59 protein-coding genes (2 of these 59 cut by a window edge) are annotated in these 53076 nt (G+C 61.3%); 29 read left to right on the top strand and 30 right to left on the bottom strand.

What is annotated here, in order from left to right; all coding sequences use genetic code 11:
* Together MCUHO_RS02915 and MCUHO_RS02910 are read left to right on the top strand one after the other, a co-directional pair.
* A protein-coding gene (locus MCUHO_RS02915) for a hypothetical protein (RefSeq protein ID WP_011843948.1) crosses the window boundary here: on the top strand, positions 1 to 9 show its 3' portion. Its footprint begins 522 nt before the window's first position; 9 of the gene's 531 nt are visible here — the last part of the coding sequence; its start codon lies off the left edge, out of view; its stop codon occupies positions 7 to 9.
* 1 nt (position 10) lies between these two features.
* Positions 11 to 346, top strand: coding sequence for a type II toxin-antitoxin system PemK/MazF family toxin (locus tag MCUHO_RS02910; RefSeq protein WP_011843949.1), 336 nt, complete (start codon positions 11 to 13; stop codon positions 344 to 346).
* Between the two features lie 360 nt (positions 347 to 706).
* Here the strand turns inward: MCUHO_RS02910 and MCUHO_RS02905 are convergent, their stop codons facing one another.
* The 3 genes from MCUHO_RS02905 to MCUHO_RS13100 form a co-directional block, all read right to left on the bottom strand.
* Positions 707 to 931: a type II toxin-antitoxin system HicB family antitoxin gene (locus MCUHO_RS02905; protein ID WP_067073155.1), complete on the bottom strand. Its 225-nt coding sequence runs from the start codon at positions 929 to 931 to the stop codon at positions 707 to 709.
* A 29-nt stretch (positions 932 to 960) separates the two neighbouring features.
* A complete protein-coding gene (locus tag MCUHO_RS02900; protein ID WP_067073147.1) occupies positions 961 to 2454 on the bottom strand; it encodes a DUF4062 domain-containing protein in 1494 nt (497 codons plus the stop codon).
* A 181-nt stretch (positions 2455 to 2635) separates the two neighbouring features.
* Positions 2636 to 2848, bottom strand: coding sequence for a hypothetical protein (locus tag MCUHO_RS13100; protein ID WP_328585623.1), 213 nt, complete (start codon positions 2846 to 2848; stop codon positions 2636 to 2638).
* 342 nt (positions 2849 to 3190) lie between these two features.
* On the opposite strand from MCUHO_RS13100, the gene MCUHO_RS13135 reads away from it, so the two are divergent.
* On the top strand, positions 3191 to 3430 hold the full coding sequence (locus tag MCUHO_RS13135; RefSeq protein ID WP_394328821.1) for a type II toxin-antitoxin system HicA family toxin: 240 nt from the start codon (positions 3191 to 3193) through the stop codon (positions 3428 to 3430).
* Between the two features lie 76 nt (positions 3431 to 3506).
* A complete protein-coding gene (locus MCUHO_RS12250) occupies positions 3507 to 3650 on the top strand; it encodes a type II toxin-antitoxin system HicB family antitoxin (RefSeq protein ID WP_328585622.1) in 144 nt (47 codons plus the stop codon).
* A 179-nt stretch (positions 3651 to 3829) separates the two neighbouring features.
* On the opposite strand, the gene MCUHO_RS02890 is transcribed toward MCUHO_RS12250, so the two are convergent.
* From MCUHO_RS02890 to MCUHO_RS02875, 4 genes are all read right to left on the bottom strand, one after another.
* Positions 3830 to 6724, bottom strand: coding sequence for a hypothetical protein (locus MCUHO_RS02890; protein ID WP_067073145.1), 2895 nt, complete (start codon positions 6722 to 6724; stop codon positions 3830 to 3832).
* Positions 6721 to 7062, bottom strand: a complete 342-nt coding sequence (locus MCUHO_RS02885) for a hypothetical protein (protein WP_067073142.1) — start codon at positions 7060 to 7062, stop codon at positions 6721 to 6723. Before MCUHO_RS02885 ends, MCUHO_RS02890 begins: the two co-directional genes overlap by 4 nt.
* Entirely contained in the window at positions 7059 to 7310 is a 252-nt protein-coding gene (locus MCUHO_RS02880) for a hypothetical protein (protein ID WP_235808140.1), read from the bottom strand. The genes MCUHO_RS02885 and MCUHO_RS02880 overlap by 4 nt, the downstream gene beginning before the upstream one ends.
* Before the next feature lie 178 nt (positions 7311 to 7488).
* On the bottom strand, positions 7489 to 8646 hold the full coding sequence (locus MCUHO_RS02875) for an ORC1-type DNA replication protein (protein ID WP_067073138.1): 1158 nt from the start codon (positions 8644 to 8646) through the stop codon (positions 7489 to 7491).
* 188 nt (positions 8647 to 8834) lie between these two features.
* On the opposite strand from MCUHO_RS02875, the gene MCUHO_RS02870 reads away from it, so the two are divergent.
* On the top strand, positions 8835 to 9035 hold the full coding sequence (locus tag MCUHO_RS02870; RefSeq protein ID WP_328585621.1) for a type II toxin-antitoxin system HicB family antitoxin: 201 nt from the start codon (positions 8835 to 8837) through the stop codon (positions 9033 to 9035).
* Positions 9032 to 9139, top strand: coding sequence for a type II toxin-antitoxin system HicA family toxin (locus MCUHO_RS12960; RefSeq protein WP_235808139.1), 108 nt, complete (start codon positions 9032 to 9034; stop codon positions 9137 to 9139). The genes MCUHO_RS02870 and MCUHO_RS12960 overlap by 4 nt, the downstream gene beginning before the upstream one ends.
* 291 nt (positions 9140 to 9430) lie before the next feature.
* Here MCUHO_RS12960 and MCUHO_RS02860 read toward each other — a convergent pair whose 3' ends face one another.
* Positions 9431 to 9937: a hypothetical protein gene (locus tag MCUHO_RS02860; protein ID WP_067073134.1), complete on the bottom strand. Its 507-nt coding sequence runs from the start codon at positions 9935 to 9937 to the stop codon at positions 9431 to 9433.
* A gap of 289 nt (positions 9938 to 10226) precedes the next feature.
* Between MCUHO_RS02860 and MCUHO_RS02855 the strand changes: the two genes are divergently transcribed.
* From MCUHO_RS02855 to MCUHO_RS02835, 5 genes are all read left to right on the top strand, one after another.
* On the top strand, positions 10227 to 10472 hold the full coding sequence (locus MCUHO_RS02855) for a hypothetical protein (protein ID WP_067073132.1): 246 nt from the start codon (positions 10227 to 10229) through the stop codon (positions 10470 to 10472).
* A 151-nt stretch (positions 10473 to 10623) separates the two neighbouring features.
* Positions 10624 to 11274: a B3/B4 domain-containing protein gene (locus tag MCUHO_RS02850; protein WP_067073130.1), complete on the top strand. Its 651-nt coding sequence runs from the start codon at positions 10624 to 10626 to the stop codon at positions 11272 to 11274.
* Positions 11275 to 11420: 146 nt separating this feature from the next.
* On the top strand, positions 11421 to 11813 hold the full coding sequence (locus MCUHO_RS02845; protein ID WP_067073128.1) for a VOC family protein: 393 nt from the start codon (positions 11421 to 11423) through the stop codon (positions 11811 to 11813).
* 145 nt (positions 11814 to 11958) lie between these two features.
* The gene (locus tag MCUHO_RS02840) at positions 11959 to 13644 is read left to right on the top strand and encodes a BREX system ATP-binding domain-containing protein (RefSeq protein WP_067073125.1); all 1686 of its coding nucleotides are present in this window, start codon (positions 11959 to 11961) and stop codon (positions 13642 to 13644) included.
* A 181-nt stretch (positions 13645 to 13825) separates the two neighbouring features.
* Complete coding sequence (locus MCUHO_RS02835; protein ID WP_067073123.1) at positions 13826 to 14425, top strand: class I SAM-dependent methyltransferase; 600 nt, start codon at positions 13826 to 13828, stop codon at positions 14423 to 14425.
* A 55-nt stretch (positions 14426 to 14480) separates the two neighbouring features.
* On the opposite strand, the gene MCUHO_RS02830 is transcribed toward MCUHO_RS02835, so the two are convergent.
* Both MCUHO_RS02830 and MCUHO_RS02825 read right to left on the bottom strand, forming a co-directional pair.
* Complete coding sequence (locus tag MCUHO_RS02830) at positions 14481 to 14870, bottom strand: type II toxin-antitoxin system VapC family toxin (RefSeq protein ID WP_084385887.1); 390 nt, start codon at positions 14868 to 14870, stop codon at positions 14481 to 14483.
* On the bottom strand, positions 14867 to 15076 hold the full coding sequence (locus tag MCUHO_RS02825; RefSeq protein WP_067073121.1) for a hypothetical protein: 210 nt from the start codon (positions 15074 to 15076) through the stop codon (positions 14867 to 14869). Before MCUHO_RS02825 ends, MCUHO_RS02830 begins: the two co-directional genes overlap by 4 nt.
* 179 nt (positions 15077 to 15255) lie before the next feature.
* Between MCUHO_RS02825 and MCUHO_RS02820 the strand changes: the two genes are divergently transcribed.
* A complete protein-coding gene (locus MCUHO_RS02820) occupies positions 15256 to 15735 on the top strand; it encodes a GNAT family N-acetyltransferase (protein WP_067073119.1) in 480 nt (159 codons plus the stop codon).
* A gap of 216 nt (positions 15736 to 15951) precedes the next feature.
* On the opposite strand, the gene MCUHO_RS02815 is transcribed toward MCUHO_RS02820, so the two are convergent.
* Positions 15952 to 16704 (bottom strand): class I SAM-dependent methyltransferase, encoded by a 753-nt coding sequence (locus MCUHO_RS02815; RefSeq protein WP_067073117.1) that lies wholly within the window; start codon positions 16702 to 16704, stop codon positions 15952 to 15954.
* 217 nt (positions 16705 to 16921) lie between these two features.
* On the opposite strand from MCUHO_RS02815, the gene MCUHO_RS02810 reads away from it, so the two are divergent.
* The 3 genes from MCUHO_RS02810 (at position 16922) to MCUHO_RS02800 (ending at position 19915) form a co-directional block, all read left to right on the top strand.
* Positions 16922 to 19108 carry a BMP family ABC transporter substrate-binding protein gene (locus MCUHO_RS02810; protein ID WP_067073115.1) on the top strand — a complete coding sequence of 729 codons (2187 nt, stop codon included), beginning with the start codon at positions 16922 to 16924 and terminating at the stop codon, positions 19106 to 19108.
* 71 nt (positions 19109 to 19179) lie between these two features.
* Complete coding sequence (locus MCUHO_RS02805; protein WP_067073113.1) at positions 19180 to 19566, top strand: ACT domain-containing protein; 387 nt, start codon at positions 19180 to 19182, stop codon at positions 19564 to 19566.
* Positions 19567 to 19609: 43 nt separating this feature from the next.
* Positions 19610 to 19915: a hypothetical protein gene (locus MCUHO_RS02800; RefSeq protein WP_067073111.1), complete on the top strand. Its 306-nt coding sequence runs from the start codon at positions 19610 to 19612 to the stop codon at positions 19913 to 19915.
* 11 nt (positions 19916 to 19926) lie between these two features.
* Here MCUHO_RS02800 and MCUHO_RS02795 read toward each other — a convergent pair whose 3' ends face one another.
* The 7 genes from MCUHO_RS02795 to MCUHO_RS02765 are packed head-to-tail and all read right to left on the bottom strand — an operon-like array spanning position 19927 to position 27703.
* A complete protein-coding gene (locus tag MCUHO_RS02795; protein ID WP_067073109.1) occupies positions 19927 to 20430 on the bottom strand; it encodes an NADH-quinone oxidoreductase subunit B family protein in 504 nt (167 codons plus the stop codon).
* Between the two features lie 10 nt (positions 20431 to 20440).
* A complete protein-coding gene (locus tag MCUHO_RS02790) occupies positions 20441 to 22015 on the bottom strand; it encodes a hydrogenase large subunit (protein WP_161485872.1) in 1575 nt (524 codons plus the stop codon).
* A 1-nt stretch (position 22016) separates the two neighbouring features.
* Positions 22017 to 23498, bottom strand: a complete 1482-nt coding sequence (locus MCUHO_RS02785) for a proton-conducting transporter transmembrane domain-containing protein (protein WP_067073106.1) — start codon at positions 23496 to 23498, stop codon at positions 22017 to 22019.
* Positions 23495 to 24202: a hydrogenase subunit gene (locus MCUHO_RS02780; RefSeq protein WP_067073104.1), complete on the bottom strand. Its 708-nt coding sequence runs from the start codon at positions 24200 to 24202 to the stop codon at positions 23495 to 23497. Before MCUHO_RS02780 ends, MCUHO_RS02785 begins: the two co-directional genes overlap by 4 nt.
* On the bottom strand, positions 24199 to 25140 hold the full coding sequence (locus tag MCUHO_RS02775) for a respiratory chain complex I subunit 1 family protein (protein WP_067073102.1): 942 nt from the start codon (positions 25138 to 25140) through the stop codon (positions 24199 to 24201). Before MCUHO_RS02775 ends, MCUHO_RS02780 begins: the two co-directional genes overlap by 4 nt.
* The gene (locus MCUHO_RS02770) at positions 25137 to 27074 is read right to left on the bottom strand and encodes a proton-conducting transporter transmembrane domain-containing protein (protein WP_067073100.1); all 1938 of its coding nucleotides are present in this window, start codon (positions 27072 to 27074) and stop codon (positions 25137 to 25139) included. The genes MCUHO_RS02775 and MCUHO_RS02770 overlap by 4 nt, the downstream gene beginning before the upstream one ends.
* Entirely contained in the window at positions 27071 to 27703 is a 633-nt protein-coding gene (locus MCUHO_RS02765; RefSeq protein ID WP_067073098.1) for a GNAT family N-acetyltransferase, read from the bottom strand. The genes MCUHO_RS02770 and MCUHO_RS02765 overlap by 4 nt, the downstream gene beginning before the upstream one ends.
* 442 nt (positions 27704 to 28145) lie before the next feature.
* Between MCUHO_RS02765 and MCUHO_RS12545 the strand changes: the two genes are divergently transcribed.
* Entirely contained in the window at positions 28146 to 28925 is a 780-nt protein-coding gene (locus MCUHO_RS12545) for a 4Fe-4S binding protein (RefSeq protein ID WP_067073096.1), read from the top strand.
* Positions 28926 to 29059: 134 nt separating this feature from the next.
* Positions 29060 to 30430: a cache domain-containing protein gene (locus MCUHO_RS02755; protein WP_067073094.1), complete on the top strand. Its 1371-nt coding sequence runs from the start codon at positions 29060 to 29062 to the stop codon at positions 30428 to 30430.
* An 86-nt stretch (positions 30431 to 30516) separates the two neighbouring features.
* On the opposite strand, the gene MCUHO_RS02750 is transcribed toward MCUHO_RS02755, so the two are convergent.
* The 3 genes from MCUHO_RS02750 to MCUHO_RS02740 are packed head-to-tail and all read right to left on the bottom strand — an operon-like array spanning position 30517 to position 32080.
* Positions 30517 to 30846, bottom strand: coding sequence for a hypothetical protein (locus MCUHO_RS02750; RefSeq protein ID WP_067073091.1), 330 nt, complete (start codon positions 30844 to 30846; stop codon positions 30517 to 30519).
* Entirely contained in the window at positions 30843 to 31451 is a 609-nt protein-coding gene (locus MCUHO_RS02745) for a hypothetical protein (protein ID WP_235808138.1), read from the bottom strand. The genes MCUHO_RS02750 and MCUHO_RS02745 overlap by 4 nt, the downstream gene beginning before the upstream one ends.
* The gene (locus tag MCUHO_RS02740) at positions 31448 to 32080 is read right to left on the bottom strand and encodes a hypothetical protein (RefSeq protein ID WP_067073089.1); all 633 of its coding nucleotides are present in this window, start codon (positions 32078 to 32080) and stop codon (positions 31448 to 31450) included. Before MCUHO_RS02740 ends, MCUHO_RS02745 begins: the two co-directional genes overlap by 4 nt.
* 339 nt (positions 32081 to 32419) lie before the next feature.
* Here MCUHO_RS02740 and MCUHO_RS02735 point away from each other — a divergent pair, with 339 nt between their 5' ends.
* Both MCUHO_RS02735 and MCUHO_RS02730 read left to right on the top strand, forming a co-directional pair.
* Positions 32420 to 33181, top strand: coding sequence for an acetoacetate decarboxylase family protein (locus tag MCUHO_RS02735; RefSeq protein ID WP_235808137.1), 762 nt, complete (start codon positions 32420 to 32422; stop codon positions 33179 to 33181).
* A 15-nt stretch (positions 33182 to 33196) separates the two neighbouring features.
* Positions 33197 to 34030, top strand: a complete 834-nt coding sequence (locus tag MCUHO_RS02730) for an SDR family oxidoreductase (protein ID WP_067073086.1) — start codon at positions 33197 to 33199, stop codon at positions 34028 to 34030.
* 28 nt (positions 34031 to 34058) lie between these two features.
* On the opposite strand, the gene MCUHO_RS02725 is transcribed toward MCUHO_RS02730, so the two are convergent.
* Positions 34059 to 35183 (bottom strand): hypothetical protein, encoded by a 1125-nt coding sequence (locus MCUHO_RS02725; protein WP_153019985.1) that lies wholly within the window; start codon positions 35181 to 35183, stop codon positions 34059 to 34061.
* An 8-nt stretch (positions 35184 to 35191) separates the two neighbouring features.
* On the bottom strand, positions 35192 to 36802 hold the full coding sequence (locus tag MCUHO_RS02720; protein ID WP_067073081.1) for a PEGA domain-containing protein: 1611 nt from the start codon (positions 36800 to 36802) through the stop codon (positions 35192 to 35194).
* Positions 36803 to 37063: 261 nt separating this feature from the next.
* Between MCUHO_RS02720 and MCUHO_RS02715 the strand changes: the two genes are divergently transcribed.
* A complete protein-coding gene (locus MCUHO_RS02715; RefSeq protein ID WP_153019984.1) occupies positions 37064 to 38272 on the top strand; it encodes a hypothetical protein in 1209 nt (402 codons plus the stop codon).
* A gap of 500 nt (positions 38273 to 38772) precedes the next feature.
* Here MCUHO_RS02715 and MCUHO_RS02710 read toward each other — a convergent pair whose 3' ends face one another.
* Genes MCUHO_RS02710 through MCUHO_RS02700 form a run of 3 tightly spaced genes read right to left on the bottom strand, consistent with a single transcriptional unit; the run spans position 38773 to position 41066 of the window.
* Positions 38773 to 39567, bottom strand: coding sequence for a CPBP family intramembrane glutamic endopeptidase (locus MCUHO_RS02710; RefSeq protein WP_201786414.1), 795 nt, complete (start codon positions 39565 to 39567; stop codon positions 38773 to 38775).
* Between the two features lie 2 nt (positions 39568 to 39569).
* Positions 39570 to 40544: an alpha/beta fold hydrolase gene (locus tag MCUHO_RS02705; protein WP_067073070.1), complete on the bottom strand. Its 975-nt coding sequence runs from the start codon at positions 40542 to 40544 to the stop codon at positions 39570 to 39572.
* A gap of 9 nt (positions 40545 to 40553) precedes the next feature.
* Positions 40554 to 41066, bottom strand: coding sequence for an SRPBCC domain-containing protein (locus MCUHO_RS02700; RefSeq protein ID WP_067073068.1), 513 nt, complete (start codon positions 41064 to 41066; stop codon positions 40554 to 40556).
* 282 nt (positions 41067 to 41348) lie between these two features.
* Here MCUHO_RS02700 and MCUHO_RS02695 point away from each other — a divergent pair, with 282 nt between their 5' ends.
* From MCUHO_RS02695 to MCUHO_RS12240, 3 genes are read left to right on the top strand one after another with little or no spacing between them, the layout of a single operon-like run.
* Entirely contained in the window at positions 41349 to 41804 is a 456-nt protein-coding gene (locus MCUHO_RS02695) for a hypothetical protein (RefSeq protein ID WP_153019983.1), read from the top strand.
* Positions 41797 to 42081: a hypothetical protein gene (locus tag MCUHO_RS02690; RefSeq protein WP_067073064.1), complete on the top strand. Its 285-nt coding sequence runs from the start codon at positions 41797 to 41799 to the stop codon at positions 42079 to 42081. Before MCUHO_RS02695 ends, MCUHO_RS02690 begins: the two co-directional genes overlap by 8 nt.
* Entirely contained in the window at positions 42078 to 43307 is a 1230-nt protein-coding gene (locus MCUHO_RS12240; protein ID WP_084385885.1) for a 7-cyano-7-deazaguanine synthase, read from the top strand. The genes MCUHO_RS02690 and MCUHO_RS12240 overlap by 4 nt, the downstream gene beginning before the upstream one ends.
* A gap of 64 nt (positions 43308 to 43371) precedes the next feature.
* Here the strand turns inward: MCUHO_RS12240 and MCUHO_RS02685 are convergent, their stop codons facing one another.
* Both MCUHO_RS02685 and MCUHO_RS02680 read right to left on the bottom strand, forming a co-directional pair.
* A complete protein-coding gene (locus tag MCUHO_RS02685; RefSeq protein ID WP_067073062.1) occupies positions 43372 to 43863 on the bottom strand; it encodes an SRPBCC family protein in 492 nt (163 codons plus the stop codon).
* Between the two features lie 161 nt (positions 43864 to 44024).
* Positions 44025 to 44984, bottom strand: a complete 960-nt coding sequence (locus MCUHO_RS02680; RefSeq protein WP_067073060.1) for a nucleoside recognition protein — start codon at positions 44982 to 44984, stop codon at positions 44025 to 44027.
* A 400-nt stretch (positions 44985 to 45384) separates the two neighbouring features.
* Between MCUHO_RS02680 and MCUHO_RS13045 the strand changes: the two genes are divergently transcribed.
* The 3 genes from MCUHO_RS13045 to MCUHO_RS02670 all read left to right on the top strand — a co-directional run bounded on the left by MCUHO_RS13045 (position 45385) and on the right by MCUHO_RS02670 (position 48040).
* Complete coding sequence (locus MCUHO_RS13045) at positions 45385 to 45513, top strand: symporter small accessory protein (RefSeq protein WP_268872785.1); 129 nt, start codon at positions 45385 to 45387, stop codon at positions 45511 to 45513.
* Complete coding sequence (locus tag MCUHO_RS02675; protein ID WP_067073058.1) at positions 45503 to 47080, top strand: sodium:solute symporter family protein; 1578 nt, start codon at positions 45503 to 45505, stop codon at positions 47078 to 47080. Before MCUHO_RS13045 ends, MCUHO_RS02675 begins: the two co-directional genes overlap by 11 nt.
* 90 nt (positions 47081 to 47170) lie before the next feature.
* Positions 47171 to 48040 (top strand): PhzF family phenazine biosynthesis protein, encoded by an 870-nt coding sequence (locus tag MCUHO_RS02670; protein WP_201786413.1) that lies wholly within the window; start codon positions 47171 to 47173, stop codon positions 48038 to 48040.
* Here MCUHO_RS02670 and MCUHO_RS02665 read toward each other — a convergent pair.
* Together MCUHO_RS02665 and MCUHO_RS02660 are read right to left on the bottom strand one after the other, a co-directional pair.
* On the bottom strand, positions 48009 to 48926 hold the full coding sequence (locus MCUHO_RS02665) for a PhzF family phenazine biosynthesis protein (RefSeq protein ID WP_067073056.1): 918 nt from the start codon (positions 48924 to 48926) through the stop codon (positions 48009 to 48011). The two genes, MCUHO_RS02670 and MCUHO_RS02665, sit on opposite strands and share 32 nt — an antisense overlap.
* A gap of 160 nt (positions 48927 to 49086) precedes the next feature.
* On the bottom strand, positions 49087 to 49761 hold the full coding sequence (locus MCUHO_RS02660) for a peptidase associated/transthyretin-like domain-containing protein (protein WP_067073053.1): 675 nt from the start codon (positions 49759 to 49761) through the stop codon (positions 49087 to 49089).
* A 310-nt stretch (positions 49762 to 50071) separates the two neighbouring features.
* Between MCUHO_RS02660 and MCUHO_RS02655 the strand changes: the two genes are divergently transcribed.
* From MCUHO_RS02655 to MCUHO_RS02645, 3 genes are all read left to right on the top strand, one after another.
* On the top strand, positions 50072 to 51589 hold the full coding sequence (locus MCUHO_RS02655; protein WP_067073051.1) for a transglutaminase domain-containing protein: 1518 nt from the start codon (positions 50072 to 50074) through the stop codon (positions 51587 to 51589).
* A 292-nt stretch (positions 51590 to 51881) separates the two neighbouring features.
* A complete protein-coding gene (gene ercA, locus MCUHO_RS02650; protein ID WP_067073049.1) occupies positions 51882 to 53021 on the top strand; it encodes an alcohol dehydrogenase-like regulatory protein ErcA in 1140 nt (379 codons plus the stop codon).
* Positions 53011 to 53076, top strand: partial view of a PAS domain S-box protein gene (locus tag MCUHO_RS02645; protein WP_067073047.1) — the start only. The gene runs 1071 nt beyond the window's last position; only the first 66 of its 1137 coding nucleotides appear in the window; its start codon is at positions 53011 to 53013; its stop codon lies off the right edge, out of view. Before ercA ends, MCUHO_RS02645 begins: the two co-directional genes overlap by 11 nt.

Raw genomic sequence — 53076 nt, 5'->3', positions numbered from 1 at the left:
AGGCATTAGGATGGGCCGGAGCAGGGGCGATATCTGGTTCGTCGATCTCACCGACGCACGGGGGCACGAGCAGAGCGGGCTCCGGCCCGCCGTGGTGCTCGCCGTCTCTTACGGGGGGATGACAATCGTGGTTCCGCTCACGACGACTCCGGCGGCTTTTTCGTTCCCGCACACCTACGGCATCGAGAAGAGTTCACAGAACGGGCTCTCCTCCAACAGTGCGGCGCTGGTCTTCCAGATCGTTGCCCTCTCAGAAGACCGTTTCGTCAAAAAGATCGGGCGATGTTCGGTCGAAGATATGGAAGCGATAAGCGTTCTGTTGAAGGATCTGTTATTGCTGGAATAACCGGCGGACGATCTCGCTCCAGGAACGCTGAACAGCGTTCTCAAACAGGCAGGGCTGAAAGGATTGAATAATGTATCGATTTCTTGTCATCGTCGAGCAGACCGACGGCAACTACTCGGCATACTCCCCGGATCTCGCCGTCGGTGCGTGGCGACCGGAGCGACCCGCGAGGAAGTGGAAGAGCGGATGCACGAAGCGATTGAGTTCCACATCGAAGGGCTCCGGGAGGACGGGCCCCCGATTCCACCGTCACGGTCTTCAGCGATCTACGTAGCGGTCGGTAGAGGGTGAGCCTCCTCGATCACCGGTTCCTTCTTTTACAGAATCCAGATGACGTCCAGGGCTGTGAGTGCCGGAAGTTCAGGCATGGGCTTCAACGGTGAGGGTGTATTCCAGGAGCCCTTCCTCGGTGGGAACCTCCTCGCCCTTTTCCAGGAGATGCTCGATGTAGAGCTCGGTAGCCTCCCGTGCCATCGCTATCGCCTCGTCGACGGTCTCCCCGAAGGTGACGCACCCCGGAAGGGTCGGCACGGTGACGGTATACCCGCCCTCCGGTTCCTTCCGGAGGAGGATACGGTAGTGCAAGCCTCTCGCTTCATGCTTGCCGGCAGGGCTCACGGAGTGTCTCCTCCGGAACCGTGTTTCGCTGCCGTAGCCCGACCCTTCTCAGTCAGGCGGTACTTCTGATGCCGACTGCCGGGTTTCTCAGGGATGGTGTACTCGAGCATCTGATCGGCCAGTAGTTGACGGACGACCTTATTCAGCTGACCGGAGATCTCTTTCTGTCCGAGCCCCCTTGATAATTCTGCTTTAGACCTGGGGGCAACACTCAGGAGCACCAGAACTCTCGCTTCAAGTGACTCTGGCTGTGACTCTGGCTGTGGTGTCTGGCCGGGAGCCAGAGTCCGGCGAATAATCGTCCGGAACCCATCGCTGACGGCAAACTCCGGCTCGGGCAGCCCGGCCTCGGTGCAGTGCCGGATCATGTCCCGCGTCCCCGTGCCCATCCGCTCGATGTAGCCGGCGAGATACATCGGTTCGGCGAGGAGGGGGTTCGCCGGCACCGACCCGTGGGCCTGCCGGAGTTTTTCGAGCGTCAGGGACGGCGGGAGGATGCCGGGGTTCCAGATCTCCAGGCGGTCGGAGAAGAGCATCACCTGGACACTGCCGTTGCTCGTGTAGTCGCGGTGGGCAACGGCGTTCACGATCGCCTCCGCCACAACCTCCTTCGGGATCTCGTAGCGCACCGGGGCCTGCGGGCCGGCCTCGCGGGTGCCTACCGAGAGGGCGATCTTGCTCAAGACGAAATCCGCCGCCGCGTCCACAAGATCGAAGACCGTACCCTTGTAGACCTGGTATGAGGGGATCGGTTTGGCCACCTCGGTGCCGTGGAAGTGGGCGCACTTGATCTCGGAGGAGATCAGGAACCGTTGCGGTTGTTTACCGAAGAGGAGGGCCGCGGCGTTCGTCACCCGGCCGTCGTCGAGCAGGTTCAGGTGCTCCAGCAGGTCGTGGGGAGAGGCATCGGGGGCGATGGGGAACCGGCGGGTCGCTCGGGCCGTGCGGATGAACCACGCCATCCGTTTGGGATCCAGGTCGTCGAGCGTCGCCTTCATGCACGGGGCCGCGTCGAAGGGGCTGGAGCGGATGAGCTGCTTCTCCTCCAGGTACTCAACGAGCGCCGCATACAGCCCGGCGACCAGTTCCGAGGGGGTGTTAAACCGCTTCCGGATCAGCCCGCCCTCCGCCCTGCGAACAAGCGCACGCATCTTCGGGTGGCGGGCGGCGTCGTCCGTGCCCCTGACGTAGATGAGCCGGTACTTCCCCTCGGCGGTGGCGAGGTCGAACTCCCGCTCGGTCGGGGAGAGCCCTCCGGTGTTCTCGTAACCATAGTCGTTCCCGAAGAGCCCGACATAAATGTCGCAGCGCCGGACTTCGTCGAGGTATGCAACGTCGGTGCGGCGGTCGGCGGCCGGAAGTTCCTCAAAGAGGAAGACCTCGGAGAACCGCCGCATCAGTGCGTCGCCCCGCAGGTAGTCGCGGAGAGCCGCCCGCTCGTCGGCGAACTCCTTCTGCACGCTGCTGATGAAGATGCGGACGGGGTTCATGCTGCTGCTCTTATAGATGCTCCCAGACGAGTCCGAGCGCCGATCTTTTCGACTGCCATGTCTCCCCTCTATACGCCTCTGATTTCTTTCTGAGTAATCTCTCGGGAGTGAAGAAGAATCTAATGCCGGTCGATCGCGGCATCCTCTCGCAAGAGGGGTGTCGTCGCGCTACCATATCACATCATGTATCCGCCGCCGGCGAGAACCTCGATCGCCCGGCGAACTTCACCGCGCATTGGACAGCCCCGCACGAGGGGAAGAGCGGGGCGGATACAGCCTCCCCACACGCCACCCGCCGGAACGAGACGAACGGGACGATCCAGGCCCCCGCCCGGGTCCGGATCACCACCGCTCTCCCGGCGGGATGCACCGCCGCATGCCCCTCGATTGTCAATCAAGTTCCGCCTTCATGCCGCTCCCGCACGACCGGCGCGCGATGGTTCTTCATGACCGGAGCGGGAGAAAACCAAAGGTTTCCGACTCCGGCCGGCCGGAAAAGATCAAACTCTTCACATCCCCGGCCTCGATCCGGTAGCGTTCCCCCTCCACGTCGACGACGAGCCCGCCCGCGGGAATGAAACCGGATGCGAGTCTCTCGATACGGGCTGGAGGTTGGATCGGAACGCAAGAAACATGAACCTCCTCATACAGTATTTCATACGGGGCAAACAGCATAGCGGCCACCCGGGGCTCCCGGAGGTTTCGATCGACGTAAGGTAAAATAGGCAGGGAAAGAATGAAAGTGAAAGACTGCATAAAGATGATCGAAGCGGACGGGTGGTACCTGGTGGCGACCCGGGGTAGCCACCGGCAGTATAAGCATCCGTCAAACCTCGCAACCTCCGGTTGCTCATGCTCCGTTCCCTCTGGAACATCGCACAGGCCGGATCACCATCGCCGGGCACCTGGCAGACGTTCTTGCTCCGGGAACGCTGAACAGCGTTCTCAAACAGGCAGGGCTGAAAGGATTGAATAATGTATCGATTTCTTGTCATCGTCGAGCAGACCGACGGCAATTACTCGGCATACTCCCCGGATCTCGCCGTCGGTGCGTGGCGACCGGAGCGACCCGCGAGGAAGTGGAAGAGCGGATGCACGAGGCGATTGAGTTCCACATCGAGGGGCTCCGGGAGGATGGGCTCCCGATTCCCCCGTCACGGTCTTCAGCGATCTACGTAGCGGTCGGTAGAGGGTGAGCCCCCTCGATCACCGGTTCCTTCTTCTCCTGGAGATGCTCAATGGAGAGCTCGATAGCCTCCCGTGCCATCGCGTCCCGGGAAAGCCTGATCTGTCGAGAGTATACCCTGCAAGATAACGGACATTTATCGGACATATCGGACATCGTCTGTTTTGGTGTGTCTGATATCTGACGTGTTCACCGCACCCCCTCCCCCGTATTCCACTCCCGCACCAGCCTCGCATAACACCCCTCGCAGACCTTCGCCTGCGCCTCCCGCGAGCGGTAGACCGCCTTCCCCGCCCCGCAGACGTCGCACCGGCCGAGTTCGACCTTCGCCCGTGCAAACGTCCGGTGGTCAAGGACCCCCGGGAGCGGCTGCACCTTTCCGGGCCGCTTTCCCTTCTTCAAACAGTCGTAGCAGAGGTACTCCCCCCCGCCGCCCCGTCTCACCGACGACGTCGGCCGCCGGCCGCAAACGTGGCAGGGCTCGTCCTTCTCCACCGGGAGGGGGATGTAGTCCGAGGGTTGCACAATTACACCCGTTTTCACACCATCACACCCTGATTTACACACCAAAAATCCCTCTGGTGGAGCCCGTTCCCGGATCGGCCTGTTCTCCTCCGGAATAGCCGGGATCTTTTCACCGCTACCGATATCACAGAGACCCGAAGACGGGTCACCCGCTCCTGCAGGCAGGCTCTCCGTTCCCGGTAACGGGTGTAACTTGTTACTCTTATCAATACACATCTCAGTACATACCTCTCCTAGAGAACAATCCCCTCCATTATGGCCGGGGTCTTCGTTTACACTCTCCCCGGAATTCTGGTGAAAACCCGGTGAAGATGTGAAACCCTGAGAACCGCCGTCCGGGTCGTCGTCCAGCCAGACCGTGGCCCCCCCGCTCCAGGCCCGGTAGACCTCCAGGTCAAACGAGAAGTAGTGCTCCCGCCGCCGGACGGTCTCCCCGACCCCGAGCATCTCCCCGGTCACCGTCGCGTCGATGTAACTCACCGCCGGGCATTTCTCCAGCAGGCCCGCATACACGGCCCGGTTGTTGTTGTAGCCGTGGAGCAGCCGGTAGGTCCTCTGGTAGGAGAGGCCGAGAGCGCTCTGGAGCTGCCGGATGGTGAAGACCTCGATCCCCATCCCGGCGACCGTCTCCAGCGCCGCCGCCTCGTTCTTCGTCAGTTTGGTCTCCTGGCCCCCGGCCGTCCCCGAGAGAGCGGCATACAGTGTTGCCGCCGCCGCGAAGTCCTCCGGCCGGGCGATCACCGCCCCATCCTCCCCCCGGTCCCGCTGCTGGTAGAAGAGCCGTGCATGGCACTTGATCAGGTCGAAGAGCATGCCCGGGTTCCGGCGGTTCTGGGTCGCCGAGAACTGGACCCGCCGGGCGAACGGTATCCGGACGGGAAGGATCTCCCCTTTGACACCCTCCCAGATCGCCCGGCAGACGAGAACGTCCTCCTCCTCCGTGGGGAGCGGGCCGGTCGCCTCGACCTCTTTCATGTGTTCGAGCACCCGCCTGTCCTGCTCGATGGAGTCGTCGATCCAGGCCGTCAGCATCCGGTTCATCACCTGGTCGTCGCCCATATCCTCGACCTTCGCGAGCCACCAGACACACCGCTCCGGGATGGTGCAGACCCGGAGTTTCCGCTCGGTCGTCAGGGTCCGGTGCTCGATCGGCTGGCGGAAGTTCGTGGTCGCCGATTTGAGGACTTCCTGGAGGTCCTCGGAGAGCGAGACGTCGTCGAAGAGGAGGACGGTGCCGGGCCGGAGGTCGTCGTCGTAGTAGAGCGCCTTGTCCGAGACGGTGCCCCTGAGCCGGTAGGCCTCCGGGACGAGGTTCTGCATCGTCGTGCAGGCGTGGGTCTTCCCCTTCCCGGAGTTCCCGGAGACGGCGACGTGCAGCCCGTTCGTGTTCTCGACGGATTGCGAGGCAAGGGACATCGCCAGGCACTCCGCCACCGTCCGGTCGCCGACGTGGTTCCGGTTGAAGGTCACGAGGAGGAAGGCGAGCGGATCGCCGTGCCGGAGGATCTCCATCGCCCGGTGACGGTGCTCGCCGTCCGTCGGTGCCGGTGCCTCCTCCTTCTCTGGCTCTGGCACCCGTGTCGGCTCATACCTCTCCCGGAGTTCCGGCCACCGCTGCGCTCCCCCGCCGCAGCTCGCGTGGTGACAGCCGGCGAAGATCGCGCCGTTCGCAAACTGGATCGCAAACGCTCCGTCCTTATGCGCCGATGAGAACGGGCACTCGGCGAGGACGTAGAGGGTGCCGCCCCGGTAGGGTCTCGTGCTCCGCACGGCGATGCCGTGGTCGAGGAGCCAGGCGGCGAGGTCGATGCCGGATCCCTTCTTCTTCGGTTCTCCACGGGGGATGAGCCCTGCGAGGTGCCGGAGCCGTTCCTTGGGAACAATAGCGATCTCAGGTGGAACCGTGAGGATCTTCGCCCGCCGGTGCGGCCGCTCCGGCGTGTTGTCGCCCTTCCGGGAGAGCGTGCCGTAGAGTTTCCAGATCCGGGCGGCGTTGTGGTTCGCGGTATCGACGGTCACGGCCTCGTTCGAGAAGAGGGCGTCGAGGGTCGCGAGAGTGCTCCTGACAATCTCCGTTGCCGCCTCGTCGTTTGGAAGGTCGATCCTGTAGAGCAGGTGCGCCCCGTTCCCGGAATCGGCCAATATGGGCGCCGGGAACCCCTGTTCCGCGAGATAGCCCGCGATCCGCTCGGCCATAGCGAGCGCAGCCGCGTGCTCGGCGTCCGTCGACGAGACCCCGCTCGGCCGGACCGGGTCGATGTCGACCGGGAGCCAGCGCCGCCGGAGGATATCGGCGTCGGCGGTCGTCGCGTCCTTCCGGGTGAGCCGCATCTTGATCCGGTTTGCCCGGCGGGCGAGGAGGGCGGGGTTCACGGTGTTCAGGGTGACATAGATCCCGGCGACCGAGGGATCGGCATCGAGGGCTTCGACCTGCTCCGCGAACAGAGTATAGTCGTCGAAGTAGCCCGAATGGGTGACGCCGTCGGCAAGCGCCCGGACCTCGACCACCCCGCCTTCGGGGGCGAGGAGTTTCACAGTCCGGCGGATCTCTTCTTTCAAGCGCCTGCCTCCAGGGTCAGTGGAAAGAGGGGGGCGCTCGCGGCTTCCCCGCGAGCCACCCGCTGGAAGGAGACGAACGGGATGATCCAGCAACCGGCGCGGGTCTGGATCACCACTGCCCGTCCGGCCGGGTTGACCGCCGCATGTCCTTCGATCGTCACGGATGAGGTGACGATCCCGCCCGTCCGCCGCACCCGCTCCCGCATGATCGGGGCCGGCCGGCCGAAGAAGATGAGTGCCTTCGCGTCCTCGGGTGCAATCCGACAGCGCTCCGCCTCGATGTGGACGATGAGTCCGCCCGCGGCGGTGCAGGCGAGGGTGCCCGCCTCCGAAATCATGGCCGCCCCCGCTCGACGCTGATCGCGTACTGGTGGTTCCGCGTCCGGCGGACGTTGATCTCCCGCACCGCCCGGCCGTGCCGCCGGATCTCGTCCGCGACCGCTCGCGGGACGAGGAAGAGCGGCACCGGGGAGACGTTTATCTCTTCCGGTGAAGATGTACCAGTGGCGGCCTGGCCGACGGTGCGGTCACACTTCTGGTCCGGGCTGCCGCCGCTGGTTCTCGGTTCGTCTCTTCTCTGCTGCATGGTTCTGTACCTCACGCACCGGCGTTCTCTCCGGCGCATACACCATCATCAGGAACTGCCGGTTAAAAGGGTGAGCCTATGGCTCCGGACAGGACAACCGGCCACATATAAGCGTTACTTTACCGGGAGATCGTGAAACCGGAGAATCATCGAGAGCTGCTCAATCCCGCCGAGAATTTCAGGGGATGAGAGATCCTGATTTGTCCGGGAAACTGCATGCGGCAGCCACATCCTCGGGATCATACCGGAGACGAATCGCCCGGCCCCGCCCGCGCCCCGTTCCGGGCACGAGATCGATGATCCCGGCCTTCGAGAGCCCTGTCAGGTGCTCATGGTACGTCGTCTTCCCGATCGGGAAGTAATCCCGTGCCGCCTCGAAGACCGCCCCCGACATCATATCGCCCCCTTCCCGCGACCGCTCCGCGATCCGGGAGAGCAGCGCCCGCTCGCCCGGCGAGAGTTCCGCGGCACGGGTCCGGAGCACCGGCGCCACGACCGTCCGGGCTGCGACCGTCACGTCGCCCGCGGTGACCCGGCGGCGGCCGTCCTTCTCCGCCCGGAGGACTGCTGCCCGAACGAGGTCGATCCCGACACGGACATCCTGTTCGCCGGCGGCGATGCCGGCGATACGGTCGAGGAGGGATGCCGGCATCACCCCGGGATAAAGCCCCTGCTTGATGCGGTCGGTGAGGATCTCGCGGATCTCGCCCCTGTCGTAAGGTGGGAAGAAGACCTCCAGAGGATGGAAGACCGACCGGACGCTCGCATCGGCCTCGGCGTAGAGGTTCAGGGCGAGGTCGCCTGCGACTGCAAAGACTCCGGGCTTTTTGACGTCCCACTTCTCGTAGAGCCGGAGGATCTGGTAGAGGAGGAGATTAGAGGTTCCGGCTGCGATGAGGTAGTTTGCGTCGTCGAGGCAGACAACAAGCGCCGCATCCTCGCCGTGGAGCCGGGCGGCGATCCCCTCTTTGACGCCGTCGAGGTGCCGGCCGGTCGGCGGCGGGGCGTAGCCGAAGATCTGTTTGAAGATACTCCGGTAGACGGCGAGCGGCGTACGGTCGTGACGGCAGTTGACGTAGACCGGGACGATCCTCTTTGTCTCCTCCCGGATCTCGCGAAAGATCCGCCGGACGGTGGTGGTCTTCCCGGTCCCCGGCGGGCCGCGGAGGACAGCGCTCCCCGCGCTCCCGCCCCGGAGCGCCGGCCGGAGGAGCCAAGCGAGTTCCCTGACCTGGGCGTCGCGGTGGTGGATCTCTCCCGGGAGATACGTGAACTCGAAGACCTCGGGGTCGCGGAAGAGCGTCTCGTCGGAGCGGAGGAGGGAGGAGTGCGTCATACGTCAGTCTGGAGAAAAGAGGGTTGTTAACGAGGAGCCGGGCGCGGGATGAAAGTGAGGGGGGCAACCGCGAACTTCGCGAGCCGCACCGACTGCAGAATCGCCGCCATAATCCCTATATAGTCTCATGGACAATTCTCCACTGGAGGGGTCGCATGTCGGAAACTCGTCTCCGTTATACGGTTCTTATGGAGCAGAATGAGGAGGGAGGGTATACCGTAACGGTACCGTCCCTTCCGGGATGTGTCAGCGAGGGGTCTACCTGGGATGAGGCGCTGACGCATATCGAGGAGGCGATCGCGGGATACGTCGAGGTGGCCCGGAAACTCGGCAGACCAATCCCGGTTGAGATCTCCGTTCCCCTGAACACGACCAACGCCGGGATATGAAACTTCCGAGAACCACCGGTGCAAAGGTGGTCAGTGCTCTCAGGAAAGCCGGGTTCGAGGAGGTCGGCACCCGGGGAAGCCACCATTACCTCTATCACGCGTAGCGTGACGTCATCGTCACTGTTCCCCTGCATTCCAAAAAGACCCTTGCGCCCTAGACCCTTCAGACGATTCTTTTCCAGGCCGGGATCACCGTCGACGAGTTCCGGGCGCTCCTGTAGTCTGTTGCCCGTTTGTTTTCCTGGGGTTCCCGGAAGAGATCAAGGCGGCCTCGCCTCCGGGCATGCTGATCCTCCGGCACTTTAATCTATACGCCTCTGCCTGAAGAGGAGTTGTTTACCGGGGCGATCTGTGCTCCGGCATTGAGAAAAATTGAGTGGGGACTTCTGTCCCCCTCACTCCAGCGTCCCAACGGTGTCGGCCCAGGTCTCGACCGCGTTCCGGATGGCGTCGTCCTGGTAGGACGAGAGCCGGACGGTCTTGCGGGTGAAGGTGACGTAGTAGTCGTCGCCCGTGGGGTCGTGGCACTTGAGCTGCGCGTAGTAGGTCTCGCCGGGGCCGTTCCGGACGGCCTCGCCGCCCATCGCCGTTGCGAGGGCCGCGTTGTCCATGACCTCGGCGGCGTTCGCCTCGAAGGCGGCGATCGTCGGGGACTGGATCGAGACGGTCCCGACGCGCTTGCCCTCACCGTCGAGGAAGTTCACCTTCGCGGTGTAGTGCTCGCGGTTGCGGACGATTGCGGCCACCGGCTGCCCGTCGGCGCCCGTATACCCGACGCACCCGAACGGGTTGTCGTCGATGACGGACTGGATGAGGTTGTTAAACGACGTTACGCTGACGATCGGGACGGCGAGGTCCCGGACCGCCGTTTTGTTCACGGTAGTCTGAACGAAGTCTGCCATGGTTTTTCACTCCTCACGGCACAACCCTCTGGGTCGTGCCTGTTAGGAAGACGCGAAGCATCTTCCGTGGCACGGCTCAACCATCTGGTTGTGCCTGTTAGGAAGACGCGAAGCGTCTTCCGTGCCTGCATGTTCCCGGGAATATGACAGACAACTATAGGGTAGACCCGGGAGGGTATCAGCCTGACTTTATCGGGAAGCCCGGATCGAGCCCGGATTCTTGAATATAACCATTACGGTCAGCCTTTTTGTCCCCGACCCCCTATAGTCCCCCGGGAGGATAACCAGGATGACCGAGGAGAAGACCACCCGGGAGCTCGTCTACGAGACGAACCGGGATGTGAAGTGGATATGCAGAACCCTGCAGAGAATGGAGGCGCAGGATGAGGAGTTCGAGGGCCGGATCCGGGGTTTGGAGGGCTGGCGGGCGGAGAAAGCGGGGGAAGAGCGGAGGGTTTCGACGATCGGCGCCGGGGCCGGCGGGGTCGTGGGCGGGGTGGTGGCGGTGATCGTGAAGGTGTTCGGCGGGGGGTGAGCCTCCTCCGGGCCTGATCTCCCCCGGATTCAAAAAAGGTCAATACGATTGAAGGCAGAAAGAAACGTTGACGCGAGCATCTCCATCGTCGGAATGGTTCGTTCCTCAAGGCTGGAGATGCTCAATCAATCCAGCAGGAACGGTACGAGCCATGGAGATTCATAAGGAGATTCTTGCCGCCTTCCCCGGTCTCTCGGTTGCAGAGGGTGATGTCGGGCCGCTGTCGATTCAGGAGAAGAGTCCGGCCCTGAACGGCCTGAGCGACGAGACCATCCGCCTGGTAAGAGAACGGTATACGCTGGAGAGGATCAAGGATGAGCCCCTCTTCAGGGCTTATCGGGACTTCTTCTGGAAGGTGGGCATCGATCCGACCAAGACGCGGCCCGCTTCAGAAGCGCTTGTCCGAAGGATCCTGGCCGGGAAGATGCTCCCGGCGATCAACACCGCGGTGGATGCCTATAACCTGGCCTCAGTCCGGACTGGCATACCCATTGCGGCGTTCGATGCCGATACCCTGGGTGGGGATCTCGCGATGCGATTTGCAGGAGAGGGCGAGGAGTTCCTCGGCATCGGGATGGCCGCACCCGTCACGCTCCATAAAAACCAGGTCATCCTGACGGATGAGGATGCGATCGTCGCCGTCTACCCGTACCGCGACTCCGATGCAACAAAGATCACCCTCGCCACAACGACGGTTCATATCGTGGCATGCGGCGTGCCGGGGATTGAGCGGGAGAAGGTCAGTTCGGCATACGAACTGGCCGTCGCATACCTGCGGGAATACGCTTCCGGCATCCGGTGATATTGAAAATGAGCGGGCCTGCACTCTCTCTTTCCCGGCCGTTGTAGTGCGGGTCATCAATCCGTCTCCTGCACTGCCCCTCTGAAGCGTGCATCGGATCGACCGGTTGCCGAAACAGGCATATAGTTCTCCGGATATGGACGACCATGAAGATCATACTGGCCAGTATATTTGTGAACGATCAGGAGAGGGCTCTGAAATTCTACACTGAAACGCTCGGCTTCGTGAAGAAGAGCGACGTCTCCGCCGAAGGCTACCGGTGGCTTACCGTCGTCTCCCCCGACGACCGGAACGGGACCGAGCTGCTGCTCGAACCGAACGACAATCCGGTGGCACAGGCGTACCAGAAAGGAATATTCGAACAAGACATCCCCGCCGCGTCCTTCGGCGTCGAGGACGTCCGTGCGGAGTATGAGGGGCTGAAAGCGCAGGGCGTGAAATTCACGACGGAGCCGACCGATATTCTCGACCGGGTGACCATAGCGGCCTTCGACGACACCTGCGGCAACCTCATCCAGATCCAGACGCTGCAAAAGTGAACCACTCTACTGGAGGCGGTCCGCTCCTGAGCTGGTGGAACCTCTACTTTTTACCGCACCATGAGCCGCCCCCCCCCGGATCTCCAGAACATAACAAAATTGTTATATAACACATCTGTTATACATCCTATTCATTGGGTGCAGCATGTTGCCTGTAGGAAGTCCCGCACCGGGTAGCGCCGCCGCCTGCCGCTACTCCCCCGGGGCGCTGGATAGCGAGACGCTCCGCTACCTCCTCGTCGGCCGGGAGAACCTCCTCGGGGAGATGCTGGAAGACCTGGATCGGGCGTCCCGGAGCGGAACGCCGCGGTTCTTCATCCTGACCGGCTCCCACGGCGCCGGAAAGTCGCACCTGCTGAACCTGCTCTACCACCGGGTGCAGGACGAGCTCTCCGGGCAGGTTATCCCCGTGAGACTCGCGGAGGAGGAGTACTCGATATTCAGGGCGTCCGACTTCTTCCTCCGGGTGCTCGCGGAGATGGGGATCGATACGTCAGCGATCGCCGCGCTCGACGACGACCCCCTGGTCCTGGACGTTGCGGTCGATACCCTCACCGAAGCGGCCGCCGGAGGGAGACAGATCGCGGTATTCGCCGATAACGTGCACGAACTCTTCATCCAGATGGACAAAAGCGAGATCCGGGCGCTGCGGTCGATATTCCAGCGGACGGATCTCTTCTCGGTGGTTGCGTCGGCACCGTCGCTCTTCCCCGGGATATCAGATCACGACGAGCCGTTCTACAACTTCTTCCGGGTCTTTCACCTCCGGGGACTCGAACCCGCCGAAGCGAAGGAACTCATGCAGAGGGCTGCACGGCTGGACGGCAACACCGCCTTCATCGAGAACTTCCCCGATTACGAGCCCGGCATCGAGGGGCTGCTGCACCTCGCCGGCGGCAGTCCGCGGGTGGCCGTTCAGGTGTACGAGACCTTCTCCCGATGCGGCACCGATGATATGGGGGCCGTCTTCTTCAGGATGATGGACGAGCAGACGCCCTACTACCGGGAGGTGTTCGGGAGGCTTTCCGGGCAGCGGAGGATCATCTTCGATACCGTTCTCAGCGCGGATACCCCCCTTACGCCGAAGGATATCGCGGAGCGTGCCCGGCTGAACCCGGCGACGGTGAACGCGCAGCTCCGGAGGCTGGAGGCGGACGGCTACGTCGTCTCCCGGCCGATGAGGAAGCGGACGTCGTACGAGGTCCGGGATCGCCTCTTCTGGCTCTGGCGGGCGATGCGAAGACCCGCCGGCCGGGACAGGATAGGAACCTTCATCGAATTTTTAGACGCCTGGCACGAGCGGCCGCCGGTCATGGAGGGCGAATCCCTGCAAGAGCCGTCGGTTCCGTATACCGCCGGGGAACGAGCCGATGCGCTGGCGGCGATCGGGGAGACGCAGGGGCAACCGGGAGATCCGGCTCAGAGAGCGCAATTGATGCAGGTCTCGCTCGATCGCGCACGCGAGGAACTCCTGAACGGAAACGAGACGAACGGCCTCTCCCTGATTGGTGAGGCTTACAGGCACGCGGAAGACCTGAACCAGGGCACGGTGCGGCGGATCACGGCGGATTTCCTGAAAGGGCTCGTCGGTGAGGGGCGGGTCTCCGTGATCAAAAGCGCCGTTCGCGGGGTCGTCGCGTCCGGGGGCGCCGGGTTCGAGGGATTCTTGAAACCGGTCGCGGATGCCGTAGAGATCGTCGAGGCGAGCGACACACGGCTGTATTACACGAAACTGCAGCCGGAAGAGAGATCGGTCGTCGCCGGGATCGTCCGGGCGATCACGGGATCGGGGGAACTGGTGCCGGGGCTCCTTGCCCGGTTGTTGACGTGAGGACGTTTGGGGGGCGGTGCGGTGACGGTGGAGCGGCAGACCACTCAAAGCAGGTATCCGGCGGGAGAAGCACTTCGCGAAGATACGGAAGTGGCTGCCTGCCCCCCGGAACTGTTATTCAGGTTGCCACCTGTTTGAACGCCACGGAACCGGTTAAATCGTTCCCGGATCAATGTAACGTATGGATATCTTCGACTCGGTCTACCAGGGCACGCCCCCCTGGGAGATCGGCCGGCCCCAGAAGGCGTTCGTCGAACTCGCCCGGGCGGGAGAGGTTACCGGCTCCGTCCTGGACGTGGGGTGCGGAACGGGGGATCACGCACTCTTTTTTGCGGAGGAAGGGCATGAGGTGCTCGGGATCGACACCGCCGCTCTTGCGATCAGGAGAGCCGAGGAGAAGGCGGCCAAAAGAGGGCTGAAGGCGCAGTTCCTCGTCCATGACGCACTGGACCTCTTTGGGCTCGGCAGGACGTTTGACACCGTCATCGATTCCGGCTTCTTCCACACCCTCTCCGACGAAGACCGGCCGGTCTTCGTGGATAACCTCGCAGCCGTCCTCGCGCCCGGCGGGCGGTACTTCATGCTCTGCTTTGGCGACCAGAATCCCGGCGAGTACCCTCTGCCGAGGAGGATCACGGAGGGGGAGATCCGGGATTCCTTCCGGGACGGGTGGCGGATCAACTCCATCCGGCCGGCGGTCTTCGAGAACAGCATCCAGCCCGAAGGACACCATGCCTGGCTCGCGGCGATATCGAGAATTGTTCCCGGCGGCGAATCGTGACCCTGCATTCCATCCTCCGTTGGACTGACTCGCACATCCCGTCCCCCCGTCTGGTTTATTCGTCGCGGAGCGGGTTTACGATCTCAAGTTCGCAGATCCCGGAAAAATCACTCTCGTTTCGGGTGACGAGTGCGCATTCATGGGTGAGAGCAGTGGCTGCAATGACCGCATCGGGGAGTTTCATCCCGCACGTCCGGCGCAGGTGAACGGCGCGATCGGCAATTGTGTCAGTCAGTGGATATACTTCCGCCGAGCGGATAAAGTCCTGCGCCAGTGCGTATCCTTCCGGAGTATGCTTTTTCCACCCGAGAAACTCGATCTTCGTGATGATCGAGATTCGGAACGAAGAAGTGAGCATGTCTTCGATCTCATTCACGTTTTCCGGCTGAACAGCATCTGCAAGATAGTAGATGAGAATGTTTGTATCGAGCAGGTACCGCTTCATGTCCGGTTCCACTCGTCTCGCAGGTTTCGAACCTCGGCCTCCAGGTCGAGATCCAGGTCGCGGTATATGCCCCTGTATCTTGCGGGCTCGGCAACCCCGATCGGTTTGTCTGCAACTTTTTCGGCGGTCAGACTCTCCCAGAGATCGATGGGCACGATAACGTCGGTCTTCCTCCCTTCCGCATCGCAGATGTATTGCACTCCCATGCCGCACACTCCAGAATATGCGTATGTGGGCGCTCCAGGCAGATTATACTTATCCAGCTCCGGTCGGGTCGCAGTGCACCCCACAGAATCGCGTCATTATCTTTTCCGGTGACGGATAGCGTAAACGGTCGCCCCGGAACGATTATCCCGTAAGGTGCGCTATCTCTCTCGCGAGGATCATGGAAGATATCCCGCTCCGGAGATTCAGTCCCGGGGACTTAGAGGACGTGAGCCGGCTTGTTGCCGAGACGATAGAGGTCTCGTATGCGAAGAGCTACCCGCGGGAAGCGATAGACTACTTTCTCGATTACCATACCGTGGAGCAGATCTCAGCGGACGCCGACCGGGGCTGCACCTTCGTCATCGAGCCTGCCGATCGGATCGTCGGCACCGGCACCCTGCTCGGCACGACGATCAAGCGGGTCTTCGTCCACCCTTCCCGCCAGCGCCGGGGATACGGCGCCCTGCTGATGCATGCGCTGGAGCGGGAGGCGCTCCGCTGCGGGATACGAAAAGTCGATCTCTCCGCCTCGCTGCCGTCGAAGCGGTTCTACGACGGGCTTGGCTACACGACGGAGTGCGAGGAGTATATCCCCGTCGGGAACGGGAGAAGGCTGGACTACTACGTGATGGTGAAAGCCCTGGACGAAGGCCGGTAGGGCGCCCCTTCACGTTATTGGTCGCCCGGCGGTTCTGCATTGCTCGTTTTATCTCGGGCAAGGTACCTGTCGATATGCAAGAACTTCCGGTGCAGGAGCCGGTGGACGATAAGGGCGGTAAACGCGAGACCTGAATTGTCGTGCATGACAACCCACCGGCTGCGGGGGATGTTGAGAAAAATTAGATTTGCAGGAATTATTCTCATCTACTATTCTTCACAACGGTTTTCTCATCACATAATATGTATTCCCAAACTCATCCGGGTATTTCTCAAAGATTTTGGTCTGCCGTTTCAACCCCTCGATTACCATCAGGGCGACCTCATCATCTGCATATTCCTCTTCGAGTTCTCCAAACTTCTCCCTCAGTTTACCGTAGAAACTTTCTTCCCATACTCGTGAAGGGAGCCTGAAGGATCCAACCAGCTCAAGCCCGGCATTCCGGATGATCTCAGATCCTTTCTCTTCGATCATCATTGCCGGATGGAATTCGGCGAAGAATTCCCGTGCCTCATCAGAGGGGGTCTCCGTAAACCAGAATATATCCGAGATCATCATGTATCCCCCCTGTTTCAGAAGTTTTTTCCAGTACCTGACGGCATTCTCGATGCCTATGATGGATGAACATCCTTCAGCCCATATAATGTCGAAAGACTCCTCTCCAAAGGGAAGATCGTCCATAGATGCACAGACCGTCTTGACTCTCCCGGAGAAACCTTCGGCTGCAATTTTTTCATCCACCGCATCGAGGAAAGGCTGGTGTATATCTGTCGCGATTATCCTGCAGGACGGGCACAGGCGGGCAAGGGCCATCGTCTGTACACCCTTCCCGCAACCAACATCAAGGATCTCACCACCTCCTCCAGGTGGTTCTCGGATGATTGAAAATGCCTTTTCCGTGTGCTCATCATCCCCGGCCCCCTGCCGGGGAAACGATTCAAAAATCTTAAAAACTGGATGGGTTTCCATATATCATCCTGATTTCAGGATTGTATTTAGTTTGTGGTCGTCTCTGTCATTTTCAAGGTGCCCGGCGGCGGTAGAGAGTCTGGCGTTACATTGCTCAACGCTATTCGCCCGAATCCGATCCCGCCGTATCCGGCGCCGGAACCGAATAAAAAATCATATCTGAACCCGTGCCGAAGTACATCGATCTACCGCCGATCACAGGCGCCCGGACACTGTCATGACCACAAGATCCCCGTTCCCCGGCTTTATTCTGGCTCTCACGCTCTTTGGTATCGTCACGCTCGCGATCCTCTTCGCCGGATGCGCCGCCGCGGCCGATCCCGGCCCCGTCCGGATCGGCGTCCTGCTGCCCGCGAACGGATCGCTCGCCACCCACTCCCTCGACGGGCTCGCCTGGGCGGTGAACGAGATGAACCGTCACGGCGGTCTTGACGGACGCGCCATCGAGGTCGTCTACCGGGACACGAGCGCCGGCGACATCTCCGCGTACGCGGAGGAACTGGCCGGGCGCGACGATATCGAGGTCGTCATCGGCCCCGCGACGAGCGCGGAACTCGGAGAGATCGCTCCGATCGTCACCGGGCAGGGCAAACTCCTCATCTCCCCGAGCGTCACCACGGGACTCGTCACCGCCGGATTCAAGGAGAAGAACCTCTTCTGGAGAACCTGCCCCGCCGACGGCCGGCAGGTCGAGGCAATCTTCCGGGCCCTCCGGGAGGACGGCGTCGGAAACATCTCGCTCGTCACCGCGAACACGACATACGGGGAGACGTTCGCACGGCTTGCCCCGGCGGCGGCCGCGATGAACGGGATCCGGATCGCCGGCTCGTCCTCGATCGACAACTCGAGCGACTTCGCCGCGGTTGCCGCCCGGATCGGGGAAGAAGAGCCCGATACGGTCGTTGCCGCCCTGTACCCCGAGGACGCGGTCAGGCTCTCCGATGCACTCGCCGCGACGGGCTCGCCCACCGGCCTCTTCCTGACCGATGCCTGCCGCTCGCCCTACCTGCTCGCGAACCTCGGCGAACGGGCGGAGGGCATCCGGGGCACCTCGCTCTCCCCCGACCCCTCGACCGGCTACGCGGTCGCCTACGAGGAGATCTTCGGCGAAGCGCCGCCGCCGTTTGCCGCACAGACCTACGACGCCCTCCTCCTTGCCGTCTACACCGCGGCGCGGCAGGAGGCGGTTCCGGCCGAGACGCCCGCCGAGTCCCTCCGGTGGGTCGTCTCCGGCGACGGCACCGTCAAAGGCTGGGATCCGCAGGAGGCGGTCGAGGCCGCGGCGATGATCCGGGCGGGCGCCCACCCGTCCGTCACCGGCGCCTCCGGCCCTCTCCGGTTCTCCGAGACGCCCTCCGCCGGGCCGCTCGTCGGCTACTATGCCCACTGGACGGTCGAAGGCGGGATCTTCTGCGAGAGCACCCCCGTCCCCTCCGCGGACGTAACGGCGGCCCTCCCCGGCCTCTCCTACGACCCGGCGGCCGCTACCGGCGCCGGGCCGGTCGTCTGGATGGTCTACCCGCTGGTGAAGGGCGACCGATCGTATGCCGACTCCGCGTATCGCGGCCTCTTCCGAGCGAAGGAGGCGTTCGAACTCACCAAACGCGAGTTCTCCTACGACGACCTCGCGCTCCTCGACGCCGTCTTCGCGGAGCAGAACTTCACCGAGAAGCCCGACCTCGTGATCACCGAGGGGTTCCAGTTCACCGACGCCTCCCGGGAGTGGGCCGAGAAGCACCCCGATATCCGGTTCTTCACCCTCGAGCAGGCCGACTTCGGTCTCCCGAACGCCTGCGACGTCGTGATGGTGCCGTTCGGCGCCTCGTACCTCGCGGGCGTGATGGCGGCGGATCTGAGCGAGACCGGGCGGATCGGCGCGATTGCCGGTGCGCCGGTCGCGGTCACCGACCCGTTCGTCGAGGGGTTCCGGGCGGGGGCGAAGGCACGCGATCCTGACGTGAACGTCACGGTTCGTTACGTCGGCGAGAGTTTCGAGGGGTTCGGGATGCCGGAGCGTGCGGGTGACCTCGCCCGCGGCCTCCGTAGCGACGGCGTCGACGTCATCCTGATGATCGCGGGCTCCGGAAACACCGGGATCGTGGATGCCGCCCGGGAGACCGGCGACGTCTACCTCATCGGCGAGGACACCGACCAGTCCTACCTCGCGCCGAACCTCGTCGCCGCGTCGGTGGTAAAAAAGATCGACACGATCGTCTGTCACGCGGTGGAGAACGAGGTCGACGGCACGTTCACGCCGGGAAGGGAGGTCTGGACGCTCGAAGACGGTGGCACCGGGCTGTTCGTCTCGCCGGGGTTCGACGAGCGGTACGCGCGGCTCCCCGTCGAGTGGCGGGAGCGGGCGATCGCCGCGGAGAAGGAGTACCTGAAGACGGCGGTGCTCTGAGCGCGAATATGGTGGACTGATATGTCCGGAAGTCGATACCTTCGGGCTGCACCGCGGGTGCACGGGACGGCGTGATCAATACGACCTGGCAGGATTTTGCAATAACCGGCATCACGATACTCTTCGCGGTCATGCTCCTGCCGCAGCTCCGCGACGTGTTGTCGCGCGGCGCCGTGCTGAACTTCTTCTCGGCGCTCTTCACGAGCCTCCTCGGCTACAGCATGGCGCTGGTCTTCGCCACCCTCGGGCTCTGGATCTCGATGGTCGGCCAGGGGCTCGTCGCGACCGTGTGGATGCTGCTCGCGTGTTTTTCGCTGCGGAACGTGCGTAACCGCATGTTCCCCGACGAGTCGCTCGCATCCGTCGCCCTGGACTTCTTTACGGTCTGGGTGCAGGGCGTGGCCTTCACCGTTGCCGGGAGCGTGAAGGGACTCTTCTCTCGGATCAGCCGGGAGTGACCGGCTCCGGAAGGGATAACTCCTCGCGGGGCGAGAGCGTGATATGGAGCGAACCACGCCCGGGGCCGGCCGGTGCACGGCAGGGTCGCCGGCGAGAGCGGACAGAACACCTCTCCTCGAAGAGATCGCCGTGTTCGTCCGCGAGCATGGAGATATCCTTGCCCGCTACCACCGCTACTCGATGGACGATCTCAAGCGTATCGAGCAGGAGTGCTGGAGGCTGCACGACGAGGCATGCAGCAGGGGCGCCTGCGGGAGTGCCGGGGAACTCGTGGAACTCGAGTACCTCATCGGCCGGGCAAAGGAGATGAAGGCGAAGAGGATGGAGGGGGAGCGGGGCCCGGGTTGAACCGGCGCCCTTCAATTGGTCATCAGCGCGAGGATCCCCCGCAGGATCTCGATCGGTTCGGGCGGGTTGCCCGGGATCTTCAGGTCGACGGGGAGGACGGCATCGACCCCGCCGAGAACCGCGTAGGTCTCCCGGTAGATCCCGCCGTCGCATGCGTCGTCGCCGACCGCGACGACATACTTCGGGGCGGGCATCGCCTCGTAGGTCTTCTTCACCGCAACCTCCATGTTCCGCGTCACGGCGCCCGTGACGAGGAGGAGATCCGCGTGGCGGGGCGACGCGACGAACGAGACGCCGAACCGCTCCAGATCGTAATGCGGCGACGAGAGGAGGTTGATCTCGATCTCGGTCGCGTTGTCGCTCCCGGAATCGAGCTCGCGGATGGCGAGGCTCCGCCTCATCCGGGCGTCGACGGCTCTCTTCAGGTTCCTTCCGACCGCCTCGAACTCCGGATCGCGGAGAGGGATCTCTTCGGTCGGCTTTTTACAGATGATGTTTTTTAGTATCGGCAGCATTCTCGTCACCTCAGAGATCCGTCCCCGCGTAGGAGAGGTCGAGACTCTTGTTGATCACCGGGAAGTCCGCCACGATGTTGCCCATCACCGCGTGCTGGATCGCCTGCCAGTTGCAGAAGGACGCCGTCCTGACCGAGTAGCGGTCGATCCTGCCCTCCTTTATCCGGACATGGTGGACGCTCTGCCCGCGGGCGGACTCGACCATTGCCCGGGCATACCCGTCCGGCACGCGGCCCGTCTCCGCCGTCGCCGGGCCGTCCGGCAGGCGTTCGAGGCATGCCCGGATCGTCGCGAGCGAGTCCATCACCTCGGACGCCCGGAGGCTGAACCGGGCGAGCACGTCCCCGCCCGTGAGCATCCGCACCGGTATGGCGAGGCCGGCGTAGGCGCCGTAGGGGTGGTCGCGGCGGACGTCGCGGACTGAGCCCGAGGCACGTGCGGCGGGACCGGTGATGTGGAGCGGGCGGATGAACCGCGGCTCGATGACCCCGGTCGTCGCAAACCGGTCGATGACCGTCGGCGAGGCGAGGACGACCCGGAGCGACTCCCGGAACCGCTCCTCCGCACCGGGCAGGAAGTAGGATAGCGCCCGGAGCCGGTCGTCTGATGGGTCCACGCTCACGCCGCCGATCCTGACGGCGCCCCGCATGAACCGCGACCCGGTCAGGTCGCGGTTGAGGCGGAAGATCTCTTCGCGGAGCACCGTGAACCGGCTCGCGCCCACGGGGTAGGCGACGTCCACGAGCATCCCGGCCAGGCTCCCGAGATGGGAGTGGATCCGCTCGAGTTCGGCGTAGATCGTCCTGAGATATTCCGCACGGTCGGGGACGGCGATACCCGCGATCCGTTCGACCGCAAGAGAGAACCCGAGGGCGTTCGCGACGCTCTCGTCGCCGCTGACCGCTTCCGCGACGGCGACGCACTCGTCCGGCATCTTTCCCTCGGCAAGTTTCTCGATCCCCCGGTGCTTGTAGAACATCCGCACCTCGAGGTTCACGACGGTCTCCCCGACCGCGCTGAACCTGAAGTGGCCCGGCTCGATGATCCCGGCGTGCACCGGCCCGACCGGGATCTGGTACACGCCCTTCCCCTCGACCGGCATGAATTGATACTCCTCCTCCGGCGGGATGACCGTCCTCGGCGAGAACGGCCTGTTCTGAACCGACTTCTTCATCGGGTGGAACCCCTCCGGGTAACACTCGTGGAGGACGAGCCTCCGCCGGTCGAACGCATCCGGGAAGTCGATCCCGAAGAGGTCGCGGATCTTTCGTTCGTACCACGACGCCGACGAGAAGACGGAGTCCACCGACGGGGCAGTTTCGCCGTCGAGGGTGCAGACGATCGTGAGGGTTCCCGGGACGCCCGCCTTCTCCATGCAGTAGAGCAGGCCGGCCGTTCCCTCCCGGTCGAACCCCTCGACGCAGGTGAGGTCGGCGAGTTCGAAGCCCTGTTCCGCGGCCGTCCGGCAGACCCCGACGACGTCGGCGGGCGCGACCCGGACGAGAACCTCTCCCGGCCGGATCTCTTCGGGGACGGTGCCGTGGGCGAGCGTCCCGGCCTCGGCAACCATCGCTCCTTCTGTCACGTCAGACACCTCCGAACCCGAGTTCGGCGACGATATCGGTTATCACCGAGACCTCCGCCGCCGGGAACCAGAGGCCCTGGACGGCGATGATGACGATGAGCAGGACAAACGAGAGGCGCATCCCGAGCGGAACGGCGTACCTGCTCGGTCTCGGGGTGCTCTCAGTCGATCCGGCCGAGAACTCGCGGATCAGGAACCGTGCCATCCCCGCGACCGCGACCAGGATCAAAAGCAGCGTCGCCGCAAGGAGCCAGGGGGAGACGGTCGCCACCTGGACGAGCAGGAAGAACTTGGTGAAGAAGATGGGGAACGGCGGCACCCCGGCGATGGCAAGGGTGCCGATGATCACGCCCCAGGCCGCCGAGGGCTGCAGGTCGAAGACGTCGACGATCCGGTCGTCCGCCCCCGGGTCGTGGCTCCGGTACTGCCGGTGAAGGATCCCGGCCGAGAGGAAGAGCGACGCCTTCGTGAGCGAGTGCGCGAGCATGTGGACGACCACCCAGAAGATCGCGAGAGGCGATGCGACGGCGATCCCGATGAGGAGGAGACCCATGTTCTCGATGCTCGAGAACGCGATCAGTTTCTTCAGGTTCGTCTGGTAGAGCATCGCGAAGGCCGCGATCCCGACCGAGAGGAGACCTGCTGCCATCAGGAGCAGGGAGACCTTCTCCGCGAACGCCGTCTGGTGGACGAGAGCGAAGATCCTGATGATCCCGTAGATCCCGACGTTCAGGAGGACGCCCGAGAGGACGGCGCTCACGGCCGACGGGGCCTTGGAGTGGGCCTCGGGAAGCCAGGTGTGGAACGGGAAGACACCCGATTTCGCGGCGAACCCGATGAAGAGGAGGACGAACGCGGCAAAGAGCAGCGTCGGCGGCAGCGCGGAGGCGTGCTCCATCAGCGTCGTCCAGGCAAGCGTCCCCTCGCCGAGGACGCTCCGTGCCGCCTCGAAGAGGAAGATGATGCCGGTGAACGAGAAGAGCATCGCGGCGGAGGCGATGAAGATGTACTTCAGTGCGGCGTCGATGTTCTCCCGCGCAGCCAGGATCGCCACGAGCAGGGCGGAGAAGACCGTCGTCAGTTCGGCGAAGATCCAGAAGACCCCGAGATTGTTCGCAAAGAACGCGAGGGTGACGAAGGTCTGGAGGAGTGCAAGGCCGCTGTAGAAGAGCCTGAGATTGTTCGGGTTGAGTTCGCCCGTCTCCATCAGCCGCTCGGTGTATCCTCCCGCATAGAGGCTTGCGAAGAAGAAGACGATGCCGGAGACGGCGGCGAGGAACACCCCCAGGTGATCCGCGAAGAAGATCCCGGTTCCCGGGCCGAGATCGGCCGCGGGCAGGTGGACGGTCATGATGAGGACGCCTGTTGCGGCGAGGGCCGCGGCGCTCTGGGCGGCGGCGAGGAAGTGCAGGACGCGGCGGGACGGGATCAGCACGAACCCGACGATCGCCACAAGCGCGATGAGCAGGTAGGCCAGGATCATGGCGCATCCTCCCGTGTACTCCAGAGCGAGTTCCAGAGCGAGTATTGCCGTATCTTCTCTTCGTAGGTTTCAATCGTCGAATCGATGCCGACGGTGAGGATTGTCGTCAGGAGTACCAGGATGATGAGGTCGATCATGATCATGACGTCCATGATGAACGGGAGTTCGGTGACGCAGATGCCGAAGATGAGGACGCCGTTCTCCATCGAGAGGTAGCCGAGCACCTTGGTGATCGCCTTCGTTCTCGAGAAGAGGACGAGCATCCCCATCAGCATCAGCGATATGCCGACGACCGCGCCGAAGAAGAACAGCGGTTCGGCGTCCGCGTAGACCGGCGAGAGGATGTTGCCGAGCGAGAGGTAGACGCCGACGATCAGCGCTATCGAGACCATGATCGAGCTTGCCGGCGACAGGTACCGGAACTCCAGGTCGCGGCGGATGCTGATCCGTTCCTGGATCTCCCCGATGAAGTACGGGATGACGAGCACCTTGCTCGCGACCGTGAGGACGGCTATCCAGAGGAGAACCGTGTGTCCTTCCGCGAAGAAGATGGCCACCGCGAGCGCCGCAAGGAGGAGCGACTGCATCCGGTAGGTCTGGAGCAGGAAGGGGAGCGACCGGGCCGAGATCAGGAAGACGGCCGTGATGACGATTGCGACGAAGATGAACCGGACGATGCCGTCGACGAAGGGAGTTTCTATCATGCAAACACCTCAATGAAGATCGTGAGTACCGAGAAGAAGTAGGCGATGATGAAGAGGTTCGGGAGGGAGAAGAACCGCATCTTGGCTATCGACGACTCAAAGAGGCCGAGGATCACCGAGACGACCGATCCTTTCACCACGAAGAGGGCCATGGCGAAGAGAACGCCCGCCACCGAGAGTTCGGTCACGAGCCCGAACGGCATCAGCACCGAGACCATGATGGCGATGAGGAGCGTCTGCTTGATGGCGCCGGCGTATTCCAGCAGGGCGAGGTTTCTTCCCGACTGTTCGAGAACCATGCCCTCGTGCACCATCGTCAGTTCGAGGTGGGTCTCGGGGTTGTCGACCGGAATCCGGCCGGTCTCGACGACCAGGATGATGAAGAGCGAGATCCCGATGAGGAGCATCGTCGCGGATGCCGGGAAGAGCATTCCCGCGGTGTTCCGCCCGATCTCAAGGAAGTTCAGCGACCGGGCCACGACGGCGAGCGCCGCCATGACGACGATGGAGGTCGGTTCGATGACGGCTGCAAGACTCATATCCCGCGAGGAACTCATTCCCCCGAAGGTGCTCCCGGCGTCGAGGCCGGAGAGCGCCGTGAAGAACCGGGCCAGTCCCAGCAGGTAGAGGAAGAGGATGACGTTCCCGAACCCGCTCACCGGTTCGGGGATGTAGAGCAGAGGCACGAAGAGCGCCGCGACGACGGCCATGCTCAGGCAGACGCACGGCGTGGCCCGCATGACCCACGAGGAGACCGGGGAGTAGATCGTCTCCTTCCTCGCGAGTTTGGCGAGGTTGTAGTATGTTTGCAGGAGACGCGGTCCGCGCCGACCCTGTGCCCGGGCCTTCACTATCTTGATCAGGCTCATGAAGAGCGGCGAGACCAGGAGGACGAACCCGATGTTCAGCAGTGCGAAGACGACGAAGGAGCCGTTCATATGAACCACCCCAGCCCGAGCACCAGGACGACGATGATGACGAAGGTGTAGAGCATGTAGGTGTCCAGGGTTCCCGCGTGGAATCGCTGGACGCGCGAAGAGACGGCGAGGGCTCCCCGGGCGATCGGGAGGTAGAGGTACTCCTCGAAGAACTTGATGAGCGAGATCTCGATCCGGGCTCCCGCCACGATCGCCCGGTCGGGGTCGAGCCAGGTCTTCTCGATCTTCTTCTCCTTCCGGTATATCGGGGAGAATATGGTGACCACGGGTTCAGCGTACCCCGTCTCCGTAAACTCCATCCGGCTGTTCTGGGAGAGGATGCCGCATCCCCAGGTCTCCGAGACCCGGGTCTTTGGGGCGTTCCTCGTCATCGCGAGGAAGACGACGGCGAGGGTGGCGGCCATCAGCGTGCCGACGACCAGCATGTCGGGCAGGGGGAGGTCGTAGCCGAGGGCGGAGAAGATCTGGAACGAGCCGACACCCGCAACAATGCAGAGGCCGGCCAGGATCGCGGGGCCGAGGAGCATCGGGCTGCACGGTTCCTCTGCCTCCGCGGCGCTGGCCGACCGGGGATGGGCGAGGAAGGCGATCCCGAAGACCTTGACGAAACAGGCCGCCGTCAGGGCTCCCGTCAGGGAGAGGAGCGAGAGGGTGGAGATGAGGAGAACCTTCGCGAGCGGGTCGACGGCCTGGAGGCCGAAGAAGAACGACTCGAAGAGCATCAGTTCGCTGACGAACCCGTTCAGCGGCGGGAACGCGGCGATGGCGACGGCCCCGGTGCAGAAGAGGCCTGCGGTGAGCGGCATCCGGTGGACGAGCCCCCCCATCTCCTCCACGTTCCGGGTGTGGGTGGCGGCGACGACCGATCCCGCCGTCATGAAGAGGAGGCTCTTGAAGAGGGCGTGGTTGAAGGAGTGGAAGAGGGCTGCAAGGAGGCTGAGCGTCGAGAGCGCCGGCATCCCGAGGTCGGTGAAGATCACGGCAAGACCGATCCCGCTGAAGATGATCCCGATGTTCTCGATGCTGTGGTTGGCGAGGAGACATTTGATATCGGTCTCTTTGTACGCGTAGATGATCCCGAGGATTGCGCTCGCGGTGCCGAAGAGGAGGATGACGGCGCCTATGGCGAAATCGAGCGTGAATATATCGAGGACTGCCCGCACAAGCCCGTAGACGGCGACCTTCAGCATCACGCCCGACATCAGGGCGGAGATGTTCGAGGGGCTGGCCGGGTGGGCGTACGGAAGCCATTTGTGGAACGGGACGATGCCCGCCTTGACCGAGAAGCCGACAAAGAGGCAGAGGAACGCCGCGATGGCTGCGGGGGAGGCGACCGGCGCCGCCGGGACGAGGGCGAACGTGCCTGTCTCGCTATAAAGGAGGATGAACCCGATGAAGAGGAAGACCGTGGAGACCTGGGACATCACCGCGTAGAAGAGGCCCGCCCGCCCGACGCCTTCGTCTTCAACGTCGTACAGGACGAGGAAGAGCGACGCAATCGCCATCATCTCCCAGAAGACGAGGAACTGAACCGTGGTTCCGGCCAGGATCACCATCCCCATCGAGAGGATGAAGAGGTTCATCTGGGAGACGAGGAGGTTCCTGCGGGTCGGACGGTTGCAGTGTTCCACGTAGCCGAAGGAGTATACCGCATCGGCGATCCCGACGACGCCCAGGATGAGGAGGAAGAGGGCCGAGAGCCGGTCGAGCACGATGGTGAAGTCGATCCCGGGGAGCATCTGCCAGAGCGTCGCGGTGACGGTCGTGGCGTGGAAGAGCACCGGGAGTGCGGCTCCCGTGAGTAAGGCCGACCCGAGCAGGGTCGCCGTGAGCGAGGCGGTGCGGACCGGCGTGTCCTCCCGCCGGATGAGGAGGGGGAGGATCGTGCCGAGGAGGAGCAGGGAGAAGCCGGCGGCCAGGAGGGAGAGAATCACTCTGATCGCATCCGCTGGTCTTCTCCGGCCTGTGCACCCGGGTCCCGCCTCATGGGCGTGACCCCGAGTGCGTCCATCTCCCCGGTATGGAAGATGAACCGCTCACGGATCGTCTTCGGGAGTTCCCGCCCGGAGACGGGGGAGAAGCCGAAGGACGCGTAGAAGGTGATGAGCCCGGTCTGGGAATGCAGGTACAGGATGTCCCGTTCGCCGCATTCGCGGACGAGAAGATCCATCAGCTGCCGGTCGATTCCCTGATCCCGGTACTCCGGAAGGACGGAGAGCCGGTCCACCTCGCAGCCGTCGGGGTGCCTGCGGCATCGGACGGCGCCGAGGAGGCATCCGCCGTTCAGGGCTCCGAAGATCCGGTCGCTGCCCGGATGCGCTCTCCGGTCGCGGTAGTGGCTCCAGACCTCTTCTTCGACGTGCGGGAATTCGTGGGGGAAGAGTTCGCGAACCACGAGGGAACCTTCGACCCCGGCGGCCGGCTGCAGTGCAGCCGGCTTGAGGAATCTTCTCCTCAGGCCTCCGGAAGTCCGGGAGTCCTCGGCAGCGATACTCTCGAGTGTGAGGAGAGATCTGTCCTCATCGTAAGAACGGTTGGTGTACTCTGGTATTTCGGGGATCATAGGTGTAGTTGACCTCGCAAGGCTTTGCTATAGAATGGGATCCGTAGAGGCTCACGGCCTGCAAGCCGGGTAGCACGGTGCCGGGTCGAGGATCTGCGGAGCGCCGGTGGGCGGATGCGTGCTGGAAATGCCTTCCAATTTCAATTCGACAACAGTAGGGGTGCGATCGGGGTTACATCTCAGGTTTATCACCGGCGTTCGTCTTCGCTTAGTTATGCTCCCTGGTGCTATTTATAGTTATTTCTCGAACGGCGCATTATTCCCGCTCCGTTCCGGATTTGCGTAATTCTCACGCCGTTTATCGACGGATCCTCGTCTCTCTCGGGTGAAATGATTAAACGGCCGGCGCGGTTCGCCGGACCGGGCGCCCGGAGTGTGGCAGGCACCCTCCACCAATATCCTGATGAGGCATTCACGTCTATACTCTCCAGGAAGTGCCGGGATGGACTGTGCGAAGTTCTTTGGGGATGAGGGCATCGACGCCTTCGCCCGGGTCGGGCTTGAGGAACTCCCTGATGCGGACAGGGTATCGGTGCTGCAGTTCCTCCCGGCCGCCCAATCCGTGATCGTCTTCGGAAAAGAAGTCCCCGCCCCGGTGTACCGGATGCCGCCGGGTGAGAAGACCCGGGAGATGCTCCGGATCGCCGAGAGCCTGGACGGCACCGCCCGGCGGCTCGCCGGTCTCCTGGGTGCGGAGGATATCGCGTCCCGCCCCGTCCCGCTCTACCTCCCTGTGCGGGTCGTCGAGGGGAAGGTGCAGGGCGTCGTCCGCCTGAAGAAGATCGCGGCGGCCGCGGGGCTCGGGGAGATCGGCATGAACACCCTCCTCCTCAACCGCCGTTTCGGCCCGCGGCTGCTGCTCTCCGGCGTCGTGGCCGGCCCCGGTGCCCCGGAGTTCGAACGAGAAGACGGGGCCGGCGGCGAGGTTGCGCCGCTCTGCACCGGGTGCGGGGCCTGTCGCCGTGCATGCCCGGAAGGGGCGATCGGCCCGGACGGTCTCGATGCGTTCCGGTGCCGGACGGTGTGTGCATGGGTTTTGCCCCCGGTCGTCCCGGCCGTGAAATGGCTGCTCCGGCGGCGGTTCCTGGTCGGGGGTCTGGCCCCGCTCGCGCCGCTCGTCGCCCGGGCGGCGACGATCCGGTGCAGCCTCTGCGTCACCGGATGCCCGGCGCTCTCGGGAGCGGAGGTTCCTGCAAATACCCCCGGCCGCATCACCGGATAGCGCCGAACCTCATATCTATTGATATCCCGTCAGGCATCCGCCAGAAATCCTCCTCGAAATCGCAAATAGCCGCGAGAGATTTGCGAATCTTTAACCTTTCACGTTTGCAATAGATCCCTGAAGGAATATCTGATATGACAGGCCAGAACGTTCTGATAGCCGCAGTTATTGCGCTGATTGTCGTTGCAGCAGGGGTTATGATCGCATTTGCGCCCGGCGCGACCGAACCGGCCCCCGGCGAGATTGTGCCGGTGCAGAAGGTGCTCACGCAGGATGAGATGGAGGCTCTCGTAGTGGAGATTGCGGGTGAGATCGACGGCGATGCTATGGCGGCGCTCGAGCCCGGAGACGAGAATACCACGGCATTCACTGCCATCCGCGACCGGCTCAACGCGTTCCGGTCTGCAAACCCCGGGATCGTCTACATCTCGACGATGCGTAAGACCGGGAACACCATCGAGGTGGTCGTTGACGCAGACTACGGCACCTTCGGGGCATACGCAATCGGCGGGGGATCCTCTGTTGTCGACCCGGGAGCCCCCTACCTTGCCGGATTCGTGGAGCCCTACACTGAGGTCTACTCCAGCGCCTACGGGTATGCTCCGGTGAGGAATGCAAGCGGCACCGTCGTTGGCATTGTCTGCATCGAACCGGACAGCCCGATCGAGCAGGAGCGGATCGAAGCCCTCGCGGCGGAGATTGCGGGTGAGATCGACGGCGACGCCATGGCGGCGCTCAAGCCCGGCGACGAGAATACCACGGCATTCACCGCCATCCGCGAGCAGCTCGAGGCCTTCCGAACCGCGAACCCCGGGTTCACCTATGTCTATACGATGCGAAAGACCGGGAATACCGTCGAGTACGTCGTGGACGCAGACTACGGCAGCAGCGACGGCGTTGCGATAGGCGACGGCTACATCCCGACGGACCTCGACGCCGGCCTCCTCGCCGGCTTCGAGGAGCCCACCGCCGAGATCTACTCCGTCATTTACGCGTACGCCCCGGTGATGAACGCGAGCGGCTCCAGCGTCGGGATGGCGGGCATCCAGGCGGGTAACCCGATCACGCAGGAGCGGGTTAAAGCCCTCGCGGCGGAGGTTGCGGGTGAGATCGACGGCGACGCCATGGCGGCGCTCGAGCCCGGCGATGAGAATACCACGGCATTCACCGCCATCCGCGACCGGCTCGATGCCTTCCGGGACGAGAATCCCGGGGTCGTCTACGTCTATACGATGCGTAAAGCAGAGAACGCCACCGAGTACGTCGTGGATGCCGACTACGGCAGCGGTTACGCGACCGTGATAGGCGACGTCTACGTGCCTACGGAAGAGGACGTTGCGTTCCTCGCCGGGTTTACGGAACCCTCTGCCGAACCCGCGTTCTATACGGAAGAGTGGGGCAACGAGACCACCACCCTCCTCTCCGGGTATGCCCCGGTCAGAGACGCGAGCGGCGCCGTCGTCGGACTCGTCGGCGTCGATATGGGTTTCGTTCACCAATCATAGAAGATAATCGAGGAGCGGGGTCGCCGGGGCAAAGGGGGAGATACCCCTTCACCGCCCCCGGCCGGTATGGACGCTCCGGATCGCTTTTACCAGACTTCCCGGCCCCCGGCGAAGCGGGCGGTAAAGATCCTGCCCGGATCGTCCGTCTCCTCCACATTGGGGATCTTCACGCCCGCGAGACTCCCGAACCCCGCGGGCACGTAGAGGGTGAAGTCCAGGGGAGCCGCACCGTTCGAGGCGGCCTTCAAGTAGAGAGCGACGGCACGGGGGTCACAGACCGCCTGTTCGACGCTGCCGGTGTACCCGCCGTTGTTCAGGGTCTTGTCGGCGTACCTGAACGCCGTCCCGTAGAGGGAACCGGGACGTCTTGAGAGCGATTTTGGGGGAAAAGGGTAGTGTGGCCGCGGCCGCTTCATCCCAGTCTCAGGAGGATCGATGCCAGGACGAAGAGGAGCAGGCCGTTGATCACGACGATGCCCGCAATGACCATCCCCGGGACGAGGCCCGGCAGCAGCATGCTGGTACCGAACGCGACTGCAACGACGTTCAAGACCGTCAGGGTGACCAGGAGCCGTTTGAGGATCGGCGGGAGAGGGGCCGCTGGTTCGCCGGCACCCTGCAGCATCGGGAGGAACCGTTTTGCAAGGAGTATCACTCCTCCGGCGATGTTCAGGATCGCAAGGAGCTGCCGGATCACGTCGGTCAGGATGCCCGGAACGATGCAGGAGAAGATCCCCATGGCGGCGAATGCGATCCCGATGGTGATCAGGAGCCACGAGCGTTTGTACTGGCCCATCGGGGTCTCGCCCAATGCCAGCATCTGGATGGCCATGATGACGAGCAGCAGGCCGAGCTGGCCGTCCGGGGAGAACGGGATGAGTCCGAGGTTCACCGGGACGAGAAGCAGCCCGAGGAGGATCAGGAGGGCGCCGACCGGGATGACGATCGCGACCGGGAGGGGGAGGGACGCCTCCCGGAACAGGCCGGTGCCGGTGGTTGTCCGGGGATCGTTCGAGATCACGCCGATCCCTCCGGCGGATACAGCCGGTTGGCCTTCTGGATGCACCCGGCGAGGTAGAAGAAGCCGATGCCGTAGACGATGAGGAGAACCGCGGTCACGGAGTCGGTCGTGATCCCGGGCAGGAGCGTGACGAGGCCGAGGGCGATCGAGATCACGTAGACGATGATGCAGGCGATCGTCAGGTGCCGGAGAATCCCCGGGACTTTCAGCCACAGCCGGGCCTTATCTCTGGAGAGGAACAACTGCGCGAGGAGTGCGGCCCCCCCGGCAAAGAGCAGTATTCCGACGAGGATGCGAACCGGCCCGGCCAGCAGCCCGGGGATGAAGCAGGCGGCCATCCCGACGACCGCCGTGCCGACCCCGAGAAGGATGACCGCCCACGAGCGCCGGAGGTCGCCGAACGGGGTCTTCCCCATCGTGATTACCTGGAACGAGACGATCACGAGAAAGAGTCCGTAGGTGCTGTCGGGGGCATACGGCAGTTCTCCCGTCTGAATCCTGAAGAGCAGCAGGCCGAAGAGGGACATGAAGACCCCGAAGACGAGCAGGATGACGACCTCGAGGGAGAGGTCGGACTCTGCTCTTGTAATGGCCCCGGTCTTCTCTCCCGGCTGGCTGGTACGTTCCATGATTGTATCTCCGCGGTTCTATCCGGCAACAGATGGATTAATGGCGTTGATCGAGTAAATGCTCTGATCTGCATCCAGGATATTTATATAGGTATCTATTCCTGCTCCGGTTGAGCCCCTGCCGCATTGAAGGCGGAGCTCGCCGCCGATCTGCGATCGTTATGGCGCTGATGAGAGTCGTTGAAATCGCCGGTCGTTCTAAGTATCGCTCCATTAGATGATTTATTTTCTAAATCGGATGCGGGAGAAGCACGATTCAAAAAGTATATGCTCAATAGGATGATATGCTCCATATTGGAGAACATTATGTTCCGACCACAGGACGATTTTACCTACTTGATGCCGGTTCACTTCGGAGGCGGCAAATTCGACCCGGAGACGCTGGTCACGCAGAAGGCAGCCGGTCTCGTCATCAGTTTCGAGACCGAGAGAGACCTCCTCGAGAACTACATCCCCGAGGGATTCGAACTCCTGGCGCCCGAGGTGCAGGTCGCGTTCAACAAATTCACCGAGATCAACTGGATGCACGGCGGCCAGTACAACCTGATCAACGTCTCGGCGCCGGTCCGGTTCCACGGGAAGAAGGACGAACTCGACGGCGCCTACACGCTGGTGGTCTGGGAGAACAAGACCGCACCCATCCTCGGGGGGCGGGAGCAGACCGGCATCCCGAAGATCTATGCGGATATCGAAGACCTGCATATCGTCCGGCCCCACTACGCGACGACCGTCAGCTACGAGGGGAACACCTTCCTCAACATGAACTTCGAGGCGACAGGATCGATCACCGGGCGGGATCTCGATGCCCTGAAGTCGCAGTTCCTCACCATGAACACCCTCGGGTGGCGGTACATCCCGAAGGTCGGGGCTCCGGGAGCGGAACTCTCCCAGTTCGTCCTCTACCCCCAGGGCATGGAGGTCGAGACGGCAGAGGTCGGAAAGGGCAGCCTGAAATGGACAGAACTGACCCCGATGCAGAGTCCGGCCCAGTACTACATCGTCAACAGCCTCGCGGCCCTGCCGATAAAGCGGGTGACGCAGGGGGTAATGGTCGAGGGAAGGGCCATCCTCCGTGCGATGGGCGCGAGGGTCATCGAGTAAGGGCAGGTGAGGATCATGGATTCTAATTACTATACGGGCAAGATCTGCATCGTCACCGGCGCGAACTCCGGGATCGGGTACGCGATCAGCGAAGAGCTCCTGAAGCGGGGGGCAACCGTCTACATGGCCGGCCGCAGCCGGGAGAAGGTCGTTGCGGCCGCGGGGCAGCTCGCCGCATACGGAGGCCGGGCACGCCCGCTTGTCATGGACGTGACGAAGCAGGAAGAGGTGCAGAAGGGCATCGAAGGTACGGCGGCAGAGGCGGGCAGGCTGGATCTCCTCTTCAACAACGCAGGCGTCGGGGGAACCATCCCGTTCGAGATGGCCACCCTCGAGGACTGGAAGGCGATCATCGATACCAACATCTGGAGCGTCGTCTACGGCGTCCATGCCGCCGTCCCGATCATGCTCAAACAGGGATTCGGGCACGTCGTGAACACCAGCTCGATAGCGGGCATCGTTCCGCCTCCGTTCCAGGCGCTCTACTCCCTGACGAAGTACGGCGTCACCGGCCTCACCGAGTGCCTGAAGTACGAGTATGCGGATAAAGGGCTCTACTTCTCGACGATCTGCCCGGCGAACATCGCCACCCCGATCTTCAACAAGGGTATCGACGGACAGGCCCGGGGCGAACTGCGGATCCCCGACGACGCGTATCCCGCCGATAAAGCGGCGGCGCTCATCCTCGACCGGGTCGCGGAGCATAAGGGGATCATCGTCGTGCCCGAGGAGCCCTACACCGACCTCTGGAAGGGCTACGTCCTCGGCGTCCCGGAGGTGGAGGAGCGGCTGGCGCAGATGGCACGCGAGCGGCGGGAAGCCTTCGAGAAGGGCGGTTCATACTTCTGATCCTCACTTTTTGCCCCGGGCCCGGGTTCTATCGAGGGAATAACTGCAACAACTGGAACGCTGTTGCTACAAGCGGCGGAATATATGCCACGAAGAGCCGGATCGTCGTCCCGGCATTGACCCCGCTACAACGTGAATGCCACTGCAGCAGTCTCTCCCTCTCGGTGCCGAAGGTGTCGATGGTCGATCTTAGATTGCCGACCTCTCCTTCCGATCCATATAACTCATCTAGCGGGATGGAGAGGAGCCTTTTCTGGATATCATCGTATCTCGCGTTTATGTACTTGATTCTGTCTTCAAGACTTTTCAGGCAGATGGAACAGAGTCGATTCAATCCGGTAATCGTCAGGATAGTCCCTAAAAATGACAGAAGTATGAGTATACAGAGGCCAGCAATAATGTTGAAGAAGGGTAGATACAATCCGGCGCCAAGAAAACGAATCATGCTCTCCAGCATTAAGAGTAGAGGGATGTTGCCCATCATCAGCAGCGCAACGCTTGCCAGAAACAGATAGAGGATGCTAAATAGGTACTTCTTAACCGGGGAAAGGCCTCCGATCCGATCCGGACAGTAGACATCGACAGCATCGTGTAATCCATATTCGGCGCTTCCGATCTCTCCGATCATCGATACGGCACTAAAAAGGATCCATAAAATCGTTCCAAGCAAAAAGTAATTGACGAATGTTACCCCGTAGTTGAAAATATCAAATAAGATGCTCGACAACGATGGGCTCACGAGATAGAGAAAACTTTTGTTCCCTATAAGGAAATTGACGAATTCGATGATGATAAACGGCGAAAGAAATGCTGCAATAAACCTGATAAAATGTGTATTCCTGTGCAGTGTCAGTTTCATTGTCATATGCGGACAAGCATCTCCCCGATGGCAGGGAATTGATGGAAATTCATCCTTGAATACTCTGTCTCCCCGGGAAACAAGGTACCGGAGACCGATGAGCTGGAATCCTATTGCTCCGCTCTGCGAAGCGAGGGCAACGACACCATGCAGTTCCGAGAGGGAATAGTAAGGAGTAGTTGTGCTGAATCCGAAATAGATTACAAAAACGAGGACAGAGAGGGTGACTGCAACGGCTATCCGCTCCAGCGGCCGGTTAAGAGAGGCATGGGATCCCCTGTCTTTCGGGCGCATGCTTCTCTTCACATAAGTCCGTCTCCATCTATCTCGTTCGTTTCCTGAGGCATCAGGGTGACGTTGACGGGCTCCGACGAATTCACGGTCGTGCTGTTTGGCTGATAACCCTCACGTGTTACCTCAAGCGTATAGTCCCTGACAGGCAGTCCGTCCATGGTAAGCAATGTCTCTCCAAGATGCACTCCATCTATTGAGACGTTTGCACCTCTCGGGACCGAGTCTACGGTTACGGTCATCAGTACCGGTAGAGGGGCACCCGGTGCGGTGCCCCCCTCACGCTGGAGATTTGCCACGTAATCCATGGAACCGGTGACATTGAGCGTCGCAGTATACGGCTTGAATCCTTTCTTTACGATCTCGATAGGGTGACTTCCGGATTGATCGAACTGCAGGGTCGACGGCGTACGCCCCCGAACCTCTCCGTTCACATAGATGTCGGCCCCCTGGGGAATGGAGTTTACCTGAACCGCGTATGCCCGGGGTTTGGTGTTTGATCTATTCCCCAGTGAGCACAGGGTAACAGCATAATGACCGGTCCGGTTTTCCATCCAGGCAATGTTGCTCCCGTCGATATCTGCCTGGACTTTGTCGATACTGTTGTTTGTGACCTGTGTTTCGGTCTGTTCCGAGAGATCGTATGTGTAAATTTCGGTACCGTTCCCGCTTCGGTTATCGGACCAGACGATGAGATCGCCGGAGAGCTTTGGCCAGCGCTGATCTGTTGATTCAGATGTAATCCAGGTTGTATTGCCCGAAGAGATATTGTAGCAGCAGATATCGTAATCCGAAAGTCTTACCTGTGCCCAGACGACGTGATCTCCTGAGACAACCTGATCTGTTCGCACGGCAGGGTAATCGGTAATTCGCTTCAGATCACCCGAGGTCAGGTTGTAGAGGTGGATATTGCTATATTCCCCCTCGATCTTCTCTGCCCAGACTATCAAATCACCAGAGGCCGACGGAGATGTCTGATCGGCAGGTGAGGAAGTGATCTGTTGTTCCTCCCCGGATGTCAGGTTGGCGTAGTAGATATCCATGTTTCCGTTTCTTCTATCATGCCAGACGATCCCATTGTCTGAGATATCCAGCGTCGATATGAGGTCGAACATTGAAGAACGTGATATGCTTGTCTGCGACGGCATGGCGGGGTACCTGGTAACCTGAGTGATTCCATCGTCCGAAATGCTATACACGCAGACACATGGAAGATACTGACCGGAAGAGTCGTTTCGGGACTCAACCCAGCCGATCCAGTTGCCGGATATCACCGGTATCGTACGAAAAGGGGAACAGTCCACAATTCGTCTCTCGGACCTGTTTGCAATATCGTATAAGTACAGGCCCATGGTGCCTTCACTTTCATTTTCTATCCATATTATCCAGTTATCTGACACGCGTGGAAAATACTGGTCTCCTGTGCGGTTAGTTATCTGCATTATCTGCGGGCCGCCTAAATTTTCTCCGGTCCCGGGATCCGTCGACGATGCCGGGTCACGACTGTCAATCGGAGAAATATCGCCGGTTTCATCGGTCGGCGACCCCTGAACGATTACGGAGATCATGGCCATGAGAAGAAGCAGTCCGGCAATATGGCAAATTCTGGTCACGCCGATCATCACCGGCCCACAATATATACCCCACAATATAATACTATCCTACATGAATGGGACGTGATGTACGGACATTACTGAACGCCATTTTATGCAGTTGTACTGCCCGTCGACCGGTATCTTCGAGGAAATGCCAAATAAACTGGCGATCGGCCGGCCTGAAAATAATAGATCACTAATCAATCCCAAATCGATATTGAGTACCCGGATTTCTGGCAAATTATTTATAATAGATATTGTATCCACACTGCGGCCAGAGGCAATTGCATGTCCCTCATAATAACTGCTTTTCGCTATTTTACGGTATGCTGGCTCATAGCAGTCATCTCACTGCTATCCTGCTCCATACCCGTCTCCGCCTCCGCATCTGAAGAGCCGGAGAATCTGCCGCCGGGAAACGAGGAATCCCCTATTCAGAGCTATGTAGAATACAAGTCGATCTATCCTTTGTCCTGGCATAGCGCAGCAACTACACGGTTCTTGAACAAGCCGGATGCAACTTATACCATATATAATCCGACAGCAGCGCCCGTTCGAGTTCGACTCACGTCGAAATATCCGGATTACGGTAGCGAGACTATCAATCTCATGCGGGTTGGTGCGAACAGTACGCAAGCCTATAATCAATACACGAAATTAAGCGTCGAGAAGATTCAGGAGATTCGGACAACAACCAGCGCAAACTTTTACTACAAAATTGAATACTGGAACGGCGACGACTGGGTTGTTCACGACGAACAGACGTACCTGATCACGTTCTATCCAATGAACCAGATGGTGTGGGCTATTGAAGATTCAAATGGGACGGTCGGCATCTATCATGGGCTCATCGCGGCATTCGTCACCCCTCAGTCCAGTGGGGTAACGGAGTTATTGGCAACGGCAAAAGAACGAGCGACGAGCGATGTCGATGAGAGATATGCGTTTTATGGACTTGAGCGGAGTTTTTCGGGGTATTCAAGTCCCGGCTCTCTAGCCACCTACAACGACACGAGGAATTATACGACTCTTCAGATCAAAGCCATCTATAACGCATTGAAATACGACTACAATTTTAGTTACGTGAGTGTGCCGGTGGCATTCGGGATAGGCGATTCACAGCGGGTCAGCCCTCCGGATGAATCTCTAGCAAGAGGGAGCGCGAACTGCATCGACGGTGCAGTCCTCTTTGCCTCTGCAATCGAGGCGATAGGTATGCGGCCGTATATCATTATCACCCCAAATCACGCATATGTCGCATGGGACACCGATGTGTCCGGAACGGGGATTGACGCGCTTGAAACAACATGGATAAGCGATTACAACTTCGAGGAGGCGTACGACGTCGGGAGAGCGGAACTTGCTGAAGATGCCACAAGAATGGAATTATATCAATCGTTACTGGGCCTGGATGTTTCGCGTGAGGAATACAGTTCAATGTGCATTCTCGTCGATATCGACTGGTTACGGCCTCAGGGCATCTTGCCGATGCAATAAATACCTCCTCTTTTGATTCCTCTGCTCTGTGTTTCATCGCTTTTCTGCACCCGGGCGATGAAATTTCCTGAAGATCTCCTGTTGCGATCTCCTTGGGTCAAGCGGGAGCGGTCAGGGCAGTGTGAAGTCCTGGAAACCGGCGCGATGATATTTCTCCGGACGTCGACGGAAAAAAGTCCATGCCGATGCGGAATCGGTTGGAAGATACGGATTCTGCTCATCACGTTTCCGATAGCGTGGGCATTGCGGTCCGGCTCACGACAGAGAAGATCTCCGAGCTCCCGCATGCCGGGGTGAAACAGCAAATACATCTTCGCCGCTCGATCCATCTCCCCGGGGTGGGATCATCGATCAGAATATCTCCGGAGCGGTCGCTCCGGAAAGCGCGGGCTTTGAACCGGTTGCCGGTGGATTCACCATGCCCGTCGCGCTCGCGTCTCCCGGCTCGTTCCGTCGCACGGACAAGCGGTGTCTGTTGCCGTTGTAGTACACCCGTGCTGTCAGGACCGGCAGGCGAGAGTTGCCGGCCCCCATACTGCCACCACAGCGACCGCGACCGCCAGCGTGATCACCCCGGTTACGACCGGGTCGTAGTGGGAGCCGTAGTTCGGGAACGAGAACTCACTAACGTTCACCATGCCGTGAAAGAGGCTTGCCGCAAAGACGCTTCCCCTGGTGTTGTTGTAGAGCCAGACGATCAGGACCCGGAGCGCGACCGTCGAGAGGGACTGACCCGCCGCCCAGACCGGGCTGTTCTGCAGGATCCAGGGGATGAAGTGCCAGATCGCCCAGACCGTCCCGATGATGAGTGCGGCGGAAAGAGCGCTCCACCGCTCTTGCAGGGGGTCGGTGGCGTATCCTGTCCAGCCAACCTCCTCGAATGCGCCGGCGACGAAGAAGAGGAGCACGAAGGCCGGGATCAGAAGATACGGGACGAAAGGGTCGGCGGGGAGCGGCCGGCCGGAAAAGAGCGCGGCACCGTAGGAGATGAGTATGATCGCGGGCATCAGGAAGAGGATCGGAAGGTACCAGGCGGCTCCGATCTTCCGAAAGTCGGCGACCCGTCCGACCAGCCTCCTGACACCGCCGCCTCCCTCCTCCCGAAAAACCAGGATCGCGGCCGCCAAGCCCGGGCAGACGAGCATGAGCGCGCTCACGGGGAGGTTTGCCGGCCCCGGGAGCGGTGTCCCGGAAAAGAGCAGGAACGGGACGGAGAGGACGAAGAGCAGGAGGAAGAACGCCGGGGGCGACCGCCCGGCGCTCATGCATTCTCTAGGTTTCACATTCTCCGCCATGATCACTTTCCCTTTTCGTTCAGCGGCGAGGCCACGGTCCTCCGCAGGAACTCCGCGATCCCCCGCCGGACCTCTTCATGGTGCCCGAGAAGGATATGGCCGCCGCCGGATACGGCCTGGAGGCGGGCGTTCGGGATCTTCTCCACGAGGGCGCGGGCGTTCTCGTGGAGAGCCAGCGGATCGTCCACGGCGCTGATCACCAGCGCCGGCGTCCTGATGCTACCGAACGGATAATCGCTCTCCGTGGCGTTGAGCAGTCCGGGGGTTGAGACGTAGATGTCAAAAGAACTTCCGTCGACCCGGGCGCTTACGGGAAGGAGACTTGAGAGCAGCATCCTGACTTCGGCCTTATCTTTCGGGCTAAGCCGCTTTCCCGGGGGCACACCGGCCCATGGTCCGCCTACGATCGGCCAGAAGCCGGTGATCGTTGCCCAGTAGATGAAGTCGCTCTTGAAGAAGACGGTGAATATGGGTTTCGGCATGACCGGCCCCTTCCCCGGTGCGACGGGCTCGACGAGGACGAGCGCCGAGACGCGGTCCGGGTGGCAAACGGCGAACTGGAGCGCCGATGCCGATCCCGCCGAGTAGCCTACGACGGCCGCCCGCTCGATAGCGAGGGCGTCCAGCAGAACGGCAAAGGCATCCGCCTGCATGGCGACGCTCGCCCGCGGAGGCATGGGCGAGCCGGGGTAGCCGAACCTCGAGGGCGCGATGACCTGAAACCCCGGGTCGATGGTCCACCCGGCGAGCATCAACCCCTGGTCGAACCCGCCAGCGTTGCCGTGGACGACCAGCACCGGGTAGCCGTCTCCCACCCGGACGTACCCGATCGGTCCGCAGGCGGTCCGGGCAACCCGGCTCTCAAGGCTCTCGATACGCTCCCGGACGGCACGCATATCCCCCCGGTAACGTGCCGTGACCGCCACCCCCGCGACGGCGATACCGAGGAGGACGAGAACGATCGGGAGGTCAACCATGCCGGGTCTTCAGGCGCCGGTCTCTCCCCTTGAGAGTTCCTTCAGGAGGTCGGCGAGTTTGTCGAAGGACTCGTTCCACCCGGCCTCGGCCATCTCGCGGTTCTCGCCCGTTGGGACGTCGGGCTCCTGTATGGTCATCTCCGTCCGGCCTTCGATCTCGTTGAACGTCACCGTCGCCACCAGTTCCAGCGGCCAGTCCCCGGTCATCCCGTAGTCCGAGGCCGGGACGACGTTGCCCTCCGCGTCCGAGAACGAGTCGGTGGCGACGATCCGCTTCCCGGGGACGATCTCGCGGTAAACGCCCGTGTTCCAGAAGTCCTGGCCCTCGGGCGACCGCATGCCATACAGGTATCTCCCTCCCACGCGGAGATCGATCTCGATGGCCGGCGCGGTGAAGCCCTTCGGCCCCCACCAGCGCTTTACACACCCCGGCTCTGTCCACGCCCTCCAGACGAGTTCCCGCGGAGCATCGAAGACCCGCTCGACGAGAATATCCGACTTGATCTGCTCTGCTTCTTCCATGATCTGCTCACCCCGGGAGCGCCCTATGATGGGCGGGTGGTTATTAACTCATCGGCGATGCCCGGGGCGAGGTGGCCACAGTGGCTTAGCCCGTCCTAAGTAGACCTTGGTTTCTCTGGAAGTAACCTATTGGGACATTGGATTCAGATCTTCGTATTTGGAAGAAGTAGGTGAAGGCCTTTTTTAGTGCGAAGCATGCTCCAAATATGTTTACAACTGGTTTTGAGTATAAAAGTATAGCTTTATATGTCCTTGCGCGAACACCCCCTTAAAGAGTAATTGATGATGGGTAGTCAAAATAGATCACGTCTAAGCGCTACAGGGCCTGGAGTTGCTCATTATTCAAAACGCCAGGTCGGCCAAATTGAAACCGCGGTGAGTGATACTCCCACTGAGGCTGGCCAGGTAGTCGCTGCAAAAATTCTATTGAGCGTATTTGCCCCCGCAAGTTCCTTCTTTGCAATCGCAGTTGCTGCTATCCTTTTGATTGCCATTCTACAAAAAGTCGCTCATTATGCAGAAATAGCTGAAAGGGAGGGTACCGACGCAGCAATGTCTGAAATTATGAAGGATGTCGCAAAAGGAGTGATTCACCAGTATCTAACTGATTCTGCTATGGATTTAATCGTTGACTCAGAAAACATACCTTCACAGTACAAGGAGCAACTGGAAACGATCATGGGAATGGTCATCGATCAGGGTATTGATAGTGTTGAAGAGGCGTTTTTGAATGAGTAATAAGTTTGAAACAAAATTTGAAGAAGTCTTATATGTTATTTTAGTTGATTACGCAGCAAAAACGCTGAACTCTGAAGAAATTGCACCAAAGTTCAAGTCAAGGGCATTCGAAGAAAGAAGGGCAATAAAGGAAGTGATTCTAAAAGAATTGCAGGAAGCCGTAAAAAAGATCGGTAAAGAGATTTCTGAACAAAGTCTTTCGGATCCGCAAATGATTGTCACGCACAAAGAAGAGGTAAAGAAAATAATTACCCAAATTATCGGGAGGCAATCATGAAAATTGACAAAACACTAATCGAAAAACACAAACTGAATATCAATAGTGAGCATATAAATCGGTTTTTCTTTGGTGAAGAAAAGAACGCTCCAATACGAGAGAGGTTGCCTGCAAGATTGGATGATTTTGTCAGAGTAATCATGTACTGCAACTTCATTGATCGACTAAACGTTTGTGAGAAAGACGAGCAACACCAGATTGAAATTCCCGTATATGATCTCCCGTTTTGGAAGGACGAAGAAGAACAACTAGTTAAAATCTTGTGGTCACTCTATCGGCGGGACTTTTTCTTGGACTTTATTTTTGAGACATCACAGAAGCCCAAAACGCAAATTCAAACGAAACTTTTTGACGAAGATCGAGAAGAACTTTTGTTGTTTTCTGAAGGGTTGGATAGTATCGCGGCAGCGACCGTGTTTCAAAAAGCAACATTAATCCATGTCATAAAATCCACTTACACAGAATCACATTTGAAAAATGTAATGAATCTTTTCCCTGAGCGAAAAATCAAAACAATTACTTATGGTTTAAGGGGAGAAAATCTGCCTCGCGATACCGGCATCTCAAATTCAAGAGGTTTAATTTTTCTTGGATTGGCATCGGTTCATCTTGGCTTGAGTAAGTCGAATACACTTATTACCGGGGAAAATGGAGTGATGATGCATAATCCCCCCCTATTTGAAGGTTCGAAACCCACAAGGACAATGAATCCTAGTTTTGTTCGCTTGCTGCAGGGGTTATTGTCAGATATCTACAGTGAAGATATTCAGATCAAAACGCCGTTCTTAAAGATGACGAAAAAAGAAGTACTTGAAGTTGCAAAACGAAACCTGAACGAAAACTTCAAAACTGCAATTGAATGCAGCTATTCATGTTTTAGCCAGCAACCGCGAGGGAATGAAACGAAGATGTGCGGACGATGTTGTGCTTGTTTACTCCGTACAATTTCAATACGATCCCTTCAGGGGTATGATAATTCAATGTACGAGCGATCTCCCTTCTCAGAAGATTTCAGCGATGGGAAAGGTGCGGCAAATGTAATGGACCTAATGCGTTTTTCAAGGGGTGTCTTGCAACACAAGCTCCCTTATGTTGCTGCAAAAGTTGTTATGCAGGATGAAGATCTGTTTCATCGATTCGCTCAGGATGTTATGGCAACAATAAGAAAAATTCCTGACAAATCCGCTCACCTGAATATTGAATCTGAGAGGCCCAATTCGCTATAAAATATGATTCGTGCCGAGGCTGCCTCTGTTTCCCCCAGAGGCAAAATCCTGGCCGTGACCGCACCTATCGTGCCGGCGCAGCCTGTTTCAGCGACTGCAGGAGTCCGGCGAGGCGCTCCATGGGGCCGGTCATCTCTTCCTCCATCCCCGACTGGAGCATCCCGTCGCGGTCATCGACCGACTGGAAGACCAGATGGTCCGTCACCTTTGTCCTGCCGCCGCCGAGGTCTTCGAGCGTCTGCGTCTCGAGCAGAACGTGGCCCGGCATGGCCTCGTACTCGAAGGTGTCGACGATCCGCTCCGGCGTAGCCTCGTGGTATACGCCGTGGAACGCGTACTCGCTGCCCCCGGCATCGCGCTGGACGACACGCCACGTCCCGCCGGGCCTCGCGTCCATCTTCTCGACCGTGGTCGTGACGCTCTCCGGCCCCCACCACTGCGATACCAGTTCCGGATCCGTGCATGCCCTGAAGACGAGATCCTGCGGGGCATCGAACTCCCGCGAGATGACGACATCCTGTTTTCCCGGTTCAGCGGTGAGACTTGTTTCTGCCATTATATCCCCTCCGATGGTTCCCGGGCTTCATCCCTTCTCCATGAAAAATTTTCCCCTCACGGGCATGCCGGTGAAAAGAATGACGATGGCGGCAAATCCCTCCGGCGGTATGTCCCGGGTGCGGGCAGGGGCTCCCATCCGGATACGTGCTCTCTCCCCCTTCACCAGAACCAGGCCAGCAGGAAGATCGTTACCAGCAAAAGGCCGTCCTGGAGGACGACGGAGAGGATCATGATCTCGGCACCCAGCCGCGGGCCGAAGATCGCGGCGTAGAACGACCCGAGCCATCGCAGGTAGGTGACGACGCTGGTGAGCAGGTTCGCCACGAGCAGCGTGATGACGATCTCCCTGCCCGTCATATCCCCCGCCGCGAGCAGCCCGGATGCAAGGCTTGCCGCGGCGACGTACGACCCGAACTTCGCGGCGACGATCGCGAGCCCCTCGGGGGGTATGGGGAAGAACCGGCTCGCGCCCTCCAGGTACGCCGCGACGGCGTCGAAGACGCCTGCCTCGATCAGAAATGCCACAATGACGATCGTCGGGATCATGATCCCGAGAATGCGGCGGAGGGTCTTCGCGGTCGGTCCGAGAGAGGCCCGCAGGGCCTCGCGGACGGGCGGGGCCGGCCCGGGCGACTTCTCCGACGGCCCGGATGCAGGGGGCGGGGGGAGCAGCACCCTCCCGGCCGCCATGACGATCCCGGTCTTGAGGAACCCGATCCCCATCAGGATGCCGAAGTAGACCAGGCCGAAGACCCCGAGCAGCGGCACGTAGACCGGGATGAGGTAGCGCCAGTGCATCACGACGGACGGAAAGGAGTTGATGAGCGCCGCGACGACGAGTTCGTTCCTCCCGATCATCCCTTTGTGGTGGTAGTCGACGAGCATCGCGTCGGCCGCCTGCGGCGAGACGAACGCCAGAAGGAAACTCGCCCCGCACTCGCGGGGGAGGTGGGAGAACGTCGTGACCGGGTAGGCGACGCTCGCTATCCTGTCGGTGATCTTGAGAGCGATCAGGACTTCGGCGATCAGGACGCCGGCGACGACGATCGGGACCGTCCGAACCAGGAGTTCGAACGAGAGGCCCAGTGCCGCTGAAATGATCTCCGCCGTGCCGTCCATGGTTCACCCTGCCTTGCGGCGTTCGTCCCGCCCCGAAACAACATCCGGTACGCCCTCCGTCCATATCACCGTTCTGGATGGCCGCGACCGGAACCTGCCGTTCTTATTGTAGATGGTATCTGAATTGGAGCGCTCAGGCGAGAGGAATCCGGCAGTGGTGCGATCTCCCTTCGTCTCTCCGGCAGCAGGATCGGATGATTTAAATACAATTGATCGAGAAGGTGTTTAGGTACTCGATGATTGGCAACCATGTAGAGTCCTGTTGCACGTCAGTGCAGACCTGTGGAAACGTGCGGCGCACGTTTGCGCAGAACGCATTCTTCTTTAGATAGGGAACCGGCCCTTCTGCTGAGTTCCCGTGTAATGTAACGGTTTTTCCGTTACCGCCAGGTGGTTTGTTATGTTTGGCATTACTGATCCCGCGATCTGGGTTGGGTATCTGCTTGCGCTCGCGTTCACGCTCGCATGCTTAGTGTACGGCCTCTTGAACTGGAACAACGGCGTGGACGGTGAGCAGGATGGCAGTTGATACCGGGCTCTTCGTCGCAATGACGCTCGTGTACCTCGTCCTCGTCATCGGTCTCGGCTACCTCGGCTACCGCCGGACAAAAGAGAACGACGACTACATGGTCGCCGGGAGGAAGATCCATCCCGTGGTGCTCGCCCTCTCCTACGGCGCGACCTTCATCAGCACCTCCGCCATCGTCGGGTTCGGGGGGGTTGCGGCGCAGCTCGGCATGGGGATGATCTGGCTGACCGTCCTCAATATCGGGCTCGGGATCTTCATCGCGTTCGTCTTCTTCGGAAAGAAGACCCGCAGTATCGGGAGCAAACTCCGTGCCGTGACCTTCCCCGACCTGATGGGGAAGTGCTACGGGTCGTCGTTCATGCAGTATGCCGCGGGACTCGTCATCGTCGTCGGCATGCCGCTCTACACGGCGGCGATCCTGATCGGCGGCGCTCAGTTCATCACGAGCACGCTGCAGATCCCCTACACCACCGCGCTCATCGCGTTCGCCGTGATCGTCGCCCTCTACGTGGTGCTCGGCGGGCTCATTGCCGTCATGTACACCGACGCGCTGCAGGGCGGGATCATGCTTGTCGGGATGACCATTCTCCTCGTGCTCACCTACATCCGGCTCGGGGGCGTCATCGAGGCGCATACCGCCCTTGCCGGGATGTCCGACCTCGTCCCGCAGGCGCTCGCCGCCGGGGGGATGACCGGGTGGGCGTCCATGCCGGCGTTCGGGTCGTCGATCTGGCTCACGCTGGTGACGACGCTCGTTCTCGGGGTGGGCATCGGGGTGCTGGCGCAGCCCCAGCTGGCCGTCCGGTTCATGACCGTCAAAGACAGCCGGGCGCTGAATCGTGCCGTCCTCGTCGGCGGGCCGTTCATCCTGATGATGACCGGGGTCGCCTTCACGGTCGGGGCGCTCACGAACGTCTACTTCTACCAGACGGAGGGCGTGATCGCTCTCACGGCGGCGACCAACGGCAACGTCGACACGATCATCCCGAACTTCATCAACGCGTCGATGCCGGATCTCTTCATCGTCGTCTTCATGCTGGCGCTCCTTGCCGCGGCGATGTCCACGCTCAGTTCCCTCTTCCACACGATGGGAACATCGCTCGGATTCGACGTCGTGCGGCGCACCGGAACGGGGAGGGCGGCAATGCGGCCGATCCGGCTGGCGACCCTCGTCATGATCGTCATAAGCGTCATCCTTGCCTTCGTCATGCCGGGCAGCATCATCGCCCGGGCGACGGCGATGTTCATGGGTCTCTGTGCATCGGCGTTCCTGCCGGCCTACGCCCATGCCATGTACAGCAGCAGGCCGTCCCTCCGGGCAGCAAAGATGAGTCTCGTCACCGGAACGGCGGCCTGGTTCGCGTGGACGGCCTTCGTCCACGTCAAGGAGTCGGCGGCGCTCGGGCTCTCCAACCTCCTCTTCGGGGTGCCGGCGGTTCTCTCCGCCCCGTGGCAGGACGTGGACCCGCTCGTTGTCGCCCTCCCCCTCTCGACGGCCGCCCTGCTGGTCGGGTGGGCGCTCGATCGCCATGAGGTGGCCCTGGAGAAACCGGCCGAGGCTGCCTGACCGGGCTCCACCCCCCCGTCTTTTTTCCGGCGACCGCCGGAGACGCAAGCGTTATCCTCGGGGAGAACGGACGATCTGCTGAAAGGGGCCATGACCATGCGTTACCAGATCGTCGATGTCTTCGCGGAGAAGAAGTACGCCGGCAACCCGCTCGCCGTGGTGCTGGACGCCGGAGCGCTCTCCGATACGGCCATGCAGGCGATTGCCCGGGAGATGCACCTCTCCGAGACCGCGTTCGTCCGGTCGGATGGGGGAGAAGACCGTGCCTATGACGTGCGCATCTTCACACCGGAGCGCGAGGTTCCCTTTGCCGGGCATCCGACGCTCGGCACGGCCTACGTGATCCGGGAGGAAGTCCTGCAGGAGCCCGTCCCCGAAGTCAGGCTGAACCTCGCGGCAGGAGAGGTCCCGGTCTCGTTTGCCCCCGACGGTATCGCCTGGATGCGGCAGAATCCGCCGGTCTTCACCGGAGAGTTTCCTCCGGATACGCTCGCGGGCGTCCTCTCTCTCCCGGAAACCGCGATCGATACCCGCTTTCCGGTCGAGGAGGTCTCCACGGGGCTTCCGTTCATCATCGTCCCGGTAAGAAGCCTTGAATCCGTACGGCGGGCGGCGATCGACCGCGACGCCTACGAAGAACTGATCAGCACGACGGCGGCAAAAGCCGTCTTCATCTTCTGCCCGGAACCCTACCGGCCGGAGAACACGTTCAACGCACGGGTCTTCGCCGACCACTTCGGCGTCCCGGAGGACCCGGCGACCGGCAGCGCGAACGGGTGCCTTGCCGGCTACCTCCTCCGGCACGGCTACTTGGGCGACTCGCTCGATATCCGCGTGGAGCAGGGCTGCGAGATACACCGCCCGTCCCTGATCCGTTGCAGGGCGGAGCGGCACGGGGAATCTATTACGGTGCAGGTCGGCGGCAGGGTCATTCCGGTTGCCCGGGGGAATCTCCTGTAGAGAGGACGTATTCCCCGTCGATCCGCACCTGCCCCCGCCCGCCGAACATGAGCCCGCCGTCGTCGGGGCGGAGCAGGCGGACGATGTTCGGGTTCGCCCGGTCCGGCCCCTGCTCGATGACGAGCGTCCGGTTTGTCCAGAGGTTCTCCCGGATGAGGAAGTTTCCGAGGGCGGCGTTCCCCGAACCGGTCGCCGGGTCTTCCAGGTACCCGAACGTCGGAGCGAAGACCCGGCTGTGCAGGTCGTTCCCCGGAAACGCCGTCTCGCGGGTGTAGATGACGATCACGTCGACGGCATGGGCGAGGGCGAACGCACGGAGCGCCGCGTAGTCCGGAGAGCACCGGATACAGGCGTCGAGCGAGGCGAGGGGGACGAGCAGGGTATCGAGGCCGGCGTTCACGACGCCTATGGGTATCGCGGGGTCGATATCCCGGACGTCGAGCGCGAGCGCGGCGGCGGTCTCTCTGGTGTCGGGGCGTGCGTCGGAGAACTCCGGCTCAGGAGCCCGGATGTAGACCATGCCGTCCTCGCCCGTCCGGTTCAGCACCGTGACGACGCCTTTGTTCGTCCGGAGGAGGAGGCTCTCGCGGTTCCTGAACCGGTCGTCGCTACGCACCACGTCGTCCATGATGGCTATCGTCGCGTGGCCGCAGAACTCGACCTCCCGTTCGCAGGAGAAGTAGCGTATCGCGAGATCGGAATCGCCCGGCGTGCCGTCGCGCAGGAATCCGACCTCCGAGACGAAACCCTTCAGTTCGTGGGCGATCTGCTGCATATCGCGGTCGGTGATCTCCTCCCCCGGGGAGAGGCGGACGTATCCCGCGGGGTTTCCCGACGACCCGGCGGCTGCAAAGGCGTCGAGTTTCTTAAACCGGTAGCGTTTCATGAGTTCATCCCTTAATGTGCCGGCGATTCCAGCTATCGAGCGATCGTACTCCTCCCGAAGAGAAAGAGTTTGCTATCTGCTCAGGGCAATACCCGGCCACAGCATGCAGCGATCCCCGGGACGGCGATCGTCCGGGCGAGGTTCGCGAAAAAAAGTAGGGTTAGTTCTTTCTCGCCGCAACCAGCACCAGCCCGGCAATCAGCAGGGCGATGCCGGCAAGGGCCGGAGCGAGGGGCGCGTTCTGCGTGGGGGGCGCGGAGCTCAGGTCCACGTAGAGGTCGACGGTCTCACCCCTGGCGGGATACCGGTCGACGGCCGCCGTGTAGGGGAGATACCCTTCCTTCGTCACGGTGTAGGTCCTGTACGGCGTCCCGGTCACGTAGACCTGGACGGAGAGGACGCCCTGGCTGGTGACGCCCTTGACCTCGTTGTCGAACTGGACGGTCGCCCCGTCGACGTTGACGTGGACGGCATACCAGCCGACGTCGCCGCCGATCGGGGCGGGAGGCGCGACGGGGTTCAGGGTCGCATAGAGATCGAACGTCTCTCCTTTACCCGGAACCGAGGTTATGTCCCCGTAGTGGGTCGCGTAGCCGTCCTTCTCGACGCGGAACGTCTGGTAGGGTGCCCCGGTGGTGTAGACCGGGACGTAGAACACGCCGTTCTCGATCGTGCCCTTGTATTCGTTGTCGAAGTAGACGTCGGCTCCGTTCACGTTACAGTTGACCGCATACCATCCGTTGTCCCCGCCTATGGGCGGCTGAGCACTCGAGGGAAGGACAAGGAAGCAGGCGATGAGAGAAAAGACCAGGAGATTGCGTACAGCGCTCTGCATAAAAGCCTCCGCTTTAGTTAATAAATTATCTTCTGACGGATATACCTTTCTCTCTTTTATCGGCAGAATCGCGAGTTAAACGGGATTTACAAAAAGTCTGTGATTTCTCTGTCCAATCTGGGCACATCCGACGAGATACGGCACACCGGAGGAGAGGGCTGCGTTCCGGTTCCCGGTAAATGAGGCGCGGCTCCGCGATCTCCGGAATTCCCGGGCATCACGCTGTAAACTGCGGCGAATCTTAGATAACCGGCGGATAATGCCCCGCTGGAATAAAAAGATTTTAATCGTTCCGCATCTTCTCTCTACTATGAGATACCGTGCGATCACCGCTCTCCTGATTGCATCCGTCCTGCTTCTCATCGCTGCAGCAGGATGCACCGCCACAACGGAAGAGAAGAACGATCCTGGTGCACCGGCCGACGAGGCCTACGCCCGGGGGCTCGCTGAATACGGAGCCGCCAACTACCGGACAGCCGAAGAACGCTTCTCGGAGGCCTACGCCCTCTACACGGACGCCGGCGATACGGATAAGGCGCTGACGGCCCGGAATGCGATCTTCCGGGCGAACCGGACGTATATGGAGTACATGTTCGATCGTAGCGCCGCAGAGGCGGCGCTGCGGGAGAAGGTTCCCGGGATCACCGATGCCGGGATAGCCGACTGGCTGGATACTCGCGCCCAGAAGATTGTCTCGGAGAACGAGACGCTCTACTTCTACGATGTCGCCGGGAACTACCTCTACGCGCACCCCGACGATATGCAGAAGCAGAACGAGAGAGGTATAGACTTCGACTACATCGGCCGGTTCGCCTGGGCAGAGGACCGTCCGGAGCACGGGCCATATGTGAACCCCGTCCGCTACTCGGGGATCGAGCGGCTCGAGATCCCGTTCGAGGCGCTCCCCTCGACGGGCACCTTGAAGATCTGGTTCCCGCTCCCGGTCGAGACGGACGCGCAGAGGAACGTCACCGTCACGAACCTCTCGTGCCCCGACTTCATCGTCGCCGGCCCGGTCACCACCGGCCCTATCGGCTACGTCTACTATGAAGTCCCGGCCGGAGCGGTCAACGGGAACCTCGTCATCTCGGCGGATATCGCGTTCACCTCTTATGAGCAGATATTCGAGGATATCGACCCGGCGCTGGTCGGGGAGTACAACACGAGCGATCCTGAGTACCTGCTCTACACGAAGTCCGAGAGGAACATCGAACTCACGGACGCCGTCCGGGAGAAGGCACGGGAGATCGTCGGGAACGAGACGAACCCGCACCTGCAGGCGCAGATGATCTACTACCATATCATCGAGACCTATCCCTACAGCCACGTCCCGCACGGTTCGCTCGATGCCCGGGAGCCCAAAGTGGCGGAGTCCACCTACATGTTCGAGACCGGCAACGGCGACTGCGGCACCCAGAGCATGCTCTTTGCCGCGTTCTGCCGGTCGCTCGGGATCCCCGCCCGTGCCCTCGGCGGCTACCAGATGATCATGGCTGAGACGCCCGGCGGCCACTTCTGGTCGGAGTACTACCTCCCCGGGTACGGCTGGGTTCCGAACGACGTGACGGTTGCCGAGGCGGCCGACTGGGTCGTCCTCCCCGAAGAGAAGCGGACCGCGTTCAAGGACTACTACGCCACGAACCTCGATCCGGCACGCCTCGTCATCCAGACGAACGTCGACACCCCGATGGATCCGGCCCTGCCCGACGACGCTGCCACCTTCAGGGTCGTCAGGCAGTCCCCGGCGATCGTCTCCGATACGGTAGACTATGACATCGAGCTCATCTGCATGGGGTGTTTCGGGATCAGTCTTACGGCTGTCGAGTGAGCCGATCCACTCGTTTTTTTTTTGGAGGGGTGCGGGCACCGTCCCGGCTCCCTCCCGCTCTGCCCGGGGCGGCAGGGGCAGTGCAGGAATTTTCGCGCGATATGGTTAGTTACTGTATAGAATTTAATTAAAGGCACAAGTTGGGCAGTTGTAATTACAGAAGGTATATAAAGCGATTATGCTGGTTCGCCAGATATATATGGATACAATTCCTTACAACTGAGTAAGAGTTCTCCTCTCAGCCGCCAGCATACTACCGGGTCGAATCATGATCCATGGACGGTATTGAATCATGATCCAGCGAAGCCAGCTCGACTTACGAAAATTCGTAGCTCCTGAATTTATCTGCGGAGACGGCGCACTGCGTCTCGCCGGCCGGTATGCCCGCAACTTCGGGATGAGGCATGTCCTCCTCGTCACCGACCCGGGCGTCCGGGCCGCAGGCTGGGCCGGGGCCGTCGGGGAGAGCCTGACCGAAGCGGGGGTATCGTTCACCGTCTTCGACTCCGTCTCCGTAAACCCCCGCTCCCGGCAGGTTATGGCGGGTAAAGAAGCGTATCTCGCCGAGGAGTGCAACGGCATCGTCGCTGTCGGCGGCGGCAGCCCGATGGACTGCGCCAAAGGGATCGGGATAGCGTCCTCCAACATGCGCGATATCCTCGCGTTCGAGGGCGTCGACCGGGTGCCGGTGCCTGCCCCGCCGCTCATCTGCATCCCGACCACCGCCGGGAGTTCCGCAGACGTCTCCCAGTTCGCCATCATCACGGACGAAGAGAGAAGACGGAAGATCGCCATTGTCTCGAAAACGCTCGTCCCCGACATCTCCCTGCTCGATCCCGAGCCCCTGACGACGATGCCGCGGGATCTGACCGTGAATACCGGCATGGATACCCTCAGCCACGCGATCGAGGCCTACGTCTCGAACGCCAGTTCTCCGATGACCGATATGCATGCTCTCGAGGGGATCCGGCTCATCGCGAGCGCACTGCCTGCGGCCGTTGAGGAGCCCGACGACCTGAACCTGCGGTTCTCGACCCTCCTTGCCAGCCTTCACGCCGGGCTCGCGTTCTCGAACGCCAGTCTCGGGGCGGTGCACGCGATGGCGCACTGTCTCGGGGGCGCCTACGACCTTGCGCACGGGCGGTGCAACGCGCTGCTGCTCGAGCACGTGATGGCAGCCAACTACGAGGCGGCATCCGGCCGCTACGACCGAATTGGTGCGATCTTCGGGCCGGGCCGGGCGACCCCGGCAGAGGAGGTGGGGGCGTTTCGGAGGGCGCTCGGGATCACCGAGACCCTCGCCACGGCCGGCGTCCGGGAGGATGCGATTCCCGCCCTTGCCGAAGCGGCATACAACGATCCCTGCATGGTAACCAACCCGCGCAGCCTTGCCTGCGACGAGATCGAACGGATTTATATGCATGCCTTCTGAAGCCCCCGAAGACCGGGACGCGCTCCGCGAGAAGATCATCGGCCTCGGAGAGACG

This window comes from Methanoculleus horonobensis, assembly GCF_001602375.1.
GTDB lineage: Archaea > Halobacteriota > Methanomicrobia > Methanomicrobiales > Methanoculleaceae > Methanoculleus > Methanoculleus horonobensis.
This window is presented reverse-complemented; position numbering and strand designations above follow the sequence as displayed.

What these genes read in the sequence shown, in the direction of transcription:
- MCUHO_RS02910 (WP_011843949.1), top strand. Translation starts at nt 11, where the DNA reads ATGGGCCGGAGCAGGGGCGATATCTGGTTCGTCGATCTCACCGACGCA.
- MCUHO_RS02900 (WP_067073147.1), bottom strand. Translation starts at nt 2,454, where the DNA reads ATGAACCCCGTCCGCATCTTCATCAGCAGCGTGCAGAAGGAGTTCGCC.
- MCUHO_RS13135 (WP_394328821.1), top strand. Translation starts at nt 3,191, where the DNA reads ATGAAAGTGAAAGACTGCATAAAGATGATCGAAGCGGACGGGTGGTAC.
- MCUHO_RS02885 (WP_067073142.1), bottom strand. Translation starts at nt 7,062, where the DNA reads ATGATTTCGGAGGCGGGCACCCTCGCCTGCACCGCCGCGGGCGGACTC.
- MCUHO_RS02880 (WP_235808140.1), bottom strand. Translation starts at nt 7,310, where the DNA reads ATGCAGCAGAGAAGAGACGAACCGAGAACCAGCGGCGGCAGCCCGGAC.
- MCUHO_RS02875 (WP_067073138.1), bottom strand. Translation starts at nt 8,646, where the DNA reads ATGACGCACTCCTCCCTCCTCCGCTCCGACGAGACGCTCTTCCGCGAC.
- MCUHO_RS02870 (WP_328585621.1), top strand. Translation starts at nt 8,835, where the DNA reads ATGGAGCAGAATGAGGAGGGAGGGTATACCGTAACGGTACCGTCCCTT.
- MCUHO_RS12960 (WP_235808139.1), top strand. Translation starts at nt 9,032, where the DNA reads ATGAAACTTCCGAGAACCACCGGTGCAAAGGTGGTCAGTGCTCTCAGG.
- MCUHO_RS02860 (WP_067073134.1), bottom strand. Translation starts at nt 9,937, where the DNA reads ATGGCAGACTTCGTTCAGACTACCGTGAACAAAACGGCGGTCCGGGAC.
- MCUHO_RS02855 (WP_067073132.1), top strand. Translation starts at nt 10,227, where the DNA reads ATGACCGAGGAGAAGACCACCCGGGAGCTCGTCTACGAGACGAACCGG.
- MCUHO_RS02850 (WP_067073130.1), top strand. Translation starts at nt 10,624, where the DNA reads ATGGAGATTCATAAGGAGATTCTTGCCGCCTTCCCCGGTCTCTCGGTT.
- MCUHO_RS02845 (WP_067073128.1), top strand. Translation starts at nt 11,421, where the DNA reads ATGAAGATCATACTGGCCAGTATATTTGTGAACGATCAGGAGAGGGCT.
- MCUHO_RS02840 (WP_067073125.1), top strand. Translation starts at nt 11,959, where the DNA reads ATGTTGCCTGTAGGAAGTCCCGCACCGGGTAGCGCCGCCGCCTGCCGC.
- MCUHO_RS02835 (WP_067073123.1), top strand. Translation starts at nt 13,826, where the DNA reads ATGGATATCTTCGACTCGGTCTACCAGGGCACGCCCCCCTGGGAGATC.
- MCUHO_RS02830 (WP_084385887.1), bottom strand. Translation starts at nt 14,870, where the DNA reads ATGAAGCGGTACCTGCTCGATACAAACATTCTCATCTACTATCTTGCA.
- MCUHO_RS02825 (WP_067073121.1), bottom strand. Translation starts at nt 15,076, where the DNA reads ATGGGAGTGCAATACATCTGCGATGCGGAAGGGAGGAAGACCGACGTT.
- MCUHO_RS02820 (WP_067073119.1), top strand. Translation starts at nt 15,256, where the DNA reads ATGGAAGATATCCCGCTCCGGAGATTCAGTCCCGGGGACTTAGAGGAC.
- MCUHO_RS02815 (WP_067073117.1), bottom strand. Translation starts at nt 16,704, where the DNA reads ATGGAAACCCATCCAGTTTTTAAGATTTTTGAATCGTTTCCCCGGCAG.
- MCUHO_RS02810 (WP_067073115.1), top strand. Translation starts at nt 16,922, where the DNA reads ATGACCACAAGATCCCCGTTCCCCGGCTTTATTCTGGCTCTCACGCTC.
- MCUHO_RS02800 (WP_067073111.1), top strand. Translation starts at nt 19,610, where the DNA reads ATGGAGCGAACCACGCCCGGGGCCGGCCGGTGCACGGCAGGGTCGCCG.
- MCUHO_RS02795 (WP_067073109.1), bottom strand. Translation starts at nt 20,430, where the DNA reads ATGCTGCCGATACTAAAAAACATCATCTGTAAAAAGCCGACCGAAGAG.
- MCUHO_RS02785 (WP_067073106.1), bottom strand. Translation starts at nt 23,498, where the DNA reads ATGATCCTGGCCTACCTGCTCATCGCGCTTGTGGCGATCGTCGGGTTC.
- MCUHO_RS02780 (WP_067073104.1), bottom strand. Translation starts at nt 24,202, where the DNA reads ATGATAGAAACTCCCTTCGTCGACGGCATCGTCCGGTTCATCTTCGTC.
- MCUHO_RS02775 (WP_067073102.1), bottom strand. Translation starts at nt 25,140, where the DNA reads ATGAACGGCTCCTTCGTCGTCTTCGCACTGCTGAACATCGGGTTCGTC.
- MCUHO_RS02765 (WP_067073098.1), bottom strand. Translation starts at nt 27,703, where the DNA reads ATGATCCCCGAAATACCAGAGTACACCAACCGTTCTTACGATGAGGAC.
- MCUHO_RS12545 (WP_067073096.1), top strand. Translation starts at nt 28,146, where the DNA reads ATGGACTGTGCGAAGTTCTTTGGGGATGAGGGCATCGACGCCTTCGCC.
- MCUHO_RS02755 (WP_067073094.1), top strand. Translation starts at nt 29,060, where the DNA reads ATGACAGGCCAGAACGTTCTGATAGCCGCAGTTATTGCGCTGATTGTC.
- MCUHO_RS02750 (WP_067073091.1), bottom strand. Translation starts at nt 30,846, where the DNA reads ATGAAGCGGCCGCGGCCACACTACCCTTTTCCCCCAAAATCGCTCTCA.
- MCUHO_RS02740 (WP_067073089.1), bottom strand. Translation starts at nt 32,080, where the DNA reads ATGGAACGTACCAGCCAGCCGGGAGAGAAGACCGGGGCCATTACAAGA.
- MCUHO_RS02735 (WP_235808137.1), top strand. Translation starts at nt 32,420, where the DNA reads ATGCCGGTTCACTTCGGAGGCGGCAAATTCGACCCGGAGACGCTGGTC.
- MCUHO_RS02730 (WP_067073086.1), top strand. Translation starts at nt 33,197, where the DNA reads ATGGATTCTAATTACTATACGGGCAAGATCTGCATCGTCACCGGCGCG.
- MCUHO_RS02725 (WP_153019985.1), bottom strand. Translation starts at nt 35,183, where the DNA reads ATGCGCCCGAAAGACAGGGGATCCCATGCCTCTCTTAACCGGCCGCTG.
- MCUHO_RS02720 (WP_067073081.1), bottom strand. Translation starts at nt 36,802, where the DNA reads ATGATCGGCGTGACCAGAATTTGCCATATTGCCGGACTGCTTCTTCTC.
- MCUHO_RS02715 (WP_153019984.1), top strand. Translation starts at nt 37,064, where the DNA reads ATGTCCCTCATAATAACTGCTTTTCGCTATTTTACGGTATGCTGGCTC.
- MCUHO_RS02710 (WP_201786414.1), bottom strand. Translation starts at nt 39,567, where the DNA reads ATGGCGGAGAATGTGAAACCTAGAGAATGCATGAGCGCCGGGCGGTCG.
- MCUHO_RS02705 (WP_067073070.1), bottom strand. Translation starts at nt 40,544, where the DNA reads ATGGTTGACCTCCCGATCGTTCTCGTCCTCCTCGGTATCGCCGTCGCG.
- MCUHO_RS02700 (WP_067073068.1), bottom strand. Translation starts at nt 41,066, where the DNA reads ATGGAAGAAGCAGAGCAGATCAAGTCGGATATTCTCGTCGAGCGGGTC.
- MCUHO_RS02695 (WP_153019983.1), top strand. Translation starts at nt 41,349, where the DNA reads ATGATGGGTAGTCAAAATAGATCACGTCTAAGCGCTACAGGGCCTGGA.
- MCUHO_RS02690 (WP_067073064.1), top strand. Translation starts at nt 41,797, where the DNA reads ATGAGTAATAAGTTTGAAACAAAATTTGAAGAAGTCTTATATGTTATT.
- MCUHO_RS12240 (WP_084385885.1), top strand. Translation starts at nt 42,078, where the DNA reads ATGAAAATTGACAAAACACTAATCGAAAAACACAAACTGAATATCAAT.
- MCUHO_RS02685 (WP_067073062.1), bottom strand. Translation starts at nt 43,863, where the DNA reads ATGGCAGAAACAAGTCTCACCGCTGAACCGGGAAAACAGGATGTCGTC.
- MCUHO_RS02680 (WP_067073060.1), bottom strand. Translation starts at nt 44,984, where the DNA reads ATGGACGGCACGGCGGAGATCATTTCAGCGGCACTGGGCCTCTCGTTC.
- MCUHO_RS13045 (WP_268872785.1), top strand. Translation starts at nt 45,385, where the DNA reads ATGTTTGGCATTACTGATCCCGCGATCTGGGTTGGGTATCTGCTTGCG.
- MCUHO_RS02675 (WP_067073058.1), top strand. Translation starts at nt 45,503, where the DNA reads ATGGCAGTTGATACCGGGCTCTTCGTCGCAATGACGCTCGTGTACCTC.
- MCUHO_RS02670 (WP_201786413.1), top strand. Translation starts at nt 47,171, where the DNA reads ATGACCATGCGTTACCAGATCGTCGATGTCTTCGCGGAGAAGAAGTAC.
- MCUHO_RS02665 (WP_067073056.1), bottom strand. Translation starts at nt 48,926, where the DNA reads ATGAAACGCTACCGGTTTAAGAAACTCGACGCCTTTGCAGCCGCCGGG.
- MCUHO_RS02660 (WP_067073053.1), bottom strand. Translation starts at nt 49,761, where the DNA reads ATGCAGAGCGCTGTACGCAATCTCCTGGTCTTTTCTCTCATCGCCTGC.
- MCUHO_RS02655 (WP_067073051.1), top strand. Translation starts at nt 50,072, where the DNA reads ATGAGATACCGTGCGATCACCGCTCTCCTGATTGCATCCGTCCTGCTT.
- ercA (WP_067073049.1), top strand. Translation starts at nt 51,882, where the DNA reads ATGATCCAGCGAAGCCAGCTCGACTTACGAAAATTCGTAGCTCCTGAA.